General features: G+C 50.6%; 51 protein-coding genes and 1 tRNA gene. 14 read left to right on the forward strand and 38 right to left on the reverse strand.

Features of this window, described 5'->3' with window-relative positions; genetic code table 11:
- The 3 genes from rsmA to H8D24_04405 all read left to right on the forward strand — a co-directional run.
- Nucleotides 1–708: 16S rRNA (adenine(1518)-N(6)/adenine(1519)-N(6))-dimethyltransferase RsmA (rsmA, locus tag H8D24_04395; protein MBC8519632.1), on the forward strand; the 708-nt coding region annotated here is incomplete at its 5' end.
- Between the two features lie 11 nt (nt 709–719).
- The gene (locus H8D24_04400; protein ID MBC8519633.1) at nt 720–1,154 is read left to right on the forward strand and encodes a universal stress protein; all 435 of its coding nucleotides are present in this window, start codon (nt 720–722) and stop codon (nt 1,152–1,154) included.
- 3 nt (nt 1,155–1,157) lie between these two features.
- Entirely contained in the window at nt 1,158–1,991 is an 834-nt protein-coding gene (locus H8D24_04405; protein MBC8519634.1) for a symmetrical bis(5'-nucleosyl)-tetraphosphatase, read from the forward strand.
- Here the strand turns inward: H8D24_04405 and folA are convergent.
- From folA to H8D24_04435, 6 genes are all read right to left on the reverse strand, one after another.
- Nucleotides 1,960–2,520 (reverse strand): type 3 dihydrofolate reductase, encoded by a 561-nt coding sequence (gene folA / locus H8D24_04410; protein ID MBC8519635.1) that lies wholly within the window; start codon nt 2,518–2,520, stop codon nt 1,960–1,962. The genes H8D24_04405 and folA overlap by 32 nt on opposite strands.
- A gap of 56 nt (nt 2,521–2,576) precedes the next feature.
- A complete protein-coding gene (locus H8D24_04415) occupies nt 2,577–3,371 on the reverse strand; it encodes a thymidylate synthase (protein ID MBC8519636.1) in 795 nt (264 codons plus the stop codon).
- Nucleotides 3,372–3,561: 190 nt separating this feature from the next.
- Nucleotides 3,562–4,341 (reverse strand): prolipoprotein diacylglyceryl transferase, encoded by a 780-nt coding sequence (locus H8D24_04420; protein MBC8519637.1) that lies wholly within the window; start codon nt 4,339–4,341, stop codon nt 3,562–3,564.
- 4 nt (nt 4,342–4,345) lie between these two features.
- On the reverse strand, nt 4,346–5,545 hold the full coding sequence (locus H8D24_04425; protein MBC8519638.1) for a class I SAM-dependent rRNA methyltransferase: 1,200 nt from the start codon (nt 5,543–5,545) through the stop codon (nt 4,346–4,348).
- Nucleotides 5,546–5,650: 105 nt separating this feature from the next.
- Nucleotides 5,651–6,175, reverse strand: a complete 525-nt coding sequence (locus tag H8D24_04430; protein MBC8519639.1) for a DsrE/DsrF/DrsH-like family protein — start codon at nt 6,173–6,175, stop codon at nt 5,651–5,653.
- 76 nt (nt 6,176–6,251) lie between these two features.
- A complete protein-coding gene (locus tag H8D24_04435) occupies nt 6,252–6,482 on the reverse strand; it encodes a sulfurtransferase TusA family protein (protein MBC8519640.1) in 231 nt (76 codons plus the stop codon).
- Between the two features lie 122 nt (nt 6,483–6,604).
- Between H8D24_04435 and H8D24_04440 the strand changes: the two genes are divergently transcribed.
- Complete coding sequence (locus H8D24_04440) at nt 6,605–8,071, forward strand: M48 family metallopeptidase (protein MBC8519641.1); 1,467 nt, start codon at nt 6,605–6,607, stop codon at nt 8,069–8,071.
- A gap of 66 nt (nt 8,072–8,137) precedes the next feature.
- Here the strand turns inward: H8D24_04440 and H8D24_04445 are convergent.
- The 7 genes from H8D24_04445 to tolA all read right to left on the reverse strand — a co-directional run bounded on the left by H8D24_04445 (nt 8,138) and on the right by tolA (nt 12,889).
- Nucleotides 8,138–8,213, reverse strand: a tRNA-Lys gene (locus H8D24_04445).
- Nucleotides 8,214–8,267: 54 nt separating this feature from the next.
- On the reverse strand, nt 8,268–8,954 hold the full coding sequence (gene queC / locus H8D24_04450) for a 7-cyano-7-deazaguanine synthase QueC (protein ID MBC8519642.1): 687 nt from the start codon (nt 8,952–8,954) through the stop codon (nt 8,268–8,270).
- The gene (queE, locus tag H8D24_04455) at nt 8,951–9,604 is read right to left on the reverse strand and encodes a 7-carboxy-7-deazaguanine synthase QueE (protein ID MBC8519643.1); all 654 of its coding nucleotides are present in this window, start codon (nt 9,602–9,604) and stop codon (nt 8,951–8,953) included. The genes queC and queE overlap by 4 nt, the downstream gene beginning before the upstream one ends.
- Nucleotides 9,601–10,203: a tetratricopeptide repeat protein gene (locus H8D24_04460; GenBank protein MBC8519644.1), complete on the reverse strand. Its 603-nt coding sequence runs from the start codon at nt 10,201–10,203 to the stop codon at nt 9,601–9,603. The genes queE and H8D24_04460 overlap by 4 nt, the downstream gene beginning before the upstream one ends.
- 5 nt (nt 10,204–10,208) lie before the next feature.
- Nucleotides 10,209–10,778 carry a peptidoglycan-associated lipoprotein Pal gene (gene pal / locus H8D24_04465; GenBank protein MBC8519645.1) on the reverse strand — a complete coding sequence of 190 codons (570 nt, stop codon included), beginning with the start codon at nt 10,776–10,778 and terminating at the stop codon, nt 10,209–10,211.
- Between the two features lie 10 nt (nt 10,779–10,788).
- Nucleotides 10,789–12,021, reverse strand: a complete 1,233-nt coding sequence (gene tolB / locus H8D24_04470) for a Tol-Pal system beta propeller repeat protein TolB (protein ID MBC8519646.1) — start codon at nt 12,019–12,021, stop codon at nt 10,789–10,791.
- 19 nt (nt 12,022–12,040) lie between these two features.
- A complete protein-coding gene (gene tolA / locus H8D24_04475; protein MBC8519647.1) occupies nt 12,041–12,889 on the reverse strand; it encodes a cell envelope integrity protein TolA in 849 nt (282 codons plus the stop codon).
- A 425-nt stretch (nt 12,890–13,314) separates the two neighbouring features.
- Between tolA and H8D24_04480 the strand changes: the two genes are divergently transcribed.
- Nucleotides 13,315–13,563, forward strand: a complete 249-nt coding sequence (locus tag H8D24_04480) for a helix-hairpin-helix domain-containing protein (GenBank protein ID MBC8519648.1) — start codon at nt 13,315–13,317, stop codon at nt 13,561–13,563.
- 43 nt (nt 13,564–13,606) lie between these two features.
- On the opposite strand, the gene tolR is transcribed toward H8D24_04480, so the two are convergent.
- The 10 genes from tolR to H8D24_04530 form a co-directional block, all read right to left on the reverse strand.
- A complete protein-coding gene (gene tolR, locus H8D24_04485; protein ID MBC8519649.1) occupies nt 13,607–14,026 on the reverse strand; it encodes a protein TolR in 420 nt (139 codons plus the stop codon).
- The gene (tolQ, locus tag H8D24_04490; GenBank protein MBC8519650.1) at nt 14,023–14,718 is read right to left on the reverse strand and encodes a protein TolQ; all 696 of its coding nucleotides are present in this window, start codon (nt 14,716–14,718) and stop codon (nt 14,023–14,025) included. Before tolQ ends, tolR begins: the two co-directional genes overlap by 4 nt.
- The gene (gene ybgC, locus H8D24_04495) at nt 14,715–15,122 is read right to left on the reverse strand and encodes a tol-pal system-associated acyl-CoA thioesterase (GenBank protein ID MBC8519651.1); all 408 of its coding nucleotides are present in this window, start codon (nt 15,120–15,122) and stop codon (nt 14,715–14,717) included. Before ybgC ends, tolQ begins: the two co-directional genes overlap by 4 nt.
- A 149-nt stretch (nt 15,123–15,271) precedes the next feature.
- Nucleotides 15,272–16,300 (reverse strand): Holliday junction branch migration DNA helicase RuvB, encoded by a 1,029-nt coding sequence (gene ruvB, locus H8D24_04500; GenBank protein MBC8519652.1) that lies wholly within the window; start codon nt 16,298–16,300, stop codon nt 15,272–15,274.
- Nucleotides 16,297–16,917 (reverse strand): Holliday junction branch migration protein RuvA, encoded by a 621-nt coding sequence (gene ruvA, locus H8D24_04505; GenBank protein MBC8519653.1) that lies wholly within the window; start codon nt 16,915–16,917, stop codon nt 16,297–16,299. The genes ruvB and ruvA overlap by 4 nt, the downstream gene beginning before the upstream one ends.
- The gene (gene ruvC / locus H8D24_04510; GenBank protein ID MBC8519654.1) at nt 16,914–17,432 is read right to left on the reverse strand and encodes a crossover junction endodeoxyribonuclease RuvC; all 519 of its coding nucleotides are present in this window, start codon (nt 17,430–17,432) and stop codon (nt 16,914–16,916) included. Before ruvC ends, ruvA begins: the two co-directional genes overlap by 4 nt.
- A 4-nt stretch (nt 17,433–17,436) precedes the next feature.
- The gene (locus tag H8D24_04515; protein MBC8519655.1) at nt 17,437–18,186 is read right to left on the reverse strand and encodes a YebC/PmpR family DNA-binding transcriptional regulator; all 750 of its coding nucleotides are present in this window, start codon (nt 18,184–18,186) and stop codon (nt 17,437–17,439) included.
- Between the two features lie 4 nt (nt 18,187–18,190).
- Nucleotides 18,191–19,288, reverse strand: coding sequence for a quinolinate synthase NadA (gene nadA / locus H8D24_04520; protein ID MBC8519656.1), 1,098 nt, complete (start codon nt 19,286–19,288; stop codon nt 18,191–18,193).
- 3 nt (nt 19,289–19,291) lie between these two features.
- Nucleotides 19,292–21,070: an aspartate--tRNA ligase gene (gene aspS / locus H8D24_04525; protein MBC8519657.1), complete on the reverse strand. Its 1,779-nt coding sequence runs from the start codon at nt 21,068–21,070 to the stop codon at nt 19,292–19,294.
- 197 nt (nt 21,071–21,267) lie between these two features.
- A complete protein-coding gene (locus H8D24_04530) occupies nt 21,268–21,537 on the reverse strand; it encodes a zinc ribbon domain-containing protein (GenBank protein MBC8519658.1) in 270 nt (89 codons plus the stop codon).
- 84 nt (nt 21,538–21,621) lie between these two features.
- On the opposite strand from H8D24_04530, the gene H8D24_04535 reads away from it, so the two are divergent.
- The 4 genes from H8D24_04535 (at nt 21,622) to H8D24_04550 (ending at nt 25,507) form a co-directional block, all read left to right on the forward strand.
- The gene (locus tag H8D24_04535; GenBank protein ID MBC8519659.1) at nt 21,622–23,415 is read left to right on the forward strand and encodes an ABC transporter ATP-binding protein/permease; all 1,794 of its coding nucleotides are present in this window, start codon (nt 21,622–21,624) and stop codon (nt 23,413–23,415) included.
- 84 nt (nt 23,416–23,499) lie between these two features.
- Nucleotides 23,500–24,060: a transcription/translation regulatory transformer protein RfaH gene (gene rfaH / locus H8D24_04540; GenBank protein MBC8519660.1), complete on the forward strand. Its 561-nt coding sequence runs from the start codon at nt 23,500–23,502 to the stop codon at nt 24,058–24,060.
- A 46-nt stretch (nt 24,061–24,106) separates the two neighbouring features.
- Nucleotides 24,107–24,958 carry an SDR family oxidoreductase gene (locus tag H8D24_04545; GenBank protein MBC8519661.1) on the forward strand — a complete coding sequence of 284 codons (852 nt, stop codon included), beginning with the start codon at nt 24,107–24,109 and terminating at the stop codon, nt 24,956–24,958.
- Nucleotides 24,959–25,063: 105 nt separating this feature from the next.
- Complete coding sequence (locus H8D24_04550) at nt 25,064–25,507, forward strand: hypothetical protein (protein ID MBC8519662.1); 444 nt, start codon at nt 25,064–25,066, stop codon at nt 25,505–25,507.
- Nucleotides 25,508–25,670: 163 nt separating this feature from the next.
- Here H8D24_04550 and clpB read toward each other — a convergent pair whose 3' ends face one another.
- Nucleotides 25,671–28,247, reverse strand: a complete 2,577-nt coding sequence (gene clpB / locus H8D24_04555; protein MBC8519663.1) for an ATP-dependent chaperone ClpB — start codon at nt 28,245–28,247, stop codon at nt 25,671–25,673.
- Nucleotides 28,248–28,486: 239 nt separating this feature from the next.
- Between clpB and rimO the strand changes: the two genes are divergently transcribed.
- Both rimO and H8D24_04565 read left to right on the forward strand, forming a co-directional pair.
- Nucleotides 28,487–29,800 (forward strand): 30S ribosomal protein S12 methylthiotransferase RimO, encoded by a 1,314-nt coding sequence (rimO, locus tag H8D24_04560; protein MBC8519664.1) that lies wholly within the window; start codon nt 28,487–28,489, stop codon nt 29,798–29,800.
- Nucleotides 29,797–30,480, forward strand: coding sequence for a zinc metallopeptidase (locus H8D24_04565; protein ID MBC8519665.1), 684 nt, complete (start codon nt 29,797–29,799; stop codon nt 30,478–30,480). The genes rimO and H8D24_04565 overlap by 4 nt, the downstream gene beginning before the upstream one ends.
- Here the strand turns inward: H8D24_04565 and H8D24_04570 are convergent.
- The 6 genes from H8D24_04570 to murJ all read right to left on the reverse strand — a co-directional run bounded on the left by H8D24_04570 (nt 30,460) and on the right by murJ (nt 38,774).
- Nucleotides 30,460–31,230: a class I SAM-dependent methyltransferase gene (locus tag H8D24_04570; GenBank protein MBC8519666.1), complete on the reverse strand. Its 771-nt coding sequence runs from the start codon at nt 31,228–31,230 to the stop codon at nt 30,460–30,462. The genes H8D24_04565 and H8D24_04570 overlap by 21 nt on opposite strands.
- A gap of 122 nt (nt 31,231–31,352) precedes the next feature.
- Nucleotides 31,353–32,615, reverse strand: coding sequence for a nitronate monooxygenase (locus H8D24_04575; protein MBC8519667.1), 1,263 nt, complete (start codon nt 32,613–32,615; stop codon nt 31,353–31,355).
- Nucleotides 32,616–32,696: 81 nt separating this feature from the next.
- Nucleotides 32,697–33,185: a lipoprotein signal peptidase gene (locus H8D24_04580; GenBank protein MBC8519668.1), complete on the reverse strand. Its 489-nt coding sequence runs from the start codon at nt 33,183–33,185 to the stop codon at nt 32,697–32,699.
- A 21-nt stretch (nt 33,186–33,206) separates the two neighbouring features.
- Nucleotides 33,207–36,029, reverse strand: a complete 2,823-nt coding sequence (gene ileS, locus H8D24_04585) for an isoleucine--tRNA ligase (protein ID MBC8519669.1) — start codon at nt 36,027–36,029, stop codon at nt 33,207–33,209.
- A 240-nt stretch (nt 36,030–36,269) separates the two neighbouring features.
- Nucleotides 36,270–37,208 (reverse strand): bifunctional riboflavin kinase/FAD synthetase, encoded by a 939-nt coding sequence (gene ribF / locus H8D24_04590; GenBank protein MBC8519670.1) that lies wholly within the window; start codon nt 37,206–37,208, stop codon nt 36,270–36,272.
- A gap of 9 nt (nt 37,209–37,217) precedes the next feature.
- A complete protein-coding gene (gene murJ / locus H8D24_04595) occupies nt 37,218–38,774 on the reverse strand; it encodes a murein biosynthesis integral membrane protein MurJ (GenBank protein ID MBC8519671.1) in 1,557 nt (518 codons plus the stop codon).
- 146 nt (nt 38,775–38,920) lie between these two features.
- On the opposite strand from murJ, the gene rpsT reads away from it, so the two are divergent.
- Nucleotides 38,921–39,181: a 30S ribosomal protein S20 gene (rpsT, locus tag H8D24_04600; GenBank protein MBC8519672.1), complete on the forward strand. Its 261-nt coding sequence runs from the start codon at nt 38,921–38,923 to the stop codon at nt 39,179–39,181.
- Nucleotides 39,182–39,373: 192 nt separating this feature from the next.
- Here the strand turns inward: rpsT and H8D24_04605 are convergent, their stop codons facing one another.
- The 4 genes from H8D24_04605 to rplU form a co-directional block, all read right to left on the reverse strand.
- Nucleotides 39,374–40,501: a glutamate 5-kinase gene (locus H8D24_04605; protein MBC8519673.1), complete on the reverse strand. Its 1,128-nt coding sequence runs from the start codon at nt 40,499–40,501 to the stop codon at nt 39,374–39,376.
- Between the two features lie 8 nt (nt 40,502–40,509).
- On the reverse strand, nt 40,510–41,526 hold the full coding sequence (gene cgtA, locus H8D24_04610) for an Obg family GTPase CgtA (GenBank protein ID MBC8519674.1): 1,017 nt from the start codon (nt 41,524–41,526) through the stop codon (nt 40,510–40,512).
- A gap of 79 nt (nt 41,527–41,605) precedes the next feature.
- On the reverse strand, nt 41,606–41,863 hold the full coding sequence (gene rpmA / locus H8D24_04615; protein ID MBC8519675.1) for a 50S ribosomal protein L27: 258 nt from the start codon (nt 41,861–41,863) through the stop codon (nt 41,606–41,608).
- 34 nt (nt 41,864–41,897) lie between these two features.
- The gene (gene rplU / locus H8D24_04620) at nt 41,898–42,209 is read right to left on the reverse strand and encodes a 50S ribosomal protein L21 (protein ID MBC8519676.1); all 312 of its coding nucleotides are present in this window, start codon (nt 42,207–42,209) and stop codon (nt 41,898–41,900) included.
- Between the two features lie 222 nt (nt 42,210–42,431).
- Between rplU and ispB the strand changes: the two genes are divergently transcribed.
- Nucleotides 42,432–43,412 (forward strand): octaprenyl diphosphate synthase, encoded by a 981-nt coding sequence (gene ispB, locus H8D24_04625; GenBank protein ID MBC8519677.1) that lies wholly within the window; start codon nt 42,432–42,434, stop codon nt 43,410–43,412.
- Between the two features lie 70 nt (nt 43,413–43,482).
- Entirely contained in the window at nt 43,483–43,899 is a 417-nt protein-coding gene (locus H8D24_04630) for a prepilin-type N-terminal cleavage/methylation domain-containing protein (protein MBC8519678.1), read from the forward strand.
- An 82-nt stretch (nt 43,900–43,981) separates the two neighbouring features.
- Here the strand turns inward: H8D24_04630 and H8D24_04635 are convergent, their stop codons facing one another.
- From H8D24_04635 to H8D24_04650, 4 genes are all read right to left on the reverse strand, one after another.
- Nucleotides 43,982–44,587 (reverse strand): peroxiredoxin, encoded by a 606-nt coding sequence (locus H8D24_04635; protein ID MBC8519679.1) that lies wholly within the window; start codon nt 44,585–44,587, stop codon nt 43,982–43,984.
- A gap of 110 nt (nt 44,588–44,697) precedes the next feature.
- Nucleotides 44,698–45,591: a malonyl-ACP O-methyltransferase BioC gene (gene bioC, locus H8D24_04640; GenBank protein ID MBC8519680.1), complete on the reverse strand. Its 894-nt coding sequence runs from the start codon at nt 45,589–45,591 to the stop codon at nt 44,698–44,700.
- Complete coding sequence (bioH, locus tag H8D24_04645) at nt 45,581–46,315, reverse strand: pimeloyl-ACP methyl ester esterase BioH (GenBank protein MBC8519681.1); 735 nt, start codon at nt 46,313–46,315, stop codon at nt 45,581–45,583. Before bioH ends, bioC begins: the two co-directional genes overlap by 11 nt.
- On the reverse strand, nt 46,303–46,541 hold a 239-nt coding region (locus H8D24_04650), incomplete at its 5' end, for an aminotransferase class I/II-fold pyridoxal phosphate-dependent enzyme (protein MBC8519682.1). The genes H8D24_04650 and bioH, both read right to left, overlap by 13 nt.

Here is a 46,541-nt window from a genome sequence, read left to right on the forward strand (position 1 = left end):
ATCAATCCCCAGCCGGGGGAGCACCTGGTGGAGATCGGCCCCGGCCGGGGGGCGCTCACCTGTCAACTACTGCCTCTGGTCGGGGAGATGGATGCTGTAGAGCTGGATCGTGATCTTATTCCTCTGCTGGAGAGTGAGTGTGGCCCAATAGGAGAGCTAACCATTCATAGCAGTGATGTACTCAAGTTTGATTTCTCATCACTCCATGAGGGGGGGCGACCACTACGCATTATCGGCAACCTCCCCTACAACATCTCTACCCCTCTTATCTTCTACCTACTGAAAAATGTTGGGATCATCCTGGATATGCACTTTATGCTGCAGAAGGAGGTGGTAGAGAGGATGGCTGCTGCCCCAGGTAGCAGCGCCTATGGCCGCCTCTCGGTAATGGTGCAACGCTACTGCAGAGTAGAGCGTATCCTTACCATTGGACCAGGGGCATTCAACCCCCCTCCCAAGGTTGACTCATCGGTTGTCCGCCTCACTCCGTGGAAGAGTCCGCCAGTCAATATTGATGATGAGGGGCGTTTTCAGGATGTAGTTAAAGCCGCATTCTCACAGCGCAGAAAAACCCTGAGAAACAGCCTCAGATCACTTGTGACTACAGAGCAGTTCGAGTCTGCAGGGGTTGATCCAGTACGTCGTGCCCAGACCCTGTCTCTGGAAGAGTTTGCTAAACTTGCAAATGCTACAACCGCCATAAATTGAGGAGAAAGAGTATGAGCCACTACAAAAAGATACTTCTCGCTGTTGATTTTTCTGATGCCTCAAATCATGTTATCGGTAAGGCATCCGAGCTTGCCGAGGAGTGTGATGCAACTGTTGATCTTGTTCATGTGGTGGAGTACTACCAGCATGAGTTCAATGTTGATGTCTATCTGCCCGATCTGAATATCGAGAATGAATTGCTGCAACAAGCCAGAGACAAACTGCACAAGGTTGCTGAAGATATGGGTATTCCTGGTACCAAAAAGTGGCTTGAGACCGGTTCCCCAAAAAGCGAGATTGTGCGTGTTGCTACCGAACAGGAGTGTGATCTTATTATTGTAGGAAGTCATGGTCGTCATGGCCTTGGATTACTGATGGGCTCTACTGCCAATGGCGTTTTACACCATGCGCCTTGCGATGTGCTGGCTGTACGTGTTCCAGAGTAAGTAATGTCTGTCTACGCAATAGGTGACATTCAGGGATGTCTTGATGAGTTGCTGCAACTGCTTGAGAAGATCGAGTTTGATCCTGAGGTAGACCAACTATGGTTTACCGGTGACCTGGTTAACCGTGGACCGAAATCACTTGAGACCCTGCAGTTTGTTCGTTCACTCGGGGATTCTGCAGTCACTGTTTTGGGGAACCACGATCTCCACCTGATGGCCCTGGCAGAGGGTGATAAGCGCTATACAAACCGGTTCGATACCTTGCTCCCTATCCTTGAGTCTGCTGAGAGGGCTGAGCTACTACACTGGCTTAGGCACCGCCCCATGCTTCACCATGATGAAGAGCTTGGATATACATTGATACATGCAGGGCTCCCTCCGCAGTGGAGTCTGAAAGAGGCGCAACAGCATGCCCATGAACTGGAGTCGATGCTACAGAGCAGTGATTACCAGACTTTCCTAAGCCAGATGTATGGCAATGAACCTGCCAAGTGGGACGATAATCTTGAGGGGATTGAGCGTCTGCGTTTTATCACCAACTGCTTTAGCCGTCTCCGTTTCTGTTCAGACGATGGCGTTCTTAATCTAAAGAGCAAGGGCAAACCAGGGTCACAGCCTGAGGGGTTTATCCCCTGGTTTCGGGTAGCCGAGAGAGCGAGCCGCTCAGAATGCATCTTGTTTGGTCACTGGTCTACCCTGGATATCCGCAGTGAAGAGAGCGTCTATGCCCTGGATACAGGATGCCTGTGGGGAGGAAAAATGAGTGCCCTGCAGATTGATTGCAACCCACCCAGATGGCACCAGATCAACTGCGGGGAGAGTCTTGCTCCGTGGTAATACGCTCCAGGGTGACAAAACTGTAGGGCCAGCGATTCTTCTCGTCTACCGGGTGATCTTCACGCCCCACCTTGCACCACTCCGACTCATCCCACTCTGGAAACCAGGCATCCCCATCTATCTCCAGATCTATCATGGTCAATACCAGACGGTGAGCCCTGGGCAACATCTGCCGATAGAAGGATTCACCACCCATCACCATCACCTCTGAGGCATCACCAGCCACCTCAAGTGCCTCATCTATGGAGTTGACCACATCACAACCATCAATGGTTGCTGAGCCATCTCTGGTCACCACAATATTCTGTCTGCCCGGGAGAGGCCTGCCAATAGAGTCATGGGTCTTGCGCCCCATCAGGATTGGCTTGCCCATGGTCTGCTCACGAAAGTGTCTCATATCCGCAGGAAGATCCCACGGCAGAGTGTTATTGATGCCGATGACCCGGTTGTGGGCCATTGCAGCAATCAGCGTAACCACAGGCACCTTTGGGGTCAGGTCTGCGTTTTTACTGTTATTGTGGTTGATCATATTTCATTACTCAGTAAATGGTTCAATAACACTAAAAACGCAGACCTGACCCCCACTTAAATAGCGACTGCCCCCTTGATATGAGGATGCGCCTCATAATCGACCAATTCAAAGTCCTCAAACTTGAAGTCAAAAATTGAGCTCACATCAGGATTTATCTTCATGGTTGGCAGGTGATATGGATTTCTGCTCAGCTGCAGGTCGGTCTGCTCCAGATGGTTGGAATATAGATGTGCGTCCCCCAGGGTGTGGACAAAATCGCCCAGCTGCAGATTACACACCTGTGCCATCATCATGGTGAGCAGGGCATAGGAGGCGATATTGAATGGCACTCCAAGAAAGATATCTGCACTACGCTGGTAGAGCTGGCAGGAGAGTTTGCCATCAGCTACATAGAACTGGAAGAAGGCATGGCAGGGTGGGAGGGCCATATTCTCAATCTCTCCAACATTCCAGGCAGAGACGATAATTCTGCGAGAGTCCGGACTGTTCTTGATCTGCTCCACAACCTGGCTAATCTGGTCAATATGCTCCCCACTGGCGGCTGGCCAGGAGCGCCACTGGGAGCCGTAGACTGGCCCCAGATTTCCATCCTCATCGGCCCACTCATTCCAGATCCGCACCCCATTCTCCTGCAGGTAGTGAATGTTGGTCTCACCTGTCAGAAACCAGAGGAGCTCATGGATTATTGATTTCAGGTGTAGTTTCTTGGTAGTTACCAGAGGAAACCCCTCTGACAGATCAAAACGCATCTGGTAGCCAAACACGCTCTTGGTACCGGTTCCGGTACGATCCTCCTTGATAGCGCCATGGTCTCGAACATGGCGCATTAGATCCAGATACTGCTTCATCTCACCCCCACTAAAATAATTTGAAAAGGTAATTTACCATATTTAGTGTCCGTCCATAAATGAGACATTTTGTTCAAGGTCAAGACGCGGCAAAATTAAAAAGCGCAGCATATATGAGCATATGTGAGCATTTTTCATTTTGCCGCAACGCAGAGATTGGGCAAAATAGCCATTTCTGGACGGGCACTATTTAGGAGTTACTGTAGCTGCGTTTTAGTAGCACTACCCCCAAGACAACCATCGGCAGGGATAACAGCTGCCCCATCGTCAACCAATCAAATGCAAGATAACCCAGATGTGCATCAGGCTCTCTGGCGAACTCCACCAGAATTCTGAAACTTCCGTAAAAAATGAGGAACATCGCCGAAACAGACATCAATGGTCGCGATCTTCGTGAATAACCCCATAAAATGGCAAACAGCAACACCCCTTCCAGAAGGGCCTCATATAGTTGTGATGGGTGACGCACCAGTAGCAGTTGATCGGTGTAGGGGAAGATCATCCCCCACGGCAGGTCGGTCTCTCGCCCCCAGAGCTCGCCATTGATAAAGTTGCCAATACGCCCCGCCCCCAGCCCAATTGGTACCAGTGGGGCCACAAAATCGGTGACCTGAAAAAATGTTTGCCCAATCTTGCGGCCATACAACCAGACCGCAATCAACACCCCGATCAGACCACCATGAAACGACATTCCGCCCTGCCAAATCTTTAATATATTCAGAGGATCTCGTGTATATGAGGCCAGATCATAGAAAAGAATATAGCCAAATCTCCCCCCGAGAATCACCCCAAGTGCTGCATAGAAAATTAGATCATCCACCTGCTTCCTGGTCCATAAGGAACCCGGCTGTTGCGCTCTATAGGTCCCTAGCCCCCAGGCCGCAAGAAAACCCACCATGTACATAACTCCGTACCAGTGGACTCTTAATGGGCCAAGATCGAAGTATGGCTGTATCTCAGGTGCAATCATCACTCTACCCTGCTGGGAGCACCCTGCCGGTAAAACACTTGATGTACTCAGTCTCTGGAATGGCCGGATGGACAGGGTGGTCCGGCCCCTGGTGTCCCTCTTCCAGAATTGTGAGGTTTCGATCAATATGGCGACTGGACTGCAACAATATACTTTTCAGCTGTGAGCGTTGCAGATGGTGCGAGCATGAGGCACTGACCAGAATTCCATCACGACTCAGCAGGCGCATTGCCAACTCGTTAACTCGACGGTACGCCTGAAGACCATTTTTCTGATCCTTTCTGCGTTTAATAAAAGCCGGCGGATCAACAACCACCAGATCAAACTGCTCTCTGGCGGCACGCAACTCTTTAAGCGCAGCAAACACATCACCATGCAGTGTTGCCATTTTATCAGTAACATCGTTAAGAGCAGCATTACCATGGACATGCTCAAGAGAGCTCTCTGAACTATCTACACAGATAACCTCACTGGCTCCAGCAACTGCGGCCTGCACTCCCCATCCACCGATATAGCTGAAGAGATCGAGCACCCGCTGGCCTTTCACATAAGATTTCATCCGTTGACGATTCATGCGGTGGTCATAGTACCAGCCTGTTTTCTGTCCAGAGATCAGTGGTGCCTCAAACTGTACCCCATTCTCCTTCAGCATCACCAACTCCGGAGCATCCCCAACCACGCACTCGACACCACGCTCCAACCCCTCAACATCACGAGCCGAGGTGTCATTCTTCAGTAGAATAACGGTAGGAGCAACAACCTTCTCCAGTGCTGCTATCAATTGGGTCTTGACTAGCTCCATTCCTGCTGTGGTGATCTGCACCGAGAGCAGATCACCAAAACGGTCAACAACAAGGCCTGGCAGCCCATCCGAATCACCATGCACCAGACGGTAGCATGAATCGGAGAATAGCCTCTCCCTGATGGATAGGGCAATTTTAAGGCGATGGGTAATCAGCGACTGATCCAGCCTGTATGATGGATTTCTACTGATCAGTCTGGCACTAATCAGGGTGTTTGGGTTTATGTAACCATTACCCAATACCTTCCCATTGGAGGCCTGAATCTCTACCTGATCACCAGCCTCAAAACCACTTAGAGGGGTAGCTTTAACGTCAATCTCATTACTGTAGACCCAGACATGCCCACCGCGCAGACGGCGCTCTTCACCCTTTTTTAACTTTAGCGGAGGTAGCTTATTCATATTGATTTGATAACTGCATTAAAAAAGGCGCCCTACTGGACGCCATTCTATCTGGATTCCAGCTTGCGCGGGAATGACGAGGGTTGGATGTAAGCAGAGATTACTTTATAAATAAAGCGTCATTGTATTTGATGCATCACCAGCCTCGTCGAAGAAGGTAGATGCACCTACAAACTCGACACCATCGATGAAGTCACTGTGTTCATAGCCAAACAGCTCAACTGTCATCTGGCAGGCGAGGAATTTAACCTCAAACTCCTGACAGATTTCGCGCAACTCCTCAATGGAGGCAACCCCATGGTTCTTGGTGCTCTGGAGCATCATCTTCGATGCAGCCCACTCAAAACCAGGCATATTATTCATAAAAACATTAGGTAGCTTTGGTGCCCAATCAATTTTACGCAGCCAATCTGGTCCAAAGGGCATCTTCATCGGCATTGAGGGATTGCCTGCAGGAGAGACCCGCAGCTTGCTGGTATCTTTCAACAGCAGGTTAAGGCCGTAGAAGGTGAAAAACATGGAGACCTCTTTGCCCAGTGCAACCGCTGTGCTACCCAAAATAAACGGTGGGTAGGCCCAATCCAGGGTCCCCTTGGTACAGATCATTGCAACTTTTTCAGTTCCAGCCATTGTTCATTCCTCTCGCTATCTATATACAACAGCAGCCAGAGAACTCTCCAGCCGCTTTTTCACTTACAAAACCAGATCAAGACTTCTTGATCATAAACACAAACTTGCCACCCTCTTCACCAGACGACATAAGCTCGTTACCTGTCTGATTACAGAATGCCTCGATATCTTTTACTGAACCCGGATCAGTTGCAACGACACGCAGAACCTGTCCAGCATCCATTGTGTTGATAGTCTTCTTGGTGCGCAAAATTGGTAGTGGGCAGTTCAGTCCTGATGCGTCCAGTTCTTGATCGAAATCAGCCATTCTTTCTCTCCATTCGTCTGTTAAGCTAAAATAAAAAAACCGATTATGCACCAAAACAGCGTTGAGATACATAACCATAACTAAAAAATATGAGACGATACTTATATTACATTGATGGAAGAATGGCAAGGATAAGGACAACTCTTCGCTCCTGCCTGTTGATCTACATCACATTAACTCACCCCCTGAGTGCGGGGGAGATCAGGCTACCATCGCTTGGAGGAGACTACTCGGCATCAATTCTCTCCCCGGAAGAGGAGCATCTTCTGGGGGAATCCTTCATGCGCTCTCTACGTGAACAGATCACCTTCTCCAGCGAACCTCTCATTCAACACTACACCCAGACACTTGGAGAACAGCTTGCAGCACAATCAGAGAACCCATCAAAGAAATTTGAGTTTTTTGTTATCGATAATCCAACTATTAATGCGTTTGCCGGCCCTGATGGAAAAATAGGCATACATACAGGGCTTATTAAAAAGGCAGAGAACGAGGGTGAACTGGCAGCAGTATTGGCCCATGAGATTGCTCACGTTACCCAGCGCCATCTGATGCGGAGACTTGAGAGCCAACAGGACATGTCTCTGCCAACCGTAGCTACAGTTCTTGCAACAGTTATAGCTGCATCTGCAGATCCCCAGGCAGGAGAGGCTGTTGCTGCCACCGCAACTGGCCTCTCAATCCAGAGGCAGATTAATTTTACCCGCAGTAATGAACAAGAAGCAGACCGAGTTGGGATGCAGATTTTACACAGTGCCGGGTACTCTCCATCCAACATGCCATCATTCTTTGAAAGACTGCAACAGGCCAACCGTTATAGCGGAGAGAGCCTGCCTGAATATCTACAGACCCACCCTTTGACACTCTCAAGAATTGCTGATGCAGAGAGTCGTGCTGCACAATTTTCACAACAGAAAAAAATTGATTCTCTTGAGTTCAATCTTATTCGCCAGATTTTGCTGGTTAATGACTTCAATAACCCACAGCATGCCATTCGCCACTATAAAACCGGGCTACAGCAGACAACCGACCCACATACAACTCAATATCAGCAGTTCGGATATGGCATGGCACTACTTAAAGCCGGACAATCTGCCAAGGCGATTAAGCAGCTACTCCCCCTGCTTGAACAGAACCCTGATCACCCAATCCTTATAACTGCCATCGCCCAAGCTTATATAGAGAGTGGCAACATAAGTGACGCACTGAAAACAGTAAAAACTACGCATCAACTCTATCCGTCACACCTGCCTTTAACCTATCTATTCACTGACTTGCTGATATCTTCTGGAGAGTACAATCAGGCAATCAGAGTCCTGGAACAGCGCATTAGCATCACTAGCACTATTCCACAGCTCTATCAAAAACTTGCCATAGCATACGGATCGGCAGATCAACCGGTAAAGTCACATATTGCACAGGCTCAATACCACTTCTTTCTGGGGGAGACAAAAAACGCACTAAGTCAATTGGATTACGCAGAGCGTGCCGCCCGAAAAGGGAGGGGGAACTTCATCCTCTTCTCCGCAATTGATGCACATCGCCTTATTTATGAAGAGAAAGAGGATAGAGAAAAGGGGCAACAATAAAAAGTTATCGTTATGGATTCGCAAAGAAAAAGAGTTATCGATCTCTCGATAACTCCTTGTTTTATATGGTGGGTCGTGAGCGATTCGAACGCTCGACCATCGGCTTAAAAGGCCGGTGCTCTACCAACTGAGCTAACGACCCTCAGTTTGAAGGGGCGCATCATACACATTTCAGGAAAAAAAATCATCTGAAATATCACTCTCCATATCTGGTTGGATCATCTATCCCTGCCTCCATAAAACCCGCACGACGCAACCTGCAGGAGTCACACTCTCCACAAGCCATGCCCCGCTCATCTGCCTGATAACAGGATACCGTCTTCGAATAATCTACACCTAACTCAATTCCAACTCTGATTATTTTAGCCTTGGTCAACTCTATCAGTGGGGCATGAACAGTTACCGGATATCCATCATCACCTGCTTTGGTTGCGAGGTTGGCTGTCTGCTGAAATGACTCAATAAAGGCTGGACGGCAATCAGGGTATCCGGAGTAATCCACAGCATTGACTCCAATAAAGATATCTCTGGCCTCCAACACCTCTGCCCAGCCGAGCGCAAAAGAGAGAAAAAGGAGGTTTCGTGCTGGAACATAGGTAACAGGGATACCGCTCTTCTGACTTGTTGGAATAGCAATGGAATCATCAGTCAGAGCAGAGCCGCCAACCTCTCCCAATCCAATATTGATGACTTTGTGCTCCACTGCACCGCCACTCTCTGCCACCACTCTTGCAGCATCCAGCTCTGAATGGTGTCTCTGCCCGTAATCAAAACTTATGGCATAGCAACTGTATCCCTGAGATTTTGCAAGCGCCAACACTGTAGCAGAGTCAAGGCCACCAGAGACAAGCACAACAGCTCTCTTCTCATCTCTCTTAATCATCGACCTGGCTCATCACCCCAAAGAACTTTATGCAGTTGGATCTGGAAACGTACATGTAGGCTATCATCCAGTATCCATGATGCCAACTCGGAGGGGGCAAGTTTTCCGGCTGCTGGTGAAAAAATCACCTCACATTGCTGCTCCAGTTTATGCTCACGCAGAATCGGCAAAAACCAGTCGTAGTCAGCACGATCAACCATAACTATTTTCAGCTGATCATGATGGGTAAGCTGATCAAGATTACTCCAGAGGTTTTTCTCTTCCTCGCCGGAACCTGGGGTTTTGAGATCTACCACCCTGTTAACCCGATGGTCTACCTCAGAGATATCCAGCATGCCGCCTGTCTCCAGAGAGACCTTGTATCCAGCATCACAGAGCTGTTCCAGAAGCGGATACACCCCCTTTTGCGCCAGTGGCTCACCCCCAGTAACTGTGACGTGATCTACATTGTTGCCTCTTATCTGGCCCATAATGGCAGGAACAGTCATACGCTCCCCACCATGAAAAGCATATTCGGTATCACAATAACTACAGCGCAGTGGACATCCGGTCAGACGAACAAATGTGGTCGGCCAGCCAATAGTACGGCCCTCTCCCTGAAGTGAGAGAAAGATTTCCGTCACTCTGAGGTCTACAGCACTACCGCTCATCTGTTGATTTTTTTCAGCTTATCCGCAGCACGTTTGGCCTGGGCTGAACCAGGGGATTTTTTTACAATACTCTGCAGAATTGATTTGGCCTGAGCATACGCCTTGCTGGCCTCACTCTTGTTGCCATTGATGGTGTGGAGACGGCCAATCCAGTACCAGGAATCACCTGTGTATTCCCCCTTGGGAAATTTCTTGATCAGTCGGTTGAAGGCACTCAATGCCTTTTGGTACTGGATTGATCTAACCAGGGCAAAAGCACTGTTGTATGCATCAATCTCTTTGCTGTCAGATGACCCTGTTATAGATGGGTTGGCCTCAACAACTCTGCTCTTGCCATCTTCAATCTTTTTTATGCGCTGATCGAGATCGATATAACTGTTGCTCTGCTGTCTCTTCAGCAGTTCCATCTGGTGCACCATCTCCTCAACCGCACCATAGTTCTCCTGCAGATCTTTTCTTAGATCCCGCATCTCCATGGTTAGTACAGTCAGGCGACTCATCTGACGTTCCAGTCTGTCAATCCGTTGCTCAACTGAACCCGCTGCAGATACCGCAAAAGATGCTAATCCTGCTACCAGAATCAGGAGATGACGATTCATCTCTCTTACTGAGGATATATCAGTTCAACACGTCTGTTCTGCGCCCAGAACCCCTCTTCAGACCCCTGTTCCAGCGGGGTCTCTTCGCCGTAGCTGATGATCTCAATCTGACCACTTTTAACACCTTCGGCTATCAACAGATCACTCATGGTCTGCGCTCTACTCTCTCCCAGAGCCAGATTATATTCACGGGAACCGCGCTCATCCGCATGACCCTCCAATCTGACCAGCATGACGGGGTTACTGACGAGGTAAGATGCATGTGCCTTGACTACGGTTAGATCTTCACCACTGACGCTACTACTGTCGTAATCAAAGAAAAATAGTCTCTGTGCTGGAGGCTCCAGACCTACCATTACCCCACCTTCAACAGGGGCTATATCACCCTGATAATCAACCGCCTCACCCTCGACAGTTAGGCGTTGAGTCGCTGCACTACCTGCAGTAACCGGATCATTCTGACCAACCTCAATAACTTCTATAGCGCCAACAACCTCTCCATCCAATGGATTGTTAAGACTACTACACCCATTTAAAAACAGCCCAATTAACAGAATAATACCTACACGCTTCATCCATCTACCCCTATCTCAAAAACGGGGACCAGGATGGTTCCCGTACATCTTTTCCTTCCAGGCTAAGCTGCTGAACACCTCCACCATCAACAGATGTCACCTCCAAAACACCCTCCCCATCATTTTGAGTAGCATACACGATCAGGCGGTCATTTGGGGCAAAACTGGGCGATTCATCCTGCCTGTTATCAGATAAAATTCTGACAACTCCACTATTCAGATCCTGCACAGCAATTCTGTAATTTCCGGAATCACCACCAAGCATCACAAGATACCTACCATCTGCTGATAAATCAGGGCTAGTATTGTAATGGCCTTTGTAAGTAAGACGTTGAGCTCGACCACCTTCTTTACCTATCTGATAAATTTGTGGTCGCCCACTCCGATCAGATAGAAAAACTATCCTGTCCCCACTTGCTGACCAGACTGGCTCTGTATCCACAGCCCGATTTTTTGTTATCCGTTTAAGCGTCGAACTACCAATATCAAGAGTGTATATCTCTGAATTACCATCACGAGAGAGGGAGAGAGCCAGTTTGCCTCCATCTGGCGACCATGCAGGAGCACTATTCTTGCCCTCAAAACTGGCTATTTTTGTACGTTCTCCAGTGTATACCCCCTGAATCCAAACTTCTGATCTCCTGTTTTCAAAAGAGACATAGGCAAGTTTCCTGCCGTCTGGCGACCAACTTGGGGAGAGCAGAGGAGCAGATGAGGTCAACATCACCTGCGCATTCTCCCCATCTGCATCAGCAAGCTCAAGGGTATAAATTCGATCTCCATCACCCCTGTTTTTTACTGATATGTAAGCAATATGGGTACTGAAAACTCCACGCACCCCGGTCAACTTTTTGTATACCAGATCACTTACTGCATGGGCTGTCTGTCGAATCTTTTTGTCACCACCATCTCCCAATGAGAAACGGTAAGGCTTCATTAACAATTTTTGTTGATATACATTAATTAATTGAATCTCAAGTTTTGGTTTACCACCAATATTGATCACCCTTCCCGTCAGCAGGGTTGGAACCTCCAACATGCGCCAGTCAGTAAAATTGACATTATCAATATGAGTTGGTTTTGAGATCATCTGCTCTTCTGGCAGTGGCGCAAACTCACCACTAAGACGAAAATCATTAGCCACAATTGCCGATCCAGGAAATGGGGCGATAGCAATAGGGAGGGCTGTCTCGTTACCTCTGGTAATTGTTATCTCCAGGGCTTGAGTAGCCGTAGCAACCATACTCAATAACAGGATAAGCCTAATTTTCAAATGTCATCTCCAACTCTCTTAACTCTCTTCTCAGTGCTGCAGACCCCGGTACAGGAAAAGGAGCTGCCCGGTTAACTGCCTGTACAACCGACAAATCAAATGCCTCATTACCACTTCTGCTAACTACTGTGACCTTACCAACATGACCACCAGGAACAAGGGTTACCTTTACTCGGCATGAACTATCTTTTGGCGCACTTTTTGGCCTATTCCAGACCCGCTCAATCTGCTGACGAATGGTTGCTCGCAATTGTGCCAGCTTCTGTGGGCCAGCTCCAGACTCTCTTCTGGAATTAATAATCTGTTCACTCTCCAGTTCAGCCTCAAGCATCATCTCCTCTCGTAACCTCTTCTCTCTACGCCTCTCTTTTTCCTTTTTTTCCAGCTCTCTCCTCTTTTTCAGCTGCTGCTGCTTAAGCCTCTTTGCTCTCGCCTTTTTCTCTTTGGCTTTTTTCTCTTTGGCTTTTTTCTCTTTGGCTTTTTTCTTACGCTCCAGCTCTCTCTTTCTCTTCTCTTTCGCCTTTTTCGCTGCAGCCTTCTTTTCTTTCTCTCTCTTCTTTTTCAGCCTCTGCTGCTTCAGTTTGTTCTCTTTTTCTCTTTTTAACTTCTCTTTTCTCTTACGCTCTCTGTTCTTGATCTTTTGCTCTGCCGCACGCTTGTCCGTAATTTTTTTCTCTTCTATCCTCTTGAGCACCTCACCATCAACTGCATAGGCACGAATCACCGGGGCATGGGACAAGGGTTTATCACTATCAAACAGCTCTACGTCAACCAGCAACACAGCCGACACCAGCACAAGATGAAGAATCAGAGATGATCTTAAAGGGGGGAGATCCACGGTCAGCTCTCTATCACATCAATCAAGAGGCATGAATACCGCCAATTACGAATGGTTATAGAATTCATGACAAAAAAACCTAATATCTCTTTATGTGTAACCTAAATCCTGCAAGTACTCGCACCTGCTCTGCGCAAGCTCTTGATCCGTATAACGATATTTTCTCCCTTGGGTGTAGCAATAAGTACATCACGCGGTCGAAATTCGCTCTACGAACCGATGTCTTGCACATATCAAACACTATCACTTGCAGGATTTAGGTGTAATAGAGAACATGTATAGAACAAATCATTGACTTTTGAGTGTTGCCGTGTAGACTGAATGGAAATAGTCACTACAAGAGAGGTGTTTTGCATCTACGGTACAGAACTATTTAACAAGAGTAAAGTTGCATTTTAAATCGTTATTTTTTAATGGAGGATGGTATGAAATATTTTATAGGTTTAGTTATGTTTATGTTTTCATTGACTGTTTTTGCTCAAGACAAGATCAATATAAACGAAGCAGGGTTAAAAACATTGATCAAACTGGAGCATATAGGCAAGAAGAGAGCGCAGATGATAATCGATCATCGTGAACTCTCCCCATTTGCAACCATCAGTGAGATTATGAACATCACCGGGATCGGCAAAAAGGCCTTTGAGGCGAACCGTGACATAATCACCGTGGAGTAGAGTCGTGATCAGGCCAGTATATTATGTATTATGCCGGCCTGACTTATGGCTGATCGGTCACTAGCCCCACACTGGGAACACCGGACTGTTGCAACAACGCCATTATCGAGACTACAGTACCGTAATCCACCTTGTGATCACCACGCACCAGCACCTCTGTACCCGGCTTCCGATTCATCAGTACCGATACCCGTTTCTGTAAAATATGCTGCTCAACCGGCTCCTCGGGATGATCCCCAATATTCATATAGAATGATCCATCCTCACGTACAGTAACAACCACCGGCTCCTGCTTGCTATTCTCCACCAGCTCTGCATCCACCTTTGGCAACTCAACCTTCACCCCTTGGGTAAGTAGAGGTGCAGTTACCATAAAGATAATCAGCAAAACCAGCATTACATCAATGTATGGGACTACATTTATTGAGGCCATGGGCCGTTTACGAGCACGCTGACGACTCATTCCAGCTCTTCATCATCAGCTTCATCACTATGCGACTGATGCCTGAGAATACTGGAGAACTCCTCCAGAAAAATATCATAACGATTATGTAGTCGCTCAATCTCGGTGGAGAAACGGTTATAAAAGATTACTCCCGGGATCGCAGCAAACAGCCCGATGGCTGTTGCCACCAGCGCCTCAGAGATGCCCGGAGCAACCATGGCGAGAGTTGCATTACTGGTGGCGCCGATAGCACTGAATGCGTTCATGATCCCCCAAACCGTTCCAAACAGACCAACATATGGGCTGGTAGATCCAACCGTAGCCAGAAACGACAGGCTCTCCTCCAGTTGATCGAGATCACGATTAAGTGCCACTCGCATGGCACGCCCGGAACCATCAACCACATCAGAGGATCTCATCCCTGAACGTTTGCGCAGCCTGATAAATTCACGGAAACCGGAGACAAAAATACCGGCCATACCATTTGGTTTTTTCCCCTCAAACTGACGAAACAGATCACTCAGACTTTTGCCGCTCCAGAACAGATCCTCAAAACGGTCAGCCGCCTCAATGGCCCCCCTGAAGTCATGCAGTTTGCGAAATATGATATTCCATGACCAGATAGATGCAGCCACCAGTAAAAGCAGAATTAACTGTACTACCGGGCTAGCATCCAGAATTAGCGCTGTAATTGAGAGTTCATGGTTCATGATTTCTGTATCTTTTTATAAAGTTTCTCAGGCAGTGGTACAGGCTTGAATGTCTCACTGTTCAGACTGGCAATTTTAACAGCTCCACTACACAAAGGTCTCTTCTCACCGCTACGATAGATATCCTGCCTAAGGGATATACTCGCTTTACCAACTTTTTGAGACGAGGTTACAACCTCAAGCTCATCATTGAAACGTGCTGGTGAATTGTAATCAACTGTGACCGAACGGACCGCAAAAATCACCCCTTCATCCTCTATCATTTGGTCTTGCTCAAACCCTAAGAATCGCAACCACTCTGTTCTGGCACGCTCCATATATTTCAGATAGTTGGCATAGTAGACCACGCCACCGGAATCGGTATCCTCATAGTAAATTCGCACTGGAAAACGGAAAGGTCTCATATTCATCTTGGGATTAGTCGTCTCGCAAGTGGCGGCACTCTTCTACAGGCAGTCGTCTGTGGCCAGGGATGGTCACAGCCGAGCGATACGGGGATGTACTTGAGCGCACTGCATGGAGGAGAGTGCCGCCGCTTGCGAGAGAGCCATTATCAGAAGAGATCACCATTTCGCTCCTCTCGGCGCGGCGTCAGCCCAAAGTGGAGATAGCCATTTTTGGTCACTACCCGCCCTCTTGGGGTGCGCATCATGTAACCCTGCTGGATAAGATAGGGCTCAATTACGTCCTCAATGGTTCCCCGCTCCTCCCCTATGGCAGCTGCAATGCTGTCGATCCCGACCGGACCACCATCAAATTTTTCTATCATGCTCAACAGAAGTTTGCGGTCCATATTGTCAAACCCCTTCATATCCACATCCAGCAGATCGAGCGCACGCTCCGCAACCTCCCGGGTAATGTTACCGTCTGCCTTGACCTCGGAGTAATCACGCACCCGGCGCAGTAGCCTATTGGCAATTCTCGGGGTACCACGAGAGCGTTTTGCAATCTCTACTGCACCGCCCTTCTCTGTTGGAACCGACTGAATGGAGGCGGCCCGCATTACGATGGAGGTGAGATCGGTCTCGTTGTAGAACTCCAGCCGCTGCACAATGCCAAAACGGTCACGCAGTGGAGAGGTGAGTAGCCCGGCACGGGTGGTAGCCCCCACCAGGGTGAATGGAGGTAGATCAAGCTTGATGGAGCGGGCTGCAGGCCCCTCCCCGATCATGATATCGAGCTGGAAATCCTCCATCGCAGGATAGAGCACCTCCTCTACTACCGGACTGAGCCTGTGAATCTCATCAACAAAGAGGACATCATGGGGTTCCAGATTTGTGAGTAGTGCAGCCAGATCACCAGGCTTTTCCAGTACGGGGCCGGAGGTGTGGCGCATACCAACCCCCATCTCATTGGCGATAATATGGGCCAGGGTGGTCTTGCCGAGACCTGGAGGCCCAAATATCAGGGTGTGATCCAGCGGCTCTCCACGCCCGCGCGCCGCAGGGATAAAGATATCCATCTGCTCACGCACAACCGGCTGCCCCTCATAATCACTAAGAAGTCTGGGGCGAATTGCACGATCCAGACGCTCCTCATCTGGGGTAGCAACTGAAGATATGGTACGAATATGATCACTCATGGCTTCACGCTCTGCCTGAGTGCGCGGCGAATAGTCTCCTCACTACTGAGCCCCTCTTCCTCTACCGCACTAACCAGTTTTGAGGCCTGCTGTGGCTTGTATCCAAGTGAAATCAGCGCATGAACTGCCTCGCTATGTGGGTCCGCCACCACCTCAGAACGACCACCAGAGGCGCCATCAACTACATTCCCAATATTGGCGCCAAAACTATCCCACTCACTGAGTCGATCTCGCATCTCCACAATCAACCGCTCTGCGGTCTTTTTACCCACCCCAGGAAGTCTAACAAGGGCTGTGGTGTTCTCCTCATTGATACAGCAGACAAAATCCTCTGCACTCATCCCGGAGAGAATCGCCAACGCCAGTTTGGCCCCCACCCCACGGACCCGGATCAGAGCACGGAACATCCGACGCTCACTCTCGGTGGCAAATCCATAGAGAAGCTGGGCATCCTCACGCACCACCAGATGGGTATGAAGTGTTACCTCTGTACCGGTTTCAGGTAGTGCATAGAAGGTCGACATGGAGGCCTCAAGCTCATAACCAACCCCACCCACATCAACCAGCAACTCTGGCGGTTTACGCTCTAAAAGTACCCCCCTCAGCCATCCTATCAACGCAATCTTCCCCCCTTCCACTCCGTTGAAAGCCCCATTCGATTCAGACTTTGCGAACGGTTAGCATGACATATCGCACAGGCCAGTGCATCAGCCTCATCCGCCTGCGGATTGGTCTGCAGATTCAGTAGTGCACGCACCATCATCTGCACCTGGATTTTGGCAGCATTTCCGCGCCCTACCACTGCCTGTTTTATCTCTGCAGGGGTATATTCATACACTGTTAGATCACGATTTGCAGCTGTACAGATTGCGGCTCCACGTGCCTGCCCTAACTTAAGTGCAGAATCGGCATTACGGTGCATGAATACGTTCTCGATTGCAAACTCATCGGGATGACAACGATCAAGAACTTCACTTACCGCCTCAAATATAGCGTGCAATCTCTCTGGAAGAGTATCTCCCCTGATTCTCAACGCACCACTCTCAATATGGCGATACCCCCCCTTCTCCATCTCGATCACCCCGTAACCGGTAGTTCGAGATCCTGGGTCGATACCGAGAATTCTTGTCATTAGATTACTGACTGAGTGCAGCCATCACCTCTTCCGGGATATCCGCATTACTGTAGACATTTTGGACGTCATCCAGATCCTCCAGACGATCCACCAGTTTGAGTAGCTTCTCGGCACCATCCTGGTCCAGCTCAGTCATGGTTGAGGCACGCTGGGTCAGATCTGCCGAGGCGGGCTCTAGCCCTGCATCAACCATCACCTGTTTTACATCCAGGTAACTGGCCTCATCAGTCAGCACCTCAATTGAGCCATCATCCTCTGTCACCACATCCTCAGCCCCGGCCTCCAGGGCCGCGTCCATAATGGCATCCTCATCACTTTCTGGAGGATAAAGCAGTACGCCGGTCTTGGTAAAGAGATAGGAGACTGAACCGTCAGTTCCCAGATTACTTCCATGCTTGGTAAAGGCGTGACGCACCTCAGATACTGTGCGATTGCGATTATCGGTCAGACAGTCAACCATCACCGCCACCCCATTGGGACCATATCCCTCGTAGCGAATTTCGTCAAAGTTTTCACCATCAACATCACCACTACCACGCTTTACTGCACGCTCAATGGTGTCACGGGTCATATTGGCACCCAGTGCCTTGTCCACAGCAGCACGCAGACGCGGATTGTCTGCCACATTGCCGCCACCCATCTTTGCTGCCACGGTGATCTCACGGATCAACTTGGTGAAGATCTTGCCACGCTTTGCATCCTGCGCACCCTTGCGATGCTGGATGTTGTGCCATTTACTATGTCCTGCCATCTCTCTATACCTCCAGCATCCTCTCCAGTGCCAATCTTGCCTGCTCTGCCACACTCTCATCCACTTTAATCTGGTTAACCACATTCCCCTCCAACAAATTCTCCAGTGTCCAGAGCAGATGTGGTGGATCAATCCTGAACATTGTAGAACACATACAGACTGTTGGGGACATGAAGTGGACAGATTTTCCCTCTCCCTTGAACTGCTCATGGAGACGGTTTACCAGATTCAGCTCCGTACCCACCAGCCAGCGTGTATTGGGTTCCGCTTCTGCAATCGTCTTGATGATGTATTCAGTCGAACCGACATAGTCTGACTTCTGACAGACCTCATAGGAGGATTCCGGATGGGAGATGATTTTTGTCTCAGGATGCATCTCCTTGAAGCGGTCAATTTGCTCCGGCCTGAACATCTGGTGTACTGAACAGAACCCCTTCCAGAGAATGATTTTCGCATTGTGGATCTCCTCTGCGGTCAGACCACCCATTGGCAGATCATAATCCCACACCACCATCTGATCGAGTGGGATCCCCATGGTGGCTCCGGTATTTCTGCCGAGATGCTGGTCGGGGAAGAAGAGCACCTTCTCTCTCTGACTGAATGACCACTCAAGCACATGACGTGCGTTGGTAGAGGTACAGACAATGCCGCCATGGCGCCCGCAGAACCCTTTCAGGTCTGCTGCAGAGTTGATATAGGTGACCGGGGTTATGGTCTCGTCAGGGTTTAATATGGTGGATAGCTCCTGCCACGCCTTTTCCACTTTTGGAAGATCGGCCATATCAGCCATGGAGCAGCCTGCGTTCATGTCGGGAATAACCGAGATCTGATCTGGACGGGAGAGGATATCAGCCACCTCCGCCATAAAGTGGACCCCACAGAAGACAATGTACTCTGCCTGTGAGTTGGCTGCCTGACGAGAGAGTTTCAGAGAGTCACCAGAAAAATCGGCATGTTGGAACACCTCCTCCCGCTGGTAGTGGTGACCCAGGATAACCAGACGCTCACCAAGCTCCTCTTTGGCCGCAAGGATGCGCTGCTGGCACTCCTCGTCATCCTGTATTGAGAATGGATCTTCCAGCTTATGAACTGCTAACCCCATATCTTATTCAGCCTTCTGTACCTTGCGCAGACGTATATTGAGCTCCCGCAGCTGATGATCACTTACACGATCTGGCGCACCAGTTAGCAGACAGTTGGCCGACTGGGTCTTGGGAAATGCCATCACATCACGAATAGAGTCCGCGCCCGCCATCAGCATTACCAGGCGATCGAGACCGAAGGCCATACCACCATGCGGAGGACAGCCATACTTGAGGGCATCGAGCAGGAAGCCAAACTTGTCCTGAGCCTCCTCATCACCGATCCCCAGCACCTTCAGTACACTCTCTTGCGTTTCCGGATCGTGAATACGGATGGAACCACCGCCAATCTCACTACCGTTGAGGATCATGTCGTAGGCACGTGAATATACCTTGCCAGGCTCACTATCCATCATCCCCAGTTGATCACTATTTGGGGCTGTAAAGGGGTGGTGGATCGCATTCCAGCGATCAGATTTCTCATCCCAATCAAACATCGGGAAGTCTACAACCCAGAGCGGCTTCCACTCAGCAGACATAAGGCCACGATCCTCTCCCACCTTAACTCGCAACGCACCCAGCGCCTCATTAACTACCTTGGCCTTGTCCGCACCAAAGAATATAAGATCACCACTGTTGGCACCGGTACGCTCCAGAATGCCGGCAATGGTGTCGTCAGGGAGGAATTTTACGATTGGGGACTGCAATCCATCACGTCCACCCTCGACATCATTGACCTTGATATAGGCGAGACCACGAGCACCATAGATACTGACAAATTTGGTGTAGCCATCAATATCCTTGCGGCTCAGGCTATTACCACCTGGCAGACAGAGTGCCGCCACCCTGCCATTTGGATCATTGGCCGGACCAGAGAAGACCTTGAAATCAACCTCGGTCATCAAGTCAGCCACATCAATCAGTTCCAGCGAGACACGCAGATCAGGGCGATCAGAGCCGTAACGACGCATGGCCTCGTCATAACTCATCTGCTGAAATTGATCTGGAAGCTCTGTCCCCAAAACCTCTTTGAAAAGTCCCCTAACCATATCCTCCATCAACCCCATAATCTGCTCCTCATTGAGGAAGGCGGTCTCGATATCGAGTTGGGTAAATTCAGGCTGACGGTCGGCACGCAGATCCTCGTCACGGAAACAGCGAACCACCTGATAGTAGCGGTCCATACCAGAGACCATCAACAGCTGCTTGAAGAGCTGTGGTGACTGCGGCAGTGCAAAAAATTCTCCCGGATGGGTACGACTTGGAACCAGATAGTCACGTGCCCCCTCAGGAGTTGCACGAGTCAACATTGGAGTCTCTATATCAAGAAACCCATTACTGTCCAGATAGTTACGAATGTGCCGAGTTACCGCCGCTCTCAGCTTCATCCGTTGCTGCATAACCGGACGACGTAGATCGACATAACGGTAGCGCAGACGAATGTCCTCACCCATGCCATCATCATCAATCATGAATGGAGGAGTCTTGGCACGGTTCAGAACCTCAACCTCGGAGATCAGCACCTCAACTTTACCAGTTGGCATATCCTCGTTGATTGTCCCCTCCGGGCGCTCCCTGACCAACCCCTTGATACCCAACACGTATTCAGAACGTACATGCTCTGCAATCTCGAACGGCTCAGCACGGTCAGGGTCAAACACAATCTGCGCCAGCCCCTCTCGATCACGCAGATCGATAAAGATAACGCCACCATGATCACGGCGACGGTTAACCCATCCAGCCAGCTGGATCTCCTGACCAATCAGGGACTCATTCAACTCTCCACAATAGTGGCTTCGCATATTTTTTCCTTGTTACTCTATATTCAATAATTCTTGATACAATCAGAATCGATGCTACCAAAAGCTCTGACAAATTCATCTATCTCTTTTCTGAGACCATCGGTAGCCAGGGATGGATACCGCTGAGCGTACATGGATGTATTCACAGCGTGTCTCAGAATAGAGATAGATGGACTTGTTATACCCAGTATTCCTAATCAATCACCACAACAACAGCCACCACCTCCACAGGATGGTGCCGAAGATGGCTCACTCTTGCCCGAGTCAGCCATATTCTTCTTCTCACCGGTCTTGAAGTCACTCTCATACCAGCCACCTCCAGAGAGACGGAAACCGGCTGCAGAGACCTGTTTTTTCAGTGTTGGTTTTCCACACGCTGGGCACTCCATCAATGGGTCATCACTCATCTTCTGGAGTTTCTCTATATGGTGGCCACAACCGCCACAAACATACTCATAAATTGGCATTTATCTAATCCTTAACAGACAATCGGGCTATTATACCGAATCCAAAATCTGACAGATAGAGTATACAACCTAGACAATCCAATAATGCATAATGCCTTTACCAAGATGCCCTCCTCCTCCAGAGAGGATTGGCGCACTATCAGATCACTACTTCCATACCTGTGGGGATATCGTTACCGTGCTGGTCTGGCTATTGGGTCTCTTATTCTGGCAAAATTGGCAAACGTCACTGTTCCACTCCTGCTCAAGGAGATTGTAGATACCCTGGATCAGAACCATGAGGCCGCCCTGGTGCTGCCGTTGGCTCTGCTTGTCGGATATGGGTTAATGCGTGCAGGTAGCGCCTTCTTTAATGAGCTACGTGATGCCATCTTTGCCAAGGTTCGACACGGAATTGTAAGGGAGATCTCAATCCGTTTTATGTCTCATCTCCACAACCTCTCGCTACGTTTCCATCTGGACCGCAAAACCGGCGGGATAACCAGAGATATGGAACGTGGCACCAGATCGATCAGCTCCCTCTTCAATATGCTGCTCTTCAACATCATCCCAACCATGATTGAGGTAACCCTGATAGCCGTAATTCTATTCGCCAACTACAACCCTTGGTTTGCCATCATCACCTTCACCACCGTAGCAATCTATATCGCCACCACCTTTGTTATCACCAACTGGCGCATGAAATATAGAGTAGCGATGAACAAGCGTGATTCTGATGCCAGCACTCAAGCAGTCGATAGCCTCATCAACTACGAGACCGTAAAATATTTTGGCAATGAGCAGTATGAGCTGGACCAATACGATGAACAGATGAGAAGCTGGGAGGTGGCTGCGGTCAAGAGCCAGACCTCAATGTCGGCGCTTAACTTTATCCAGGCCTTCATCATCGCCATTGGGGTCACTATCACCATGGTCATGGCTGGCCAGGGAGTTGTGGATGGTGAGATGACTCTGGGAGATCTGGTGCTGGTCAATACCTTCCTGTTACAGCTCTTCATCCCTCTCGGTTTTCTGGGGATGGTATATACCCAGATCAAACATGCACTCTCCGATATCGACATGATGTTTCAACTGCTGGAGAAAAAACCTGAAATCGAGGACCTGCCAACTGCAACTGCACTCAACCCTGGAGAGGGCGAGATTGAGTTCAGAAATGTTGAGTTTGGGTATAACAGTGACAGAAAGATCCTGCACAACGTCAGTTTCAAGATACCTGCTGGGAAAAAGGTTGCCGTAGTGGGCAAGAGCGGATCAGGAAAATCAACCCTGGCAAGGCTGCTGTTCCGTTTCTACGAAATTGATAGAGGCCAGATCACCATCAATGGAGTTGATATCAAAACTGTGACCCAGAAGAGCCTGCGAGAGGCGATCGGTATTGTCCCCCAGGATACGGTCCTCTTTAACCATACCATTCACTACAATATCGAGTATGCCAGGCCGGGGGCAACCCATGGAGAGATTGAAGATGCTGCAAGAGTGGCCAACATTCACGACTTCATTACCGCCCTGCCACAAGGGTATGAATCTACCGTTGGTGAGCGCGGCCTGAAACTCTCCGGTGGTGAGAAGCAACGTATTGCCATCGCCCGCGCCATCCTCAAGAACCCACCCATTATGGTCTTTGACGAGGCTACCTCATCGCTCGACTCCGCCGCCGAGAAGGTGATCAACAGTTCACTAAAAGAGATCAGCAGCCACCACACCCCCCTGGTAATTGCCCACCGCCTCTCCACCATCGCTGATGCCGATGAGATTCTGGTGATGGATTCCGGATATATTATCGAACGTGGAACACACAAAGAACTGATTGATATACATGGTGTTTATGCAGATATGTGGATATTGCAACAGGAGCAGCGGGAGAGGCAGAAAACCTGAAAAACAGGTAATAATACGTAATACAAAAGCAGCACGAATTATGAGACAATTAGCACAGTAGGAGAGAGCCTAGAGGATACAGGGATGAGCACGAGCACGAGCACGAGCACGAAAGCAGACCACAACGAGTCACCTCGTTGGTATCTTCTTGCCAGTAAACCGCGAGATGAGGAGCGGGCCCGACTCAATCTGGAGCAGCAGGGCTACACCACCTATCTGCCAATGGTGAAGCGAGAGCGGCGCCGTCGCGGCAAGACTGCTGTTAATACCGAGCCCCTCTTTCCCCGTTACATGTTTATCAAGCTGGATCGTGAGAACGACAACTGGGCACCCATACGCTCCACCTTCGGGGTCTCCGGACTGGTTGGCTTTGGAGCAACCCATACCAACTACATACCTATACCTGAACAGGTCGTTGATCTGCTGAAAAGTCATGAGGATGAGTTTGGAATCCATCAACTGGAGCGTGCCGATTGGTTCTGTGAAGGGGATTGTGTACGCATCACCAGCGGACCATTTGCCGAGATTGAGGGAGTATTCATGATGGATGATGGGCTCCACCGCGCTATGGTGCTTATAGAGATGCTTGGCAAACAACAACATATCGTTATCGAGAGTGGCCAACTGGCCCCCTGCTGTCACTGACAAAAGGTATCAATTGCGCCATAAGTGATGCGCTATACTGCAGTTCATGGCAGAACAGAAAAAAACTATTCTGATCACCGGCTGCTCCAGCGGTATCGGCCTGCGTTGTGCCGAGATTATGCAGGAGCGGGGATGGCGGGTCTTTGCAACTGCCCGCAGGGTCGAGGATGTCACCATCCTCATAGAGCATGGATTCGAGTCGGTTCAGCTTGATCTGGATAGATCGGAGAGCATCCACTCAGCCCTCGACTTTGTACTGCAACGGACAGGCGGGACTCTGGATGGTCTCTTCAACAACGGAGCCTATGGACAACCTGGTGCTGTTGAGGATCTCAGCAGAGACAATCTACGAAAACAGTTCGAGACCAACCTCTTTGGAACCGCCGAACTGACCAATGCCATCATTCCAGTAATGCGCAAACAGGGGCATGGACGAATTGTCTTCAACAGCTCGGTTCTCGGATTTGTGGTTATGCCCTACCGTGGCGCCTACAATGCCAGCAAATTCGCCCTGGAGGGGCTTGCCGATACAATGCGCCTGGAGCTTAAAGATAGTGGTATTTTTATATCACTAATTCAGCCCGGTCCCATCGAATCCAGTTTTCGCAAGAATGCATACCTGGCCTTCAAACAGAACATCAATCCTGAAAACAGCTATCACAAGGCCAATTACGAGGCGATGGAGAGACGCCTAAAAAAACCGGGACCTGCCGCACCATTCACCCTGCCTGCAGATGCGGTGGCAGATAAATTGATCCATGCGCTGGAGAGTCGCCAGCCCAAGACACGCTATCCGGTCACCTTTCCAACCCATCTATTTGCACTCCTAAGGCGCATTCTCCCTGACCGCTGGCTAGACTATATGCTCATCAGGGCATCTGGTGATGGAGCCCGCTGAGTAACTACTGATAAAAACTTGGGTTAATTGATTTTAATAATCTATTTATTTAATATACTAATCACAAGGAGTTGCTGCCAAATTATCCACGGGGGAGAGAATCAGATGAGTGAAGATGCACTGCCGGTCACCAGAGCCGCGAAGGAGCTGGGAATCAGTCGCAGAGAGATCCAGCAGAAGATCCAGTCGGGGGAGCTGGAGACCTTTGAGGGCAGGGTAACCATGGCTCAGCTGCGATCAGTCTTCCCCGCAGCGGAGAAGATGGAGACATCCTCAATCCTTGAGAAGATAAACTTCATAAAAGACAACGCCTATCTAAATCGGGTTCAGACAGCACATATTCCTGACTCATACACTCTTATGGGTCAGGTCCAACGGCTACGGATGGAGCTGCGGATGGCGCGTGAGGAGAGGATGGCACAACTACGCCTAATCAGCGAGCTGACTGGTAGTCTGCAGGAGATGCAGAGAAATTGCGATGAGAAGCAGAAGGTTATAGTTGGGAACCTTCTGAATATGATTGCTCGAGGCTCGAAACAGCAGAAGTAGATAGGAGGTTGTCCGAGAATAGAGAGCCTACTGCAAACCCCATAAAGACCATAATCTGAGCTTATTGAACTCGTTAAATAGCGGTGCTATTCGCCTCGCCCAATAATCTCACCTTATGGTCTTTTTGTGATTTTCGCTACGGCTTCTATTCTCGGACAGCCTCCTAGCTAAATACCAGCTCCTCTCCACTCAGAGCCACTTTCACTACATCTCCCGGCAGATACTCCCCTGCCAGAATTTTCTGCGCCAGTGGGTTCTCGATCCGGTTCTGGATTGCCCGTTTGAGCGGACGCGCCCCATAGACCGGATCAAACCCAGCCTCACCAAGTCGATCAAGTGCCTCATCACTTATCTCCAGACCAATCTCACGGTCAGCCAGGCGCTGATGGAGATACTCCACCTGAATCTTGGCAATCGCCCTGATCTCCTCCTGACCCAGAGGGTGGAAGACCACTGACTCATCAACCCGGTTGATAAACTCGGGGCGGAAGTGGGAACCGACAATCTCCATCACTGCATCCTTCATTGCAGCATAATTCCCCTCCCCAGATAGCTGCTGAATCTGCTGTGATCCCAGATTTGAGGTCATCACAATAACAGTGTTACGGAAATCAACCGTACGCCCCTGACCATCAGTAAGGCGTCCATCATCCAGCACCTGCAGCAGCACATTGAAGACATCGGGGTGCGCCTTCTCCACCTCATCCATCAAAATAACGGAATATGGCTTTCTCCGTACCGCCTCGGTCAGGTATCCACCCTCCTCATAGCCAACATATCCGGGAGGGGCACCAATCAGACGCGCCACCGAGTGCTTCTCCATAAACTCTGACATATCAATGCGTACCATCGCCTCCTCGGTATCGAAGAGGAACTGTGCCAACGCCTTGGTCAACTCGGTCTTGCCGACCCCAGTGGGGCCAAGAAAGAGGAAAGATCCATTAGGCCGGTTGGGATCAGAGAGCCCCGCTCGGGAGCGACGAATCGCATTGGAGACCGCCTCCACCGCCTCACTCTGGCCAATTACCCGCTGCTTGATCGCCTCCTCCATCCGTAGCAGTTTGTCACGCTCCCCCTCCAGCATCTTGGAGACAGGAATTCCAGTCCACTTGGAGACCACCTCGGCGATCTCCTCATCGGTCACCTTGTTGCGTAGCAGCTGGTTCTCCTTCTGCTCTGACTCCGCCTCTGCAGCGGCAGCCAACTGCTGCTCCAGCTCCGGAATCTTGCCATACTGAAGCTCCGACATCCGCGCCAGATCACCGGCACGGCGTGCAGTCTCCAGCTCAATTCTTGCCTGCTCCAGTGACTCCTTGATATGGGTCGTACCCTGTACCGCAGACTTCTCCGCCTTCCAGATCTCATCAAGATCGGAGTATTCACGCTCCAGACGATCCAGCTCTCCCTGCAGATCATCCAGCCTCTTCTTCGAGGCCTCATCACTCTCCTTCTTCAGGGCCTCACGCTCGATTTTGAGCTGAATCACCCGCCGATCAAGCCTGTCCATCTCCTCCGGCATGGAGTCAATCTCCATCCGGATCCGGGATCCCGCCTCATCCATCAGATCAATCGCCTTATCCGGTAGCTGGCGATCGGTAATATAGCGGTGTGACAAAGTTGCAGCCGCAACAATCGCAGGGTCGGTAATATCGATGCCATGGTGGACCTCATAACGCTCCTTGAGACCACGCAAAATGGCGATGGTGTCCTCTACCGAGGGCTCATCCACCAATACCTTCTGGAACCTTCTCTCCAGTGCTGCATCCTTCTCCACGTACTTGCGATACTCATCCAGGGTGGTGGCACCCACACAGTGAAGTTCACCGCGCGCCAGCGCTGGTTTCAACATATTTCCAGCATCCATGGAGCCTTCAGCCTTGCCAGCTCCCACCATGGTATGGATCTCGTCAATAAAGAGAATCACCTGACCCTCCTGTTTGCTGAGATCATTGAGCACCCCCTTGAGACGCTCCTCAAACTCACCGCGGAATTTTGCCCCGGCAATCAGTGCGCCCATATCGAGCGAGAGCAGTCGTTTTCCCTTTATCCCCTCTGGAACCTCACCATTTACAATACGCTGTGCCAGCCCCTCGACAATTGCAGTCTTTCCAACCCCCGGCTCACCGATCAGCACCGGATTATTCTTGGTACGGCGCTGTAGCACCTGAATGGCACGGCGGATCTCATCATCACGCCCAATTACTGGATCAAGCTTTCCCTGTTCGGCTCTTTCAGTTAGATCAATAGTATATTTTTCAAGTGCTTGCCTCTGCTCCTCTGCATTTGGATCATCTACACTCTCGCCACCACGCAGCTGCTCCACCGCCTGCTCCAGGGAGCCCTTGGCGGCCCCAGCTTTTCTCAATAGCTCACCAAGCGTCCCCTTGTCATCCGCCGCAGCCAATACAAAGAGCTCCGAGGAGATATACTGATCACCCCGTTTCTGAGCCAGCTTATCGGTTAGATTCAACAACTTGCCAAGGTCATTGGATAGCTGAACATCCCCTCCCACACCCTCCACCGAGGCAAGACGATCCAGCGCCTCACCTAACTGGGAGCGTAGCGGATTTACCTGGACTCCCGCCAGGGTGAGAAGGTGACGAACTGTTCCACCCTCCTGATCCAGTAGTGCCAGCATAAGGTGAATCGGCTCAATAAACTGGTGATCTCTGCCTACAGCCAGTGACTGTGCATCTGATAGCGCAGCCTGAAATTTCGTTGTTAGTTTGTCCATTCTCATGGGTATGTTGCTCCAATAATGTTTGATCTCCCCCTTTAATGGGGGCATTTTTTCACTTTTCAATATCTATCAAGCTTTGCGAAAGTAATGACACGCTCGTACGGGTGGCCGTCTATAGCCAAGAAGGCTACAGCCGAGCGATACAGGGATGTGCTTGAGTGTGCCACATGGGCGAACGTGTCATTACTTTCGTAAAGATTGATACTTAACCAATGATGTTGAAACGGTATAATCTCGCGATGAATTCAACCCCCACCATCGGTTTTGTCAGCCTTGGTTGCCCCAAGGCAACTGTTGATTCCGAACGAATCCTTAGCCAGATTCGTGCCGAGGGGTACAGGCTTGCAAACAGCTACAGCAAATCGGATCTTGTGGTGGTCAACACCTGCGGCTTTATTGATGCCGCCATTGAGGAGTCACTTGATACCATTGGTGAGGCGATGGAGCAGAATGGACAGGTTATTGTGACCGGCTGTCTGGGGGGGGACCGGGATAAAATTCTCTCCAACTACCCCAACGTGCTAGCGGTAACAGGGCCAAATTCAACTAAAGAGGTTATGGAGTCCATCCACGCCACAGTGCCCCCACCTCAAGATCCGCTGACCAAACTGCTGCCGGATCGGGAGGTGCGGTTGACCCCGGACCACTACGCCTACCTTAAGATCTCCGAGGGGTGCAATCAGCACTGCAGTTTTTGCATTATTCCATCTCTGCGTGGAAAACTGGTGAGTCGACCCATTGGTGAGATTTTGGGTGAGGCGGAACGACTGGTGGAGAGTGGGGTAAAGGAGCTGATGGTGGTGTCTCAGGATAGTGCTGCCTACGGTGCCGACCTGCGCTATCGCAGTGAGATCACTGGCAATGGGGTCCTCTCCACCCGTATCACAACCCTGGCAGAGGAACTTGGCAAGTTGGGGATATGGATCCGTCTCCACTATCTCTATCCATACCCTGTCATTGATCAGTTGATTCCAATGATGGCAGAGGGGAAGATCCTCCCCTACCTTGATGTGCCGCTACAACACGCCTCCCCCTCTATTCTAAAGACAATGAGACGTCCAGCAGATAGTGAGAATGCGCTGCGACGAATAGAGAAGTGGCGTGAGATCTGCCCGGATATCACCATTCGCAGCACCTTTATTGTCGGCTTTCCGGGTGAGGGTGAGGCTGAATTCGAGGAGCTGCTCAATTTCCTGGAAGATGCAGATCTGGATCGTGCAGGGGCCTTCGCCTACTCACCAGTGGAAGGGGCCGCCGCCAACCAACTGCCAAACCAGGTTGATCCTGATATCCAGCAGGAGCGGCTGGAGCAGTTTATGCGGGTACAGAGTGAGATTAGTGCCAGAAAATTGCAGCACAGGGTCAGCAAAACCGAAACCATTATTATCGATAGCGTTACTGATGAGGGGGCTGTTGGTCGCAGTCGAGGGGATGCACCGGAGATTGATGGAGAGGTTCACCTACCAGACATTACCGGGCTGAGTTGCGGCGACCTGGTGAATGTCAGGATTGTGGCTGCTGATGAACATGACCTTGAGGGAGAGTTGATATGATATTGGCAATCCTTGGAATCCTGCTACTGGCTGCCATCACCCTCCCCCAAATGTGGGTCAAACGGGTGATGAGACAGTACAGCACCCCGGATGATCGATATGAGCTCAGTGGTGGTGAGCTAGCCCGAATCATCCTCAACCGCTATGGACTTAACCATGTAGGGGTTGAGACAACCAAGGAGGGGGATCACTATGACCCTGAAGATAGAACTGTTCGTCTGAGCGAGCCCTATTTCTCCGGACGCTCTCTTGCGGCGATAACCATTGCTGCCCATGAGGTTGGCCATGCCATCCAGCACGACACCGATTACAGGCCGATGGCGCTACGCTCGAGACTGGTAGGCAAGACCCGTGGCGCCGAGAAGCTGGGGGCAATGATTCTGATGGCCTCACCACTGTTTGCCGTTATCTCCAGAAGGCCTCTGCCCGCACTGATCCTCTTTCTGGCTGGACTGGCCAGCATGGGGATGCCGGCACTGGTCCACCTCGCCACCCTGCCGGTAGAGTTTGATGCCAGTTTTAACCGGGCACTTCCACTACTAAAGGCTGGAGGCCATCTCCATGACGGCGATGAGGGCGCTGCCAGAAAGCTGTTAAAAGCCGCGGCTCTCACCTATGTTGCCAGCTCTCTTAGCAGTCTGCTCAACTTCTGGAAGTGGCTACGTGTCCTGCGCCGATAGATAGATATCATAGCGTGTACTCTTGCCTGTGATCTGAAAATCTGGCTCTTGGTGGCCAAGAGGTAGGGCCTTGCGGGGGCGCTTCACAACCACCCGTCTCCTGGCTGCCACCATGGCCGCTTCCAGTAGCTCTTCCGTATCCTGATCCTCTCCAACCACCTCTCGAAATAGCATCATCTCTTTTCCCGGCAGCGCACTCTTTTTCGAATGAGGGTACATCGGATCGAGATAGCAGATATCTGGCCGCTCCTCCTCGGAGAGGGATTGCATGTAGTTGGCTCCCTCCTGTTCTAGCAGTGATATCCTCCCCATAACCTCAGCGATCTCCGAAACAGTAGCCGCCCGCTCCAGACCATCCCGTAGCAATGCGGCCACTATTGGGGAGCGCTCCACCATGGTGACCTCACACCCTAGTGATGCCAACACGAAACCATCTCTTCCAAGTCCTGCTGTCAGATCCAGTACCGATGGGGTGTTGCCGCTTTTGAGACCGACCGCCTTGGCGATCAACTGTCCCCTGCCGCCACCATAGCGAAAGCGGTGGGCTACCTTGCCTGAGACAAAATCAGCATAGACCCCACCGGTTTTGGAGTTGGTTTTACGGAGCTCGAGGCGAGCTTCCGTGTAGGTGAGGAGAAAATCGAAATCTGCACCATCTGTTACAGCAGGAAGAGCCAGCCGCTGAGCCAGCTCCTCTGCCCTGTGTTGCTGTGATGAGTCATGAGATGTGATTGCTATTGAGACACTCATGTTGGGTATATCGCTGGATGACCGCACATGTAAGGGAACATGTCCTTGTTATGAATCCTTATATCCTGGATCCCCGCTTTCGCCGGGATGACGGTTGACCTGCGCGAGGATGGCGACTAAAACTATCCAGGCTTCTTGATCTCGTCGTGGGTACTGAACTGGTAGTCCTTGAAAAGGTGCTCCGCAGTTGGCTCCTGGTAGCTGCCATCCTCATTCTGGTTGGCGGTATCTTTCAGGCGGTAGGTGTAGTGGCCACAGGTCCAGACCTTGTACTTACGCATATGGGTACAGAGGCAGATCTTCTCCTCAACCGAGATTTTCTTCTCATCCGGATGAGCTGCCACGGCCTCATTGTAGGCATCAACATAGCTGCAGTGGCCCTTGGCGTCCAGCACATAACCGTAGGATTCGCAGTTGGGGCGGATACCGGAGCCGATTGCCGGGGTGCTTTTCAGTATCCGCATGGGGTAGCCGGTTGGGGATAGGGTGTTGACCTCGATATCCTCCTCATTGGCCTCAAAGTATGCCTGTTTTGCAGCTGCCGGCAGTCCACACTCCTGGGCAATGGTAAAACGGGTGGAGACCTGGATCGCCGACGCCCCCTGCTCCAGAAATTTAGCCCCATCCGTACCGGTAAAGATGCCACCTGCCGGAATTACCGGAATGGTAAGGTCTGACTCCCTTAGATAATCGAGCACCTCCTGGGTGATGGTAGCCAGATCAAACTCGGCCCAATCCATACCAAAACCGAGATGGCCACCCGCCAGTGGTCCCTCAACCACGATAAAATCGGGCAGTCTATCCAGGCGCGCCGCCCGCTTCAGAAAGAGCTTAAGGGCACGTACTGAGGAGACGATAATCCCGATATGGGCATCCCGAAAACGGGGGTTTTCCTTGATAAGCTCAAGCGACCCAAGATGGAGGCCTGCACTAAGGGTGATGCCGTCAATCCCCGCATCGAGTGCAGCGTTGAGGCGAACCCGCAGGGTCTCCTTGGGGTTGTTCATGGTGAGTTTTTCCATACAGTTGATGAAAACTCCACCATCCCCACGCTTGGCCGACATCGCCTCATCAACGTGACGGGTCTGCGCCTCATGCAACTCACCCAGATCAAACTGGGCAATCGACTTGTCCGGATTGTCGACATTAAACTTGTACTGTTTCAGTCGGTCACCAACGTATCTGGTCTTGAAATCCTTATCGATAACCGTGGGAATCATCGCGTCTGAGAGGTGGCCAATACCACCCTGCTCTGCGAATACCAGTGCCAGGTCACGGGTCGAGATATCGACCCCCATTCCACCCAACATCAGCGGAACAAACTCCTTGTCACCAAGAATCAGGCGGTGGTCATCGATACGTTTAGAGAGGGTTGAATCGGTCATGAAGGCAGTCTCTATATGGTTCTTCTGGTTCTCGGCAATATAATGGTTTAATCATACAATATTATAATATTCAGTGAAGCACTACTTCTCCTCACTCCCAAAAACCGCATCCCAAACCACAATGATGGCGCCAATGGAGATGGCGCTATCCGCAATATTGAATGCTGGCCAGTGCCAACCCATGGCATGAAAATCGAGAAAATCTATTACATCCCCATACTGAACCCGATCAATCAGATTCCCAATTGCCCCGCCAATAATTAGCGCAATTGCAATCGCCAACCAGCGCTCATCTTCACTCAGTGAACGCAGCCAACGCAACAGAAATACCGTAATTACCACAGTCAGCACCACAAAGAACCAGCGCTGCCACCCACCTGCATCTGCCAGAAAACTGAAGGCAGCCCCCTCATTCTGCATCAGCGTCAGATTCATGAAGGGGAGGATCTCTCCCTGCCGATAGAGCTCAAGATAGTACTCAGCAAGAATCTTGGTCCCCTGATCCAGAAAAAGGATCAGTGCGGAGAGGCGTAGCCAGATAAGAGATGGAGTCTTCAGCTCTGAGGTCATAATTTCAATGGCTCAATGGGGTCAGGCATAGAGGCGCTGCTCACCAGAACCGGTTACATTATCCACACAGCGTCCACAAAGCTCTGGATGGTCGCTGTTGCTGCCCACGTCCTCTCGGTGGTGCCAGCAACGGACACACTTCTCATGATTTGAGGCACCTACCTGCACTCTTAACCCCTCCAGCTCTGTAGCCTCTGCATCAACTGGCGCCCCATCCAGCGGATGAATTCGGGCATACGAGGTAATAAGTACAAAACGGAGCTCATCCTCAAGCTTCTCAAGCAGTGAGATAAGCGACTCATCACAGTAGAGATCAACCTCTGCATCGAGGCCAGACCCAATAGTCTTGCTGTTACGCAGCGCCTCCAGGGCACGTGCCACCTCGGTGCGAACAGCCATAATCTGCCCCCAATCGGCAGCCGTCAGGGCGGCCCCGGAGGAGTCGCCGTCCATCTGGAATAGCCCCTGGTAGAACTCCTCCAGGAAGACACTCTCACTACGCTCTCCCGGCAGGAAGCTCCAGATCTCGTCAGCGGTAAAGCTGGTGATTGGGGCAAGCCAACGGACCATCGCCTCGACGATATGGTACATCGCTGTCTGGGTGGAGCGTCTGGCCTGACTCTCGCTCTGTGTGGTGTATTGACGATCCTTGATTATATCGAGATAGAAACCACCCATCTCAACCGAGCAGAAATTATGAATCTTCTGGAAGACCTGGTGGAAGTTATACTCCTCATAAGCCTCAATAATCTCCTCCTGCAGACGTGCCGCATGGTCAACTGCCCAGCGATCCAGTGACAACATCTCCTCTGGCTTAAGCAGATCAGCCGCAGGATCAAATCCATGCAGGTTGGATAGCAGAAAACGGGCAGTATTGCGGATACGGCGATATGCATCTGCCATCCGGCGCAGAATCTCGTCAGAGACTGTCATCTCCCCACGGTAGTCGGTGGATGAGACCCATAGTCTAATAATATCGGCACCCAACTCATTGATCACCTTCTGTGGAGCAATCACGTTACCGAGTGACTTGGACATCTTCTTGCCATCCTTGTCGACGGTAAAGCCGTGTGTCAGCACCTCCCTGTATGGCGCCTCTCCATGCATCGCCACAGATGTCAGCAGTGATGACTGGAACCAGCCCCGGTGCTGATCCGACCCCTCAAGATAGAGGTCCGCCGGACGTGAGAGGCTATCCCTGCGATCCAGCACAGCATGGTGAGTAACCCCGGAGTCAAACCAGACATCCAGGGTATCCGTGACCTTCTGGTATCTCTCTGCATCGTCCCCAAGAAGTTCAGCGGAATCAAGGCCAAACCAGCCGTCAATACCTGACTTCTCAACCCGCTGCGCCACCTCCTCGATCAGGCGTACGGTCTCCGGATGTGGATCACCTGTCTCCCTGTCGATAAATAGGGCAATTGGAACACCCCAGGTACGCTGACGGGAGATACACCAGTCTGGACGATTCTCGACCATCCCCTCAATACGCGCCTGACCCCAGTCCGGCATCCAGCGCACACCCTTGATAGCATCCATTGCATCGCTACGTAGATTCGCCTGATCCATACTGATGAACCACTGTGGGGTTGCGCGGAATATGATTGGGGTCTTGTGACGCCAACAGTGAGGGTAACTGTGACGAATCTTCTCCATACAGAGAAGCGCCCCACGCTCCTCAAGCACCTCCAGCACATGATCATTTGCCTTGAATACATGCTCCCCTGCAAATATCTCTGTGCCATCAAGAAAACAACCATTCCCGCCAACCGGATTATGAACCGGCAGGTTATATTTCATCCCCACCACGTAGTCCTCCTGACCGTGGCCAGGGGCAGTATGGACTGCACCAGTACCCGCATCCAGAGTGACGTGGTCACCAACAATTATTGGCACCTGACGATCATAGAATGGGTGGTTAAGCTCTAGCCCCTCCAGGTCAGAACCGTGGCAACGTCCAAGAATGGTGTAGTCGCCGATTTCTGCACGCTCCAACACAGCAGTATGAAGTGCCTCTGCCAACAGCAGACGAGTCTCACCGGTCTGAATCAACAGGTATTCAAAGTCTGGATGGAGCGAGACCGCCTGGTTAGCTGGCAGGGTCCATGGGGTTGTGGTCCAGATAACTACCGAGATTGTGCCGCTACCATCTGACTCCAGATTGCAGCGTCCAAGAAAACCGGCCTCATCAACCACATTGAAACGGACATCAATAGCTGGGGATGTCTTGTCCTCATGCTCCACCTCAGCCTCTGCGAGGGCAGAGCCGCAATCGGTACACCAGTGGACCGGCTTCTCCCCCTTGTGAAGATGACCCTTCTCGACAATCTTTCCAAGCGCACGAATAATATCCGCCTCAAACTGGAAGTCCATGGTCAGATATGGATTATCCCAGTCACCCAACACACCGAGGCGCTGGAAATCATTTTTCTGCCCCTCTACCTGACGAGCCGCATACTCTCGAGCCTTCTGCCGAAAAGCCTCGGCATCCAGCTTGCGTCCGGGCTTGCCCCACTTCTTCTCTACATTGAGTTCGATTGGTAGCCCATGGCAGTCCCACCCTGGGATATATGGGGTATCAAACCCCATCTGGGCACGGGACTTGAGGATCATATCTTTCAGAATCTTGTTTACCGCATGGCCAATATGGATATCACCATTTGCATATGGGGGGCCATCATGGAGAATGAATGTGGGTTTCCCACTATTCTGCTCCCGCATCTTGCCGTACAGATCAATCTTCTCCCAATTTTTCAGATAGTTGGGTTCACGATTGGCCAGATTAGCCTTCATCGGGAATCCGGTCTTGGGAAGATTGAGGGTCTCTTTGTAATTGTTTGCCACTTTGTTATCCGTAACTATTTTTTAAAAACAATACTGTGAATGAGTAGTTCTGGTTTTGGTTTGTTCATCGACTGAATCCAGTTGTCCCTGATAGTTTTCTATTAATCCAGACTGTTAAGTGTCCGAGTGTCTGAGCGCAGCGAGTTTTCGGACACGCTGGATTAATAGAAAAATATCAGGATAGAGACAACTGCTGAAGGAGAAGTACAATCCAGAACCATATTTACAATTGTGCTAATTCTACAGTGAATAGCGCTCTTTGAAATAGTTTCTTGCTTGGTCCGCATCTCTCAGAATCTGCTCCTTCAACAGATCAAAAGAGTCGAACTTCTGCTCATCCCGGATCTTCTCCAGGAAATCTACCGATACATGACGACCGTAGATATCGTCTTCAAAATCGAATAGATGAACCTCAAGAATGGTTCTTGTGCCGTTAACTGTGGGGCGAGTCCCAACATTGGCAACCCCCGCAACTGGCTCGCCCTCAATCCCGAACATCTCTACCGCAAATACCCCATCAACAGGAGATATCTTGCGATGAAGATGAATATTTGCGGTTGGGAAACCGATCAGGCGCCCACGCTTATGGCCATGCGCCACTCTGCCGCACATTCTGTAGGGGCGACCCAACAGTTTCTCTGCCTCATTCAGATCCCCATCGCAAAGAGCCTTGCGCACCCGTGTGCTACTGACTCTCTCACCGTCAAGCTGGAAGGTGTGCATATTGACCACCTGGAAGCCATGTTTATGACCGGCCTCCTGCAACATTGTGAAATTTCCTCTGCGTGCCTTGCCAAAACAGAAGTCATCCCCCACCACCAGATACCGAATTCCAAGCCCCTCCACCAGGATTCTCTTGATAAACTCCTCTGGCTCCATCTCCGCCAGCTCTCTGGTGAAATGGATGGTAAAGATACGATCTATGGCCAACCGCCGCAAAGCCTTCATCTTCTCACGGAAGCGGGTCAGCCTTCCCGGACAGTTGGCTGGAGAGAAAAACTCCTGCGGTTGTGGCTCAAATGTTATGACTACTGCTGGCAGACCCATCTCATCCGCCTTATCTGCCAACTCCCCCAGAACATGGTGGTGACCAAGATGTACGCCATCAAAATTCCCAATGGTAGCAACAGAGCCGTGATGCTCTGGCTTCAGATTATGTATTCCACGTATCAATTCCATTGCCACATTCTACCGTTTCTGGAACTGGGTTGGTCTGATACCGAGAAGAAAAAGTGTGGAGAAGTAGAGCAGTGCCGCCCCCACAACCTCCCCCCCCAGCACCCCAATCCTGGTCCACAGTGGTGCATCCTGCCAGAATCCACCATGAGGGGCGACCATGTAGAGAAAGAGAACCATAATCGAGAGCGCTACGGTAATCTGCATGATCAATCGTCTCCAACCGCTGAGCGGGTTATAGACTCCACGTTGACGCAGCCCCCGATAGAGTAGCCATCCATTCAGCAGGGAGGAGATGGCAGTGGCCAGAGCAAGCCCCGCATGTGGCGCATGGTAACCACCCATTACCATTGCACCAACAAAAATCAGGTTCATCCCCATGTTGGCAACCATCGCAATCACCCCGAACTTGACCGGAGTTCTGGTGTTCTGCTGAGAGAAGTAGCCGCTAACCAGTACCTTGACCAGAATAAAGCCAACCAGCCCAAGCGCATAGGCCATCAGACTGACCGAGGCCATCTCCACATCAAACAGGGTGAATTCACCGCGCTGAAATAGCAGAGAGAGCATTGGCTCTGCCAGAATAAAGAGGCCCGCACTGGCTGGAACCGCAATCAACAAAACCAGCCGGAGTGCCCAGTCCAGTGTCTGGTTGAAAGAGTCATGATCCCTTGCTGCATACTGCCCGGAAAGTTTTGGCAGAATAACTGTTGAGAGCGCAATCCCGAAGACCCCGAGTGGAAATTCCATCAGGCGATCGGAGTAGTAGAGCCATGACATGCTGCCGGCAGTAATCAGGGAGGCTATCACCAGATCCAGCAGCAGATTTATCTGCGCAACCGAGGCCCCAAACAGGGTTGGCAACATCAGCCTGAGGATCTTTCTAACTCCGGAATCACCCCAACGAAAGCGAGGGCGAGGCAGCATGCCCAGCTTCAGCAGTGGTGGAATCTGGAACAGTAGCTGAACCACACCACCAATCAGCACCCCCCAGGCCAGAGCGGTAACCGGCACATCCATAAGCGGAGAGAGCCAGATTGCTGCACCGATCAGTGAGAGATTGAGAAAGACCGGGGTGAATGCAGGGATGGCAAAACGTCCGTAGGTATTGAGAATTCCGCCCGCAAAGGCAGTCAGTGAGATCAGCAACAGATAGGGAAAGGTGATTCGCAACATTCCAGAGGCGAGCTCAAAACGGTCTGTCTCCTCAACAAATCCTGGCGCAAACAGCATGATAAACAGTGGCGCAGCAACCACACCGATAGCGGTCACCAGCAGCAGAACGCCTCCCAGGGTCCCAGCCACCGCATCAGTAAGCTGGCGAACCTCATGCTGCTCCCCCGTTGACCGCTTCTCCGAGAGAACCGGAACAAAAGCCTGGGAGAAGGCACCCTCGGCAAAAAGCCTGCGCAGGAAATTGGGGATCTTGAATGCGACCACAAAGGCATCCATCATCCCACCAGCACCAAAGTAGCGGGCAAAGACAATATCGCGCACCAACCCCAAAATACGGGAAATCGTGGTCATCAGCCCCACAACCATGGTGGATTTCAGTAGTTTATGGCTCAAAATGCGATTTTCTTTGAAAAAATTGAATCATACCAGTGATAACAATTGACAGTTCAAGAGAAAACGAAGAAAATACGCGGCTCATTTTTTGAATTGCTGTAGAAAAGCAGCAAATTACACAGTTATATATTCTCAGGAGAGATACCTTGGCAAATTCCCCTCAAGCTCGCAAACGTGCTCGTCAGGCTGACAAAAAGCGTAACCACAATCAGGGACGCCGTTCCATGATGCGCACCTCACTTAAAAGGGCAATAGCTGCCATTGAGTCTGGCAATCGTGAAGAGGCTGAGACACTTTACAAGAGCGCATCTTCTGCACTTGATATTGCTGCGAAGAATGGCCTGATTCATCGCAACAAGGCTGCCCGTCACAAGAGTCGTCTGAATGCACATATTCGTGCCATGTAATGGAGACGATTCATCCGAATCATAAAAAACCGGCATCTTAGCCGGTTTTTTTATGATTCGGGTGAATCCTTGAAAAAGTAATCGCAACCTCACACGAGCAGCCGTCTGTGGCCTGGACGGCCACAGTCGAGCGACACAGGGATGTGCTTGAGCGTGCTGCATGGGTGAGGTTGCGATTACTTTTGCAAGGAGTCATACCAACACCATATTGTCCCGGTGGACAATCTCCTCCTCATCTACGTAACCCAGCATAGCCTCAATCTTATCACTCGACTGGCCCATAATTTTACGAATGTCCTCTGCCGAGTAGTTCACCAGACCGCGGGCAATCCCATCTCCTGAACTGCTCTTGATCGAAACCAGATCGCCACGCTGAAACTCTCCCTCAACCTCAGTTACACCTACAGCCAGCAGACTTCTTCCCGAGTCTCGCAATACACGGACCGCCCCATCATCCAGAATTAATGATCCACATCTCTGCAAATGGCCCATTAACCAACGTTTACGGGCATCCAGCTGCCTGGCTCCAGCAAGAAACATGGTACCAATCTGCTCATTGTTGAACAGCCTTACCAAAACCTGGTCCTCACGACCAGGAGCAACTACTGTTGTAGTGCCGGAGCGTGCGGCAAGACGTGCTGCCCCAACCTTGGTCGCCATCCCTCCCCGGCCCAGACTACCGGCTGAATCTCCTGCCATCTCATCCAGAACAGAGTCATCCGCAGCAACCACATCCAGCAGTTTTGCCTCTGGATTAAGCCGTGGATCACTATCGTACATGCCCTGTTGATCCGTCAAAATCACCAGTAAATCAGCCTCAATCAGGTTGGCAACCAGTGCAGCAAGAGTATCGTTATCCCCCAACCTGATCTCGTCAATTGCCACCGTATCGTTCTCATTAACAATTGGAACCACCCCCATCTCAAGCAGGGTACGGATTGAACTTCTGGCATTCAGGTAGCGGCTACGGTTGGAGAGATCATCATGAGTCAGAAGAATCTGTGCAGTATGAATTTCGTGTTTTGAAAAACATGACTCATACGCCTGCACTAACCCCATCTGTCCAACAGCTGCTGCAGCCTGCTGTTCATGTATGGCATGAGGACGTTGTGACATTCCCAGCCTCTTCATCCCCTCGGCAACAGCACCGGATGAGACCAGCACAACCTGCACTCCAGACTGCCTCAGTACAACAATCTGCTCAACCCACCGCCTGATTGCTGCACTATCCAGCCCCTGACCATTATTGGTCAGAATTGCGCTCCCCAGTTTTACAACACAGAGCTTTACCCTGGACAGCCTCTCTCTGCTCTCATCCATTATCTAAATTATTCCGTCTGCTTTTCCAACGAGTCCATAATCGCATAGACCAGCTCACTAGTCCCCTTTTTATGTAGTGCCGATATACGGAACACCGGGCCGCTCCAGGAGAGTTGTTGAAGGATATCATCACAAATCTCTTCTCGCTTGTCGTCTGGCAACAGATCAATCTTGTTCATCACCAGCCAGCGAGGTAGGGCCGCCAACTCTGTACTGAATTTTTCCAGCTCCAGCTCCACCTTTTTAAACTCATCAACAGGGTCTACAGTCCCCTCTGCTGGGGCAACATCAAGCAGGTGAAGCAGAACACGGTTACGTGACAGATGCTTGAGGAACTGAATCCCCAATCCTGCACCCTCTGCGGCCCCCTCAATTACCCCGGGGATATCTGCCATCACAAAACTGCGCGAGGCATCTACCCTCACCACACCAAGATTAGGGTGGAGGGTGGTGAATGGATAATCCGCCACCCGTGGGCGAGCTGCAGAGATGGCACGAATAAGTGATGATTTTCCTGCATTGGGCATGCCCAACAACCCAACATCTGCCAACACCTTTAGCTCCAACCTCAGAAACCGCCTCTCTCCGAGCGAACCATTTGTTGAGCGTCGAGGAGCACGATTGGTACTACTCTTGAAACGCACATTACCCAGCCCATGAAAGCCTCCCTGGGCAACCAGCAAGGTCTCTCCATCCTTTACAACCTCACCAATCAGTTCATCAGTATCATCATCATAGGCGAGAGTCCCGATAGGCACCCGCACAACCCGATTATCTCCTTTGCGACCAGTCTTGTCTCGACTCATGCCGTTCTGCCCACGCTCGGCACGGTGCATGCGCTTGAAACGAAAATCAGCCAGGGTGTTCAGCCCCTCATCACCCTGCAGATAAACGGTACCTCCGTCACCACCATCGCCACCATCAGGTCCGCCACGGGGGATATATTTTTCACGACGAAAACTGACGCAGCCATTGCCTCCATCGCCTGCCTCTACCCGGATTGTTGCCTCATCTACAAATTTCATCGTCTCTACTCAGCTCTCTCTTCAAACAAAAAAGGCCCCGTACTACGGAGCCTTTTCTACCACCAACAGATTTAAGCTGTTATGCGGGATATACGCTCACAAACTTGCGGCTTCTCGGACCCTTGACCTCAAAGGTAACCACACCATCCGCCTTAGCAAACAGGGTGTCATCTTTACCACGTCCAACATTTACTCCAGGATGAAAATGGGTACCACGCTGGCGAACCAGAATGTTTCCAGAGATCACATCCTCACCACCAAAACGCTTCACACCTAACCGCTTGGACTCCGAATCGCGGCCGTTTCTGGTACTACCGCCTGCCTTTTTATGTGCCATATTACTTCCTTAGCCTCTAAATTAATGCGCCAACTTATGCGCTTATGCTATCAATCTTGATCTCGGTATAGGACTGACGATGTCCCATCTGCTTACGGTGATGTTTACGACGACGGAACTTGATGATCTTGACCTTCTTGCCACGACCATTAGATAGAACCGTTGCAGTAACCTTGCCACCATCAACCAGAGGTGCGCCAACCTTGATATCGTCACCATCAGCAACCATCAAGACCTGATCAAACTCAACACTACCACCCTCTTCAGTGCCCAGCTTCTCTACCTTAAGGGTCTCACCCTCACTTACACGATACTGCTTTCCGCCAGTTTTGATTACTGCGTACATCCTGAAACTCCACATGTTTGGTACAAGACGGCTGACCCCGATACAACAGCAGAAGTCCACCTATCCATAAAAGAGGCGCGATTTTACACTTATGTCTGAAAATGGTCAAACGCATTTCTACAGAAACATCTGCTAAAAACTTGACCCATCAAACCCTAGACCATACGATTTGCAGGTTTTTCCATATAACAAACTATTACAACCAATACTTGACCAGAAGCTGTGGCTAAACTTTCTACCTTTAAAGAGATTCAGGAGCTCATCCAGGATGACCTCAAGGCTGTTGATACCCTGATTATTCAACGCCTTAAATCCGATGTAGTGCTTATCAACCAGTTGGGGCACTATATTGTTGGTGGTGGTGGAAAACGGGTACGCCCCATGGTTATGCTGCTTGCGGCACGTGCATGCGGCTCAACAAGCAGTGATGCTGTCCAGCTAGCTGCGGTTATTGAATTCATCCACACTGCAACCCTGCTCCATGATGATGTGGTTGATACCTCTGAACTACGACGTGGAAAAGAGACAGCCAATGCAGTTTTTGGTAACCAGGCCGCTGTTTTGACAGGTGATTTCCTCTACTCTCGTGCCTTCCAGATGATGGTCGAGGTACAGCAGATGCGGGTGATGGATATACTCGCAGATACCACCAATGTAATAGCAGAGGGCGAGGTACTGCAGCTACTTAACTGTAACGATCCAGACACCACAGAAGAGCGTTACTACGAGGTGATATATCGCAAGACAGCCAAACTGTTTGAGGCTGGCGGTCAGTTGGGGGCTGTGGTTGCAAACCAGAGCCCAGATATTGAGAGTGCCTTGATGGAGTACGGAAGACATCTTGGCAACACCTTCCAGCTGGTTGATGACGCACTTGATTACAGCTCATCAGCAGAGGATATGGGGAAAAATGCGGGGGATGATCTTGCTGAAGGGAAACCAACCCTCCCACTAATCCACGCCATGGAGAGTGGAACAGCAGCGGAGAGAGAGTTGATTCGTGGTGCGATTGAAAATGGTGGAGAGAGACAATTTGATACCATCATGGAGACAATCCATAATACCAATGCAATTGAATATACTCTCGATGCGGCAACAGCTGCTGTCAACAAGGCAACAGCTGCTGCGATGAAACTACCTGAATCTCCATACCGTGATGCACTAATCTCGCTTGCTGAGTTCACTCTTAAACGTTCATATTAGAAAACAGACACCCCTTTCACTGACTATCTGTACGGGTTACTATGAAGCCACCAACTAGGAGGATAGAGTCATGTCAGAGAGAAGTGAGCAGTCCGGGTTTACCCTGATCGAACTAATTATAGCTATCGCAATCATTGCCATTCTGGCAGCAATTGCCATCCCGTCATATACTCAATACACAACCAAGGCTCGCTACTCTGAGGTGGTGCTCGCCGCGCAACCAGTCAAAATGGGAGTTGAACAGTGTTATCAGGTACGTGGCGCCCTGGCTGACTGTGATGCTGGCAGTTATGGGGTACCGGCCAATGTATCTGGTATCTCAGGTGCCGTGAATACAATCGGCACAATCAACGGGGTGATAACTGTTACCCCCGATGCTGCCAACGGCATTTTGGCAACAGACACCTATGTTCTTACCCCCACCGCTGCCTCTCCAATGACCTGGGTTGCGAGCGGTGGTGGTGTGACTAACGGCTATACGCAGTAACTACTCGCCCCACAATAGATACTTTTGAGGAGAGAAAGACCTCTATTGTGGGGAGAGTAGTTATGATAACGGCTGACCGATCCTAGAGGTCACCCTCATGTGCTGCCAGATAGGAGGCGACACCATCTGGAGTTGGCTTCATACCCTCCTCTCCATCCTGCCAGCCTGCAGGACAGACCTCACCATGCTCTTCGGTAAACTGTAGTGCATCTACCATACGCAACATCTCATCAATATTTCTACCGAGAGAGAGGTTGTTTACAACCTGATGCTGAACCACGTTTTCCTTGTCGATAAGGAATGAGGCACGCAGAGCAGGGGCACCACCAGGTACCTGCACACCGTAGGCCTTGGTGATATCCTGTTTCATATCCCCAACCATGGTGTAACCAACTGCACCGATGCCACCATCATTGACTGGGGTATTTCTCCAGGCGTTGTGGGTCCAGTGAGAATCGATAGAGACGCCAATTACCTCAACATTGCGCTTGGCAAATTCGGCCAGACGGTGGTCAAACGCCAACAACTCTGACGGACATACAAAAGTAAAATCAAGGGGATAGAAGAAAACAACGGCATATTTACCCGCCTTTGCCTCATGTAGATTGAAATCTGCCTTAACCTCACCACTACCTAATATGGATGGGGCTGTAAAATCTGGTGCTTCACGTCCGACTAGTACGCTCATATGGAACTCCTTGTAGTTTTATACCTATAGCGTTAAAAAAGATAAAAATCATATTTCTGGTGGGTGAATCATAACTCAAATAACCCGCCTGTCAAGACCTAGTAAAAGGGTCAAGTATTAAATCTATTTAGAGGGAGAGAAAATTCCTCGGTACCCCATGCATGCCCATAGACCACCTCCCAGGTTGCAGAGATCCTCTCTCTTCCGCCCTGCATCTCTCTATATATTTGATCCAGCTGACTTATTTTCGCTCTACCGGTAAGACCACGTGGCCTCCCCTCATTTACATTGGTTGCACCCAACCCCTTGAGGTCACCCATAAGTGTCATTACATCTGGATAGGTGAGCTCAAAACGGTCGACGCTGGTGACCGGCTCAACAAACCCGGTGTTTAACAACAGGTCACCAATATCATGAAGATCCACAAAATGGTTTACGTGAACCATGTCATCCACCCCTGTCCAACTCTGACGCAACTCAGTCAGTGTATCCGTACCAAGGGTAGAGAACATCAACAGCCCTCCCGGGCGCAACACCCTGCGAAACTCCTTAAATAGTGCAGGCAGATCCTGGCACCACTGCAGGGTAAAATTGGAGAATATAAGATCCATGCTACGGTCAACCAGGGGGAGCTGGATAGTATCCGCACAGAGAAACTGCTGCCTTGATCCGCCTGCAAAACGACTCAACAGACTCTTGCTCTGTCGCGACTGCCTGCGAGCCTCAAGCAACATGTTATGGGCAATATCAAGGGCAACAACAGTGCTCTTGCCAAACCTTTTCTCCAGAGCCCTGGCGCAATATCCGGTACCTGTACCGATATCAAGAATGGCCTGAGGAGTGATGTTTGTATACTCAAACTGTTCCAGCATCCGCTCGGCAACCTCTCGCTGCAACAGAGCCACCTCATCATAACTTGAGGATGCCCTTTCGAAGTTTGCACGGACCAGGCTCCTCTTCAGGTTATGGTTCTGGGCATGAATACCCATTTGCTCATCTGCCAAAACGTATAACCTCTTCCATAAACTGCTCTCTGTGGCTAAGAAATGGGGCATGTGCAGCCCCCTCTATCACCGTAAAAGTACCTGATTCCATCTGCCCTGCAGCAATCTCACCTGCCGAATATGGAACCAGTTGATCCCGCTCTCCCATTATCCAGTGTGCCGGTTGTTTTATAGAGCCAAGATATGGGCGCAAGTCAGTCTCATTGAGAACCTGCAGACCCGCCTCCAGAGTTCCGTTCAGAGGTGGCTCGGAGAGTGACAGCTTGAGCTTTTTTATTAACTCTCTGCTCTCACCAGACATCTTGGCCCCCAACATCTGCAGGGTGAGAAAACGGCCAATGGTGGTCTCCCTTGAGCGGATAAGGGCCTTGCCAAAATCATCAAGCACCTTCTGCTTGATGGCCTCTCTCCACCCCCCTCCCTGCACAAAACGTGGAGTTGACCCAACCAGAATAAGCTTTGATACCTTATCCGGCCAATTCAGCGCCGCCTGCAGCGCCACCTGTCCACCAAGTGACCACCCCAGCCATACTGCACTCTCCGGCACCTGTTCTGCCACATCCTCTGCCATCTCGCCAAGAGTCATACCCCCAACCTTGGGACGTGAGCGATACCCAGGCAGATCTATCACGGTAACGGCAAAATTGTTTTGCAGTTCTGGAAGCAGAGAGTCCCATACCGACCCATTAAACCCCCAGCCATGGAGAAGAATTAATGGCTGCATCTGTCAAGTGCCTCCAGAAGCCTGTCGACATGCTCCTCTGTATGTTCTGCAGAGAGAGTAATACGCAGACGAGACGACCCCTCAGGTACTGTTGGTGGACGAATGGCTGTTACCACAACTCCCTGCTGCTGCAATTTGGTTGAGAGTCGCAGCGCATCCTCTGTACTGCCGGCCAGCAGCGGCTGAATCGGTGTCTCCGATCTCATCAGATTAAATCCAAGCTCAG

The sequence above is a fragment of the Candidatus Thiopontia autotrophica genome (assembly GCA_014384675.1).
Taxonomy (GTDB): domain Bacteria; phylum Pseudomonadota; class Gammaproteobacteria.

Coding starts and splice junctions, on each gene's coding strand:
- H8D24_04580 (MBC8519668.1), bottom strand. CDS start 33,185: ATGACCTCAGAGCTGAAGACTCCATCTCTTATCTGGCTACGCCTCTCC.
- H8D24_04635 (MBC8519679.1), bottom strand. CDS start 44,587: ATGAGCGTACTAGTCGGACGTGAAGCACCAGATTTTACAGCCCCATCC.
- H8D24_04460 (MBC8519644.1), bottom strand. CDS start 10,203: ATGAATCGTCATCTCCTGATTCTGGTAGCAGGATTAGCATCTTTTGCG.
- tolQ (MBC8519650.1), bottom strand. CDS start 14,718: ATGAACCATGAACTCTCAATTACAGCGCTAATTCTGGATGCTAGCCCG.
- rimO (MBC8519664.1), top strand. CDS start 28,487: ATGAATTCAACCCCCACCATCGGTTTTGTCAGCCTTGGTTGCCCCAAG.
- H8D24_04405 (MBC8519634.1), top strand. CDS start 1,158: ATGTCTGTCTACGCAATAGGTGACATTCAGGGATGTCTTGATGAGTTG.
- H8D24_04545 (MBC8519661.1), top strand. CDS start 24,107: ATGGCAGAACAGAAAAAAACTATTCTGATCACCGGCTGCTCCAGCGGT.
- H8D24_04605 (MBC8519673.1), bottom strand. CDS start 40,501: ATGGATGAGAGCAGAGAGAGGCTGTCCAGGGTAAAGCTCTGTGTTGTA.
- H8D24_04630 (MBC8519678.1), top strand. CDS start 43,483: ATGTCAGAGAGAAGTGAGCAGTCCGGGTTTACCCTGATCGAACTAATT.
- H8D24_04435 (MBC8519640.1), bottom strand. CDS start 6,482: ATGGCTGATTTCGATCAAGAACTGGACGCATCAGGACTGAACTGCCCA.
- ruvB (MBC8519652.1), bottom strand. CDS start 16,300: ATGAGTGATCATATTCGTACCATATCTTCAGTTGCTACCCCAGATGAG.
- bioH (MBC8519681.1), bottom strand. CDS start 46,315: ATGCAGCCATTAATTCTTCTCCATGGCTGGGGGTTTAATGGGTCGGTA.
- H8D24_04515 (MBC8519655.1), bottom strand. CDS start 18,186: ATGGCAGGACATAGTAAATGGCACAACATCCAGCATCGCAAGGGTGCG.
- tolB (MBC8519646.1), bottom strand. CDS start 12,021: ATGGTTGCTACGGCTACTCAAGCCCTGGAGATAACAATTACCAGAGGT.
- cgtA (MBC8519674.1), bottom strand. CDS start 41,526: ATGAAATTTGTAGATGAGGCAACAATCCGGGTAGAGGCAGGCGATGGA.
- rfaH (MBC8519660.1), top strand. CDS start 23,500: ATGAGCACGAGCACGAGCACGAGCACGAAAGCAGACCACAACGAGTCA.
- H8D24_04565 (MBC8519665.1), top strand. CDS start 29,797: ATGATATTGGCAATCCTTGGAATCCTGCTACTGGCTGCCATCACCCTC.
- H8D24_04535 (MBC8519659.1), top strand. CDS start 21,622: ATGCATAATGCCTTTACCAAGATGCCCTCCTCCTCCAGAGAGGATTGG.
- folA (MBC8519635.1), bottom strand. CDS start 2,520: ATGATCAACCACAATAACAGTAAAAACGCAGACCTGACCCCAAAGGTG.
- H8D24_04420 (MBC8519637.1), bottom strand. CDS start 4,341: ATGATTGCACCTGAGATACAGCCATACTTCGATCTTGGCCCATTAAGA.
- ribF (MBC8519670.1), bottom strand. CDS start 37,208: ATGGAATTGATACGTGGAATACATAATCTGAAGCCAGAGCATCACGGC.
- ybgC (MBC8519651.1), bottom strand. CDS start 15,122: ATGAGACCTTTCCGTTTTCCAGTGCGAATTTACTATGAGGATACCGAT.
- H8D24_04425 (MBC8519638.1), bottom strand. CDS start 5,545: ATGAATAAGCTACCTCCGCTAAAGTTAAAAAAGGGTGAAGAGCGCCGT.
- H8D24_04530 (MBC8519658.1), bottom strand. CDS start 21,537: ATGCCAATTTATGAGTATGTTTGTGGCGGTTGTGGCCACCATATAGAG.
- rplU (MBC8519676.1), bottom strand. CDS start 42,209: ATGTACGCAGTAATCAAAACTGGCGGAAAGCAGTATCGTGTAAGTGAG.
- H8D24_04400 (MBC8519633.1), top strand. CDS start 720: ATGAGCCACTACAAAAAGATACTTCTCGCTGTTGATTTTTCTGATGCC.
- H8D24_04550 (MBC8519662.1), top strand. CDS start 25,064: ATGAGTGAAGATGCACTGCCGGTCACCAGAGCCGCGAAGGAGCTGGGA.
- ruvC (MBC8519654.1), bottom strand. CDS start 17,432: ATGACAAGAATTCTCGGTATCGACCCAGGATCTCGAACTACCGGTTAC.
- tolR (MBC8519649.1), bottom strand. CDS start 14,026: ATGAGTCGTCAGCGTGCTCGTAAACGGCCCATGGCCTCAATAAATGTA.
- rpmA (MBC8519675.1), bottom strand. CDS start 41,863: ATGGCACATAAAAAGGCAGGCGGTAGTACCAGAAACGGCCGCGATTCG.
- H8D24_04430 (MBC8519639.1), bottom strand. CDS start 6,175: ATGGCTGGAACTGAAAAAGTTGCAATGATCTGTACCAAGGGGACCCTG.
- aspS (MBC8519657.1), bottom strand. CDS start 21,070: ATGCGAAGCCACTATTGTGGAGAGTTGAATGAGTCCCTGATTGGTCAG.
- queE (MBC8519643.1), bottom strand. CDS start 9,604: ATGAGCGGTAGTGCTGTAGACCTCAGAGTGACGGAAATCTTTCTCTCA.
- H8D24_04440 (MBC8519641.1), top strand. CDS start 6,605: ATGGCAAGGATAAGGACAACTCTTCGCTCCTGCCTGTTGATCTACATC.
- H8D24_04570 (MBC8519666.1), bottom strand. CDS start 31,230: ATGAGTGTCTCAATAGCAATCACATCTCATGACTCATCACAGCAACAC.
- H8D24_04415 (MBC8519636.1), bottom strand. CDS start 3,371: ATGAAGCAGTATCTGGATCTAATGCGCCATGTTCGAGACCATGGCGCT.
- clpB (MBC8519663.1), bottom strand. CDS start 28,247: ATGAGAATGGACAAACTAACAACGAAATTTCAGGCTGCGCTATCAGAT.
- nadA (MBC8519656.1), bottom strand. CDS start 19,288: ATGGGGTTAGCAGTTCATAAGCTGGAAGATCCATTCTCAATACAGGAT.
- pal (MBC8519645.1), bottom strand. CDS start 10,778: ATGAAGCGTGTAGGTATTATTCTGTTAATTGGGCTGTTTTTAAATGGG.
- H8D24_04480 (MBC8519648.1), top strand. CDS start 13,315: ATGAAATATTTTATAGGTTTAGTTATGTTTATGTTTTCATTGACTGTT.
- H8D24_04575 (MBC8519667.1), bottom strand. CDS start 32,615: ATGACCGATTCAACCCTCTCTAAACGTATCGATGACCACCGCCTGATT.
- queC (MBC8519642.1), bottom strand. CDS start 8,954: ATGATTAAGAGAGATGAGAAGAGAGCTGTTGTGCTTGTCTCTGGTGGC.